This window comes from Ramlibacter agri, assembly GCF_012927085.1.
GTDB classification, from domain to species: domain Bacteria; phylum Pseudomonadota; class Gammaproteobacteria; order Burkholderiales; family Burkholderiaceae_C; genus Ramlibacter; species Ramlibacter agri.
On the sequence record NZ_JABBFX010000003.1, the window covers coordinates 1,064,690 to 1,120,853 of the forward strand.

General features: G+C 68.3%; 56 protein-coding genes and 1 other RNA gene (2 of these 57 cut by a window edge). 42 read left to right on the forward strand and 15 right to left on the reverse strand.

Annotation, left to right across the window (positions count from 1 at the left end; genetic code table 11):
• The 11 genes from HHL11_RS29300 to HHL11_RS29350 form a co-directional block, all read right to left on the reverse strand.
• Positions 1-289, reverse strand: partial view of an ABC transporter substrate-binding protein gene (locus HHL11_RS29300; protein ID WP_169422139.1) — the 5' portion only. It extends 692 nt beyond the left edge of the window; only the first 289 of its 981 coding nucleotides appear in the window; it begins with the start codon at positions 287-289; its stop codon lies off the left edge, out of view.
• Between the two features lie 50 nt (positions 290-339).
• Positions 340-1,197 carry a creatininase family protein gene (locus HHL11_RS29305; protein WP_169422140.1) on the reverse strand — a complete coding sequence of 286 codons (858 nt, stop codon included), beginning with the start codon at positions 1,195-1,197 and terminating at the stop codon, positions 340-342.
• A gap of 18 nt (positions 1,198-1,215) precedes the next feature.
• Positions 1,216-1,803, reverse strand: coding sequence for an NAD(P)H-dependent oxidoreductase (locus HHL11_RS29310; protein ID WP_169422141.1), 588 nt, complete (start codon positions 1,801-1,803; stop codon positions 1,216-1,218).
• A gap of 129 nt (positions 1,804-1,932) precedes the next feature.
• Positions 1,933-2,565: a TetR/AcrR family transcriptional regulator gene (locus HHL11_RS29315; protein WP_240980454.1), complete on the reverse strand. Its 633-nt coding sequence runs from the start codon at positions 2,563-2,565 to the stop codon at positions 1,933-1,935.
• Between the two features lie 31 nt (positions 2,566-2,596).
• Positions 2,597-3,685 (reverse strand): AI-2E family transporter, encoded by a 1,089-nt coding sequence (locus HHL11_RS29320; RefSeq protein ID WP_169422143.1) that lies wholly within the window; start codon positions 3,683-3,685, stop codon positions 2,597-2,599.
• Between the two features lie 59 nt (positions 3,686-3,744).
• Positions 3,745-4,914 (reverse strand): ABC transporter substrate-binding protein, encoded by a 1,170-nt coding sequence (locus HHL11_RS29325; protein ID WP_169422144.1) that lies wholly within the window; start codon positions 4,912-4,914, stop codon positions 3,745-3,747.
• Between the two features lie 70 nt (positions 4,915-4,984).
• Complete coding sequence (locus tag HHL11_RS29330; protein ID WP_169422145.1) at positions 4,985-6,847, reverse strand: AMP-dependent synthetase/ligase; 1,863 nt, start codon at positions 6,845-6,847, stop codon at positions 4,985-4,987.
• A complete protein-coding gene (locus tag HHL11_RS29335; protein WP_169422146.1) occupies positions 6,844-7,641 on the reverse strand; it encodes an ABC transporter ATP-binding protein in 798 nt (265 codons plus the stop codon). Before HHL11_RS29335 ends, HHL11_RS29330 begins: the two co-directional genes overlap by 4 nt.
• Entirely contained in the window at positions 7,638-8,438 is an 801-nt protein-coding gene (locus tag HHL11_RS29340) for an ABC transporter ATP-binding protein (protein WP_169422147.1), read from the reverse strand. The genes HHL11_RS29335 and HHL11_RS29340 overlap by 4 nt, the downstream gene beginning before the upstream one ends.
• On the reverse strand, positions 8,435-9,511 hold the full coding sequence (locus HHL11_RS29345) for a branched-chain amino acid ABC transporter permease (protein ID WP_169422148.1): 1,077 nt from the start codon (positions 9,509-9,511) through the stop codon (positions 8,435-8,437). Before HHL11_RS29345 ends, HHL11_RS29340 begins: the two co-directional genes overlap by 4 nt.
• Positions 9,511-10,386 carry a branched-chain amino acid ABC transporter permease gene (locus HHL11_RS29350; protein ID WP_169422149.1) on the reverse strand — a complete coding sequence of 292 codons (876 nt, stop codon included), beginning with the start codon at positions 10,384-10,386 and terminating at the stop codon, positions 9,511-9,513. Before HHL11_RS29350 ends, HHL11_RS29345 begins: the two co-directional genes overlap by 1 nt.
• Positions 10,387-10,492: 106 nt before the next feature.
• Between HHL11_RS29350 and HHL11_RS29355 the strand changes: the two genes are divergently transcribed.
• Positions 10,493-11,284, forward strand: a complete 792-nt coding sequence (locus HHL11_RS29355) for a crotonase/enoyl-CoA hydratase family protein (RefSeq protein WP_169422150.1) — start codon at positions 10,493-10,495, stop codon at positions 11,282-11,284.
• Here HHL11_RS29355 and HHL11_RS29360 read toward each other — a convergent pair.
• Positions 11,281-11,709: an acyl-CoA thioesterase gene (locus tag HHL11_RS29360; protein ID WP_205964683.1), complete on the reverse strand. Its 429-nt coding sequence runs from the start codon at positions 11,707-11,709 to the stop codon at positions 11,281-11,283. The two genes, HHL11_RS29355 and HHL11_RS29360, sit on opposite strands and share 4 nt — an antisense overlap.
• Positions 11,710-11,748: 39 nt before the next feature.
• Here HHL11_RS29360 and HHL11_RS29365 point away from each other — a divergent pair, with 39 nt between their 5' ends.
• The 17 genes from HHL11_RS29365 (at position 11,749) to rnpB (ending at position 25,063) form a co-directional block, all read left to right on the forward strand.
• A complete protein-coding gene (locus tag HHL11_RS29365) occupies positions 11,749-13,605 on the forward strand; it encodes an ABCB family ABC transporter ATP-binding protein/permease (protein WP_169422151.1) in 1,857 nt (618 codons plus the stop codon).
• An 82-nt stretch (positions 13,606-13,687) separates the two neighbouring features.
• Positions 13,688-14,512 (forward strand): hypothetical protein, encoded by an 825-nt coding sequence (locus HHL11_RS29370; protein ID WP_169422152.1) that lies wholly within the window; start codon positions 13,688-13,690, stop codon positions 14,510-14,512.
• An 89-nt stretch (positions 14,513-14,601) separates the two neighbouring features.
• Positions 14,602-15,045: an SRPBCC family protein gene (locus HHL11_RS29375; RefSeq protein WP_169422153.1), complete on the forward strand. Its 444-nt coding sequence runs from the start codon at positions 14,602-14,604 to the stop codon at positions 15,043-15,045.
• A complete protein-coding gene (locus tag HHL11_RS29380) occupies positions 15,042-15,431 on the forward strand; it encodes a cupin domain-containing protein (RefSeq protein WP_205964685.1) in 390 nt (129 codons plus the stop codon). The genes HHL11_RS29375 and HHL11_RS29380 overlap by 4 nt, the downstream gene beginning before the upstream one ends.
• 136 nt (positions 15,432-15,567) lie before the next feature.
• Positions 15,568-16,029, forward strand: a complete 462-nt coding sequence (locus HHL11_RS29385) for a rod shape-determining protein MreB (RefSeq protein WP_342593299.1) — start codon at positions 15,568-15,570, stop codon at positions 16,027-16,029.
• Between the two features lie 7 nt (positions 16,030-16,036).
• Positions 16,037-16,492, forward strand: a complete 456-nt coding sequence (locus HHL11_RS29390; protein ID WP_169422155.1) for a metallophosphoesterase family protein — start codon at positions 16,037-16,039, stop codon at positions 16,490-16,492.
• Between the two features lie 49 nt (positions 16,493-16,541).
• A complete protein-coding gene (locus tag HHL11_RS29395; protein WP_169422156.1) occupies positions 16,542-16,901 on the forward strand; it encodes a polyhydroxyalkanoate granule-associated phasin in 360 nt (119 codons plus the stop codon).
• Between the two features lie 18 nt (positions 16,902-16,919).
• Positions 16,920-17,855, forward strand: coding sequence for a LysR substrate-binding domain-containing protein (locus HHL11_RS29400; protein WP_169422157.1), 936 nt, complete (start codon positions 16,920-16,922; stop codon positions 17,853-17,855).
• Positions 17,856-17,981: 126 nt separating this feature from the next.
• A complete protein-coding gene (locus HHL11_RS29405) occupies positions 17,982-18,869 on the forward strand; it encodes an amino acid ABC transporter substrate-binding protein (protein WP_169422158.1) in 888 nt (295 codons plus the stop codon).
• Positions 18,870-18,947: 78 nt separating this feature from the next.
• Entirely contained in the window at positions 18,948-19,712 is a 765-nt protein-coding gene (locus HHL11_RS29410) for an amino acid ABC transporter permease (protein ID WP_169422159.1), read from the forward strand.
• Positions 19,712-20,374 carry an amino acid ABC transporter permease gene (locus HHL11_RS29415; RefSeq protein WP_169422160.1) on the forward strand — a complete coding sequence of 221 codons (663 nt, stop codon included), beginning with the start codon at positions 19,712-19,714 and terminating at the stop codon, positions 20,372-20,374. The genes HHL11_RS29410 and HHL11_RS29415 overlap by 1 nt, the downstream gene beginning before the upstream one ends.
• A gap of 25 nt (positions 20,375-20,399) precedes the next feature.
• Positions 20,400-21,137: an amino acid ABC transporter ATP-binding protein gene (locus HHL11_RS29420; protein WP_169422321.1), complete on the forward strand. Its 738-nt coding sequence runs from the start codon at positions 20,400-20,402 to the stop codon at positions 21,135-21,137.
• 50 nt (positions 21,138-21,187) lie between these two features.
• Entirely contained in the window at positions 21,188-22,222 is a 1,035-nt protein-coding gene (gene pyrC / locus HHL11_RS29425) for a dihydroorotase (protein WP_169422161.1), read from the forward strand.
• Complete coding sequence (locus HHL11_RS29430) at positions 22,219-22,962, forward strand: NYN domain-containing protein (RefSeq protein ID WP_169422162.1); 744 nt, start codon at positions 22,219-22,221, stop codon at positions 22,960-22,962. The genes pyrC and HHL11_RS29430 overlap by 4 nt, the downstream gene beginning before the upstream one ends.
• A complete protein-coding gene (locus HHL11_RS29435) occupies positions 22,959-23,726 on the forward strand; it encodes a DUF3025 domain-containing protein (RefSeq protein WP_342593300.1) in 768 nt (255 codons plus the stop codon). Before HHL11_RS29430 ends, HHL11_RS29435 begins: the two co-directional genes overlap by 4 nt.
• Positions 23,727-23,796: 70 nt before the next feature.
• Complete coding sequence (gene htpX / locus HHL11_RS29440) at positions 23,797-24,666, forward strand: protease HtpX (protein ID WP_169422163.1); 870 nt, start codon at positions 23,797-23,799, stop codon at positions 24,664-24,666.
• A gap of 69 nt (positions 24,667-24,735) precedes the next feature.
• Positions 24,736-25,063: RNase P RNA component class A (gene rnpB / locus HHL11_RS29445), an RNA gene on the forward strand.
• Positions 25,064-25,129: 66 nt separating this feature from the next.
• Here rnpB and HHL11_RS29450 read toward each other — a convergent pair.
• Positions 25,130-26,764, reverse strand: coding sequence for an MBL fold metallo-hydrolase (locus HHL11_RS29450; RefSeq protein ID WP_169422164.1), 1,635 nt, complete (start codon positions 26,762-26,764; stop codon positions 25,130-25,132).
• 27 nt (positions 26,765-26,791) lie between these two features.
• Between HHL11_RS29450 and HHL11_RS29455 the strand changes: the two genes are divergently transcribed.
• Positions 26,792-27,763 carry a tripartite tricarboxylate transporter substrate binding protein gene (locus HHL11_RS29455; RefSeq protein WP_169422165.1) on the forward strand — a complete coding sequence of 324 codons (972 nt, stop codon included), beginning with the start codon at positions 26,792-26,794 and terminating at the stop codon, positions 27,761-27,763.
• Here the strand turns inward: HHL11_RS29455 and HHL11_RS29460 are convergent.
• Positions 27,760-28,299 (reverse strand): carboxymuconolactone decarboxylase family protein, encoded by a 540-nt coding sequence (locus tag HHL11_RS29460; RefSeq protein ID WP_169422166.1) that lies wholly within the window; start codon positions 28,297-28,299, stop codon positions 27,760-27,762. The genes HHL11_RS29455 and HHL11_RS29460 overlap by 4 nt on opposite strands.
• A 49-nt stretch (positions 28,300-28,348) precedes the next feature.
• Here HHL11_RS29460 and dapF point away from each other — a divergent pair, with 49 nt between their 5' ends.
• The 3 genes from dapF to HHL11_RS29475 are packed head-to-tail and all read left to right on the forward strand — an operon-like array spanning position 28,349 to position 30,848.
• Positions 28,349-29,221, forward strand: coding sequence for a diaminopimelate epimerase (dapF, locus tag HHL11_RS29465; RefSeq protein WP_169422167.1), 873 nt, complete (start codon positions 28,349-28,351; stop codon positions 29,219-29,221).
• Positions 29,218-29,919, forward strand: coding sequence for a DUF484 family protein (locus tag HHL11_RS29470; protein WP_169422168.1), 702 nt, complete (start codon positions 29,218-29,220; stop codon positions 29,917-29,919). Before dapF ends, HHL11_RS29470 begins: the two co-directional genes overlap by 4 nt.
• On the forward strand, positions 29,919-30,848 hold the full coding sequence (locus HHL11_RS29475; protein ID WP_169422169.1) for a tyrosine-type recombinase/integrase: 930 nt from the start codon (positions 29,919-29,921) through the stop codon (positions 30,846-30,848). The genes HHL11_RS29470 and HHL11_RS29475 overlap by 1 nt, the downstream gene beginning before the upstream one ends.
• Positions 30,849-30,861: 13 nt before the next feature.
• On the opposite strand, the gene HHL11_RS29480 is transcribed toward HHL11_RS29475, so the two are convergent.
• Complete coding sequence (locus HHL11_RS29480; protein WP_169422170.1) at positions 30,862-32,619, reverse strand: sensor domain-containing diguanylate cyclase; 1,758 nt, start codon at positions 32,617-32,619, stop codon at positions 30,862-30,864.
• Positions 32,620-32,688: 69 nt separating this feature from the next.
• Here HHL11_RS29480 and HHL11_RS29485 point away from each other — a divergent pair, with 69 nt between their 5' ends.
• From HHL11_RS29485 to ftsA, 20 genes are all read left to right on the forward strand, one after another.
• Positions 32,689-33,873, forward strand: a complete 1,185-nt coding sequence (locus HHL11_RS29485) for a class I SAM-dependent rRNA methyltransferase (RefSeq protein WP_169422171.1) — start codon at positions 32,689-32,691, stop codon at positions 33,871-33,873.
• A gap of 37 nt (positions 33,874-33,910) precedes the next feature.
• Positions 33,911-34,966, forward strand: a complete 1,056-nt coding sequence (locus HHL11_RS29490; RefSeq protein ID WP_169422172.1) for a CobW family GTP-binding protein — start codon at positions 33,911-33,913, stop codon at positions 34,964-34,966.
• A gap of 562 nt (positions 34,967-35,528) precedes the next feature.
• A complete protein-coding gene (dksA, locus tag HHL11_RS29495) occupies positions 35,529-36,326 on the forward strand; it encodes an RNA polymerase-binding protein DksA (RefSeq protein ID WP_425355229.1) in 798 nt (265 codons plus the stop codon).
• Positions 36,327-36,356: 30 nt separating this feature from the next.
• On the forward strand, positions 36,357-38,273 hold the full coding sequence (locus HHL11_RS29500) for an STAS domain-containing protein (protein ID WP_169422174.1): 1,917 nt from the start codon (positions 36,357-36,359) through the stop codon (positions 38,271-38,273).
• Between the two features lie 78 nt (positions 38,274-38,351).
• A complete protein-coding gene (hslV, locus tag HHL11_RS29505) occupies positions 38,352-38,903 on the forward strand; it encodes an ATP-dependent protease subunit HslV (RefSeq protein WP_169422175.1) in 552 nt (183 codons plus the stop codon).
• Positions 38,900-40,216, forward strand: a complete 1,317-nt coding sequence (gene hslU / locus HHL11_RS29510) for an ATP-dependent protease ATPase subunit HslU (RefSeq protein WP_169422176.1) — start codon at positions 38,900-38,902, stop codon at positions 40,214-40,216. The genes hslV and hslU overlap by 4 nt, the downstream gene beginning before the upstream one ends.
• Before the next feature lie 234 nt (positions 40,217-40,450).
• The gene (mraZ, locus tag HHL11_RS29515; RefSeq protein WP_169422177.1) at positions 40,451-40,879 is read left to right on the forward strand and encodes a division/cell wall cluster transcriptional repressor MraZ; all 429 of its coding nucleotides are present in this window, start codon (positions 40,451-40,453) and stop codon (positions 40,877-40,879) included.
• A 9-nt stretch (positions 40,880-40,888) separates the two neighbouring features.
• A complete protein-coding gene (gene rsmH / locus HHL11_RS29520; RefSeq protein ID WP_169422178.1) occupies positions 40,889-41,803 on the forward strand; it encodes a 16S rRNA (cytosine(1402)-N(4))-methyltransferase RsmH in 915 nt (304 codons plus the stop codon).
• The gene (gene ftsL, locus HHL11_RS29525; RefSeq protein WP_169422323.1) at positions 41,803-42,090 is read left to right on the forward strand and encodes a cell division protein FtsL; all 288 of its coding nucleotides are present in this window, start codon (positions 41,803-41,805) and stop codon (positions 42,088-42,090) included. The genes rsmH and ftsL overlap by 1 nt, the downstream gene beginning before the upstream one ends.
• Complete coding sequence (locus HHL11_RS29530; protein WP_169422179.1) at positions 42,087-43,826, forward strand: peptidoglycan D,D-transpeptidase FtsI family protein; 1,740 nt, start codon at positions 42,087-42,089, stop codon at positions 43,824-43,826. The genes ftsL and HHL11_RS29530 overlap by 4 nt, the downstream gene beginning before the upstream one ends.
• Entirely contained in the window at positions 43,826-45,286 is a 1,461-nt protein-coding gene (locus HHL11_RS29535) for a UDP-N-acetylmuramoyl-L-alanyl-D-glutamate--2,6-diaminopimelate ligase (RefSeq protein ID WP_169422180.1), read from the forward strand. The genes HHL11_RS29530 and HHL11_RS29535 overlap by 1 nt, the downstream gene beginning before the upstream one ends.
• A gap of 2 nt (positions 45,287-45,288) precedes the next feature.
• Positions 45,289-46,674, forward strand: a complete 1,386-nt coding sequence (locus HHL11_RS29540) for a UDP-N-acetylmuramoyl-tripeptide--D-alanyl-D-alanine ligase (protein ID WP_169422324.1) — start codon at positions 45,289-45,291, stop codon at positions 46,672-46,674.
• Complete coding sequence (gene mraY / locus HHL11_RS29545; RefSeq protein ID WP_169422181.1) at positions 46,664-47,842, forward strand: phospho-N-acetylmuramoyl-pentapeptide-transferase; 1,179 nt, start codon at positions 46,664-46,666, stop codon at positions 47,840-47,842. The genes HHL11_RS29540 and mraY overlap by 11 nt, the downstream gene beginning before the upstream one ends.
• Positions 47,842-49,539, forward strand: coding sequence for a UDP-N-acetylmuramoyl-L-alanine--D-glutamate ligase (gene murD, locus HHL11_RS29550; protein ID WP_169422182.1), 1,698 nt, complete (start codon positions 47,842-47,844; stop codon positions 49,537-49,539). Before mraY ends, murD begins: the two co-directional genes overlap by 1 nt.
• On the forward strand, positions 49,536-50,744 hold the full coding sequence (ftsW, locus tag HHL11_RS29555; protein WP_169422183.1) for a putative lipid II flippase FtsW: 1,209 nt from the start codon (positions 49,536-49,538) through the stop codon (positions 50,742-50,744). The genes murD and ftsW overlap by 4 nt, the downstream gene beginning before the upstream one ends.
• A complete protein-coding gene (gene murG / locus HHL11_RS29560) occupies positions 50,741-51,802 on the forward strand; it encodes an undecaprenyldiphospho-muramoylpentapeptide beta-N-acetylglucosaminyltransferase (RefSeq protein WP_169422184.1) in 1,062 nt (353 codons plus the stop codon). The genes ftsW and murG overlap by 4 nt, the downstream gene beginning before the upstream one ends.
• The gene (gene murC / locus HHL11_RS29565; RefSeq protein WP_169422185.1) at positions 51,799-53,211 is read left to right on the forward strand and encodes a UDP-N-acetylmuramate--L-alanine ligase; all 1,413 of its coding nucleotides are present in this window, start codon (positions 51,799-51,801) and stop codon (positions 53,209-53,211) included. The genes murG and murC overlap by 4 nt, the downstream gene beginning before the upstream one ends.
• Complete coding sequence (locus HHL11_RS29570; protein ID WP_169422186.1) at positions 53,208-54,176, forward strand: D-alanine--D-alanine ligase; 969 nt, start codon at positions 53,208-53,210, stop codon at positions 54,174-54,176. Before murC ends, HHL11_RS29570 begins: the two co-directional genes overlap by 4 nt.
• Entirely contained in the window at positions 54,173-54,955 is a 783-nt protein-coding gene (locus tag HHL11_RS29575) for a cell division protein FtsQ/DivIB (protein WP_169422187.1), read from the forward strand. Before HHL11_RS29570 ends, HHL11_RS29575 begins: the two co-directional genes overlap by 4 nt.
• A gap of 16 nt (positions 54,956-54,971) precedes the next feature.
• A protein-coding gene (ftsA, locus tag HHL11_RS29580) for a cell division protein FtsA (RefSeq protein ID WP_169422188.1) crosses the window boundary here: on the forward strand, positions 54,972-56,164 show its 5' portion. It continues 37 nt past the right edge of the window; 1,193 of the gene's 1,230 nt are visible here — the first part of the coding sequence; the start codon lies at positions 54,972-54,974; its stop codon lies beyond the right edge, outside the window.

Consider the following 56,164-nt stretch of genomic DNA (forward strand, 5'->3'; position numbering starts at 1 on the left):
GGCCGCCGGCGCGGGTGATGACGGCCTGCATGTCGCTGCTGCCCATGACGCAGTCGGTCTGGCCGGCGGCCATCAGCTGGTAGATGTTGACCTGCGGGCCGCCCATCTTGATGGTGACGTCCAGGCCGTACTTCTTGTAGATGCCGGTGGCCACCGCCTGGTAGAAGCCGCCGTGTTCGGCCTGCGCGTACCAGTTGGTCATGTACGTGAACTTCTCTTCGGCGTGGGCGCCGGCGCAGAGGGCCAGCGTGGCGGCGGCGAACAGGGTGCGGGAGAACAGGTTCTTCATGGCTACCTCGAATGGAATGGGTGGGAGGGCTGTTGCAAGTTGCGCGCCGGTCAGTGGGTGCCGCTTTCGATGTGCCCGCGCTGGTGCCCGTGGCCCCAGGAAGCGACATCGCGCACCACCCACTGCATGCGGTACAGGTCGGTGATGGCCTGCACCCAGCTGTCGGAGAGCGTGTCCAGGATTTCCTTGCCTTGTTCCGGCGTGGCGCCGAACGGGTCGCCGATGACGCCGCTGGGGCCGAAGTCGCGCGCCGTCCAGGCGCAGGCGGGGCGGCCGTCCTGCGACAGCAGCTTGCTGGGGAACACCGGCGGGAAGTTCTTCACCGCGCGCTCCATGTGCACCGTTTCGGGGGCCAGCGCCATCATCAGCGCCGTTTCGGAGTGGCCGGCGTGCATGGCCAGCTTCTTCTCCTGCTCGCTCACGTACTTGCCGCTGGCATTGGGCAGGCGCGAGACGTGGAAGGGCACGATGACGAAGTCGCCGTGGCGGATGCGCAGCTCGCGCGCCGCCATCTCCAGCACCTGCGGCTGGCCGCCGTGGCCGTTGGGGAGCAGCAGCTTGCGAAAGCCGGCGCGATACACCGACTCGCCGATCTCCTGCACCACGTTCAGCAGCGTGGTCCCGGTCAGGGTCATGGTGCCGGGGAAGTGCAGGTGCTCGTCGCTCTTGCCGTAGGTGATGGGCGCCATGCCGAAGGCGCGCACGTCGGCGGGCAGCTTCTCCAGCGCCTTGCCGATCACGCCGGCGGAAATGACGCTGTCGACCGCGCAGGGCAGGTGCGGGCCGTGCTGCTCGATGGCGCCGACCGGCAGCACGATGACCGTGTTCTCGCGGTCGGGCAGCGCGTTGATCTCCGTCCAGCTCAGGTAAGGCAGGAAGCGGTGCGGGGGGATGTAGCCGTGCATCATGGTTTGCGGTCCTCTGTCTCAGGCAAAGCGGGCCATCGCCTCGGCCACGCGGCGCTTGAATTGCGCGAGGCGCGGCTCGGTGGCGACGTTCATGTGGTAGTACGCGTGGTAGTCGGCGCGGGCGCGGTTGCCGGTGAGGCGGCGCAGGTAGCGCGTGACCATCTTGCGCGGCGGGTCGCCCATGTACCAGGCCATCCAGCGCGGCCGGCCGTAGGTGACCACGGCCGAGATGCGCTTGATGTGCGTGAGCATGGGCTTGACGTCGGCGGGGTCGCTGATGTCGAAGGCCACGCCGGGCATGAAGAGGCGGTCGAAGAAGCCTTTCAGCATGGCCGGCAGGCCGAAGCACCAGGTGGGAAAGCAGAAGACCAGGGCTTCGGCGCGTTGCAGGCGGATCACGTACTCCTGCATGGGCGCGCGGTTGCGGGGCACGTCGTGGTAGCCCAGCCGCTCCGTGCGCGACATCACCGGGTTGAAGCCTTCGGCGTAAAGGTCGCAGTCGTCGACCTCGTGGCCGGCGGCGCGCAGGTTGCGCAGCACTTCCTGGTGCAGCGCCGAGCCGAAGCTGGTTTCGACCGGGTGGCAGTAGACGACGAGGACGCGCATGGTGCGGTTGTCCTCAGGCGTGCACCGCTTTGGCGCGGCGGGAGTCGTTGGCGGCAGTTTGGTGCTTCATCCTGACCAATCAATTTGATCGATTGGTCAAGTTCAGCAAGGGGCATGCCAGCCCCGGGGTTATTCGATGCCGCAGCCCCGCAGCACGAAGGCCGTCAGCTCTTCCACCAGTGCGTCCGGCGCCGGCGTCCAGCCGGGCTGCCGGGGTTGCCGCAGCTGCTGCACCTGCAGCGCCGAATCGGCATAGAACTGGGTCATGGCCCAGATGGAGAACAGCAAGGTGTGGGCGTCCACCGGCTGCATCAGGCCGCGGGCGATCCAGCCGTTGATGGCGTCCACCTTGTTACGCGTGCGCAGCTGCGCGTCGGGCCAGAACTTTTGCAGGTAAGGGCCGCCATCGAGCACCTCGCGGGTGAAGATGCGCGAGATCTCCGGCTTGTCGAACGCGAGCCGCACCTTGGCGCGGACGTAGTCGCCCAGGACCCGGCCGGGGTCGGTGGAGCCGGCATCGAACATGTCGCGCCAGTCCGCCACCACCGACATCAGGAGCTCCTCGTAGAGTTCCTCCTTGCCGCGGATGTAGTAGTGCAGCTGCGGCTTGGTGAGGCCGGCCCGCTCGGCGATGGCCTGGGTGGAGGTGCCGCTCAGGCCTTTCTCGCTGAACTCCGCGATGGCCGCCGCGCGGATGGCCGCCAGTACGCGTTCGCGGTTCTGGCGCGGGTTGCGGGGGGCAACAGCTTCGGCCTGCTTCATGGGGCGCATGCTAGCAGCCGCGCCGGCACGCTTATTTGCCCGGCGTCACGGATTGCTGCTGCCGCACGCTGGCCAGCATCTCCCAGCTGACCAGGAACACCGCCGCGATCACGGGCCCGATGACGAAGCCATTGAGGCCGAACACCACGATGCCGCCCAAGGTGGCGACCAGCACCAGGTAGTCCGGCATGCGGGTGTCCTTGCCGACCAGGATGGGGCGCAGCACGTTGTCGACCAGGCCGATGACGATGCCGCCCCAGACGATGAGGCCCACGCCTTTGACGATCTCGCCGGTGAAGAGATAGAACAGCGCCACCGGTCCCCACACCAGCGCCGCGCCCACGGCCGGCAGCAGGGACAGCAGCGCCATCATCGCGCCCCACAGCACGGCCCCCGGCAGCCCGAGGACCCAGAAGGCCAGCGCGCCCAGGACGCCCTGCACCAGCGCGACGGCGATGTTGCCCTTGACGGTGGCGCGCACGACGATGGCGAACTGCTGCAGCAGCCGGCGCGTGTGCTGCGCGTCCAGCGGGATCGCGCGCGCGATGCTCTGCGACAGGCGCTCGCCGTCGCGGAACAGGAAGAACAGCACGTAGAGCATCAGGAAGAAGCCGACCACGAAGTTCATCGTCACCTGGCCGATGCCGACCACGCGCGAGGTCACCTCCTGCGTGCTGTTGCCCAGCGTCGCCATCACCTTTTCCTGCAGCAGGCCGAGGTCGCCCATGCCGAAGCGCAGCAGGACGGCCTGCAGCCACCGCGGCAGCGCGTGCACCATGCGCTGGTAGTAGGCGCCGATCTCGATCTGGCCGGTGCGCAGCTTCTCGACCAGCACCGAGGCTTCCTGCGTGATGTTGGCCGCGATCATGGCCAGCGGCAGGATCACGATGATGAGGATCACCGTCAGCGACGCGGCCGCCGCCATGTTCTGCTTGCCGTGGCTGCCCTGCAGGAAGCGCTGGTGCAGCGGCCAGAACACGATGGCGATGAAGACCGACCAGCAGACGGCGCCGAAGAAGGGCCAGATGATCAGCGCGAACAGCACGGTGGCGATGCACACCAGCGCGAGCAGCGACTTGAACTCCAGCTCCGGCGTGCGGAGCGGGTTGGGAGAGGGCATCCACCAAGCCTACCAACAAAAAGGCCGCCCATGGGGCGGCCAGCGGTGCATGCCGGTGCCTACGGCTTCACGTAATCGCTGACCACTTTCCAGCGGCCGTCCTGGATCTGCGAGAGGCGGGACGCATCGTTGCCAAGCCGCTTCTTGGCGCTGAAGGTCATCTCCGGGCTGCCGAACATGTCGGGCGGGAAGGTCATGCTGTCCATGGCCTGGATGAAGCTGTCGGTGTTGAGGCCGGCCCCGGCCTTGCGCGCGGCGGCGGCGAAGCAGTCGATGACCTCGTAGCCGTAGACGGAGAACACCGCCGGGTCGTCGCCGAACCTGGTCTTGTACTTGTTGGCCCAGAAGCGGATGGCCTGCGAGGCTTCGTCCAGGTAGGGCTGCTGCGCGGTGTGGGTGGCGTAGAAGCCGTCCATGGCCTTGCCGCCCAGCTTGTGGATCAACTCGGTGTAGGCGGCGCTGGAGCCGATGAAGGCGGGGCTGTAGCCGGTCTTGCGCGCCTCGCCGATGGCGCCGATGGTCTCGCGGATGATCGTGCCCAGCACCACCACCTCGCAACCCGAGGCCTTGAGCTTGGCGACCTGCGAGGAGAAGTCGGTGGCGCCGCGCTTGTAGGTGGTCTTCTCGGTCAGCTCCATGCCGGCGGCCTTGAGGCCGGCCTCGGCGCCGCGCATCACTTCGAGCCCGAACTCGTCGTCCTGGTACAGCGTGCAGACCTTCCTGGCGCCCTTGTCCTTGGCCAGCTTGGGAACGGCGATGCGCATCTGGTCGTAGTAGGTGGCGGCGAAGGAGTACTTCAGCCGGTGCAGCGGCTCGTACATCTCGCGCGCGGCGGTGAGCGGGAAGAAGTTGATGACGTTCTTCTCGAACTGCACCGGCATGGCCGCCATGTTCTGCGCCGTGCCGATGTGGCCGACCATCGCGAAGATCTTGTCCTGGTTCACCAGCTTCTGCGCCGCCAGCACCGCCTTCTTGGGGTCGTAGCCGGAGTCCTCGACCAGCAGCCTGAGCTTGCGGCCGTTGATGCCGCCCTGCTCGTTGATCTCGTCCACCCGCAGCTGCATGCCTTGCTTCAGCTGCTTGCCGAAACCGGCGATGGGCCCCGACAGGTCCTGGATGGAGCCGAGGACGATCTCGTCCTTCGTCACCCCCTGGTTCGAGTTCTGGGCGGCGGCGCTGCCCGCCGCGAGGGCGAGGGCAGCCAGGACGGCGGCGCGAGACAACTTCATGGCGGTCTCCTTGCAGGATGGCCTGAGTTGGGGGGATTCTTGCCGGGGTGCCGCCCGGCTCCATGCGTGTTTACACCGAGACGTACATCGCCTCGATCTGCAGCGCGTACTTGGCCTGCACCAGCTTGCGTTTCAGCTTCATCGTGGGCGTGAGCTCCTCGTCTTCGGCGGACAACTGCGTGTCCAGCAGGTAGAAGCGCTTCACCTGCTCCACGCGGGCGAACTTGCGGTTGACGCGGTCGATCTCGGACTGGATCAGCGCGTGCACCTCGGGCGCGCGCGTCAGGCTGCCATAGCTGGAGAAGGGCACGTCATGGTCCTGCGCGTACTTCTCCACGTTCTCCTGGTCGATCATGACGATCGCCGTCAGGTAAGGCCGCTGGTCGCCGATGACGACCGCGTCGGTGATGTAGGGCGAGAACTTCAGCTCGTTCTCGAATTCGCTGGGCGTGACGTTCTTGCCGCCGGCCGTGATGATGATGTCCTTCATGCGGTCGGTTATGCGGAAGAAGCCGTCGGCGTCTACCGCGCCGACGTCGCCGGTGCGCAGCCAGCCGTCGGCGGTGAAGGTCTCGCGGGTCTTCTCCGGCTGGTTCAGGTAGCCTAGGAAGACGTTGGGCCCTTTCACCTGGATCTCGCCGGTGGCGGCGTCGATGCGCACTTCGTTGTAGCTGGCGGCCGGGCCGATCGAGCCGGGACGCATGAGCGCGGCCGGAATGCCGGTGGACGCGCCGCAGGTCTCGGTCATGCCCCACACCTCCAGCATCGGCACGCCCAGCGCCAGGTACCACTTCACCAGCTCCGGCGAGATGGGCGCGGCGCCGGTGACGAGGAAGCGGGCGCGGTCGATCCCGATCATCTTGCGGACGTTGGCCAGGGCCAGGCCGTTCGCCAGCGCGTACTGCGCCTTCAGCGCGGGGCCGACCGGCTGGCCGGCCAGCACCTGGTCCGCGATGCGCGTTCCCACGCCGATGGACCAGCCGTAGGCCGCCTGCTGCAGGCGGCTGGCTTCCTTCAGCGCGATGGTGACGGCGGAATAGAACTTCTCCCAGACCCGCGGCACGGCGGCGAACACGGTGGGCGAGATCTCGCGCACGTTCTCGGGCACCGTCTCCGGGTTCTCGACGAAATTGAGCCGGTTGCCGGTGTAGAGCGAGAAGTACTCGCCGCCCAGCCGCTCGGCGATGTGGCACAGCGGCAGGAAGCACATGCACTCGTCGTTTTCGTCGCGGGCGACCAAGGTGTTGTAGCCGCGGACCGTGTAGGCCAGTCCCGCATGCGAATGCATCGCGCCCTTGGGCTTGCCGGTGGTGCCGGAGGTGTAGACCAGGATGGCGAGGTCTTCGGGGCGGACGGCGGCGGCGTGCTGCGCCACGGCGTCGGGATGGGCCGCGTTGTAGTCGCGGCCCAGGCGGCGCAGTTCGTCGAGGGCGATGACATCCGGGTCGTGCAGGTCGCGCAGGCCTTCCATGTCGAAGACCACGATCTTGCGCAGCCGCGGCAGCCGCTCGCGCACTTCCAGCGCCTTGTCCAACTGCTCGTCGTCCTCGACGAAGAGGATGCTGGTGCCGGAGTCCTCGCACAGGTACTGCACCTGCGCCGGCGCGTCGGTCGGGTAGATGCCGTTGGCGACGCCGCCGCAGGAGAGCACGGCCAGGTCGGCGAGCACCCATTCGACGACGGTGTTGGAGAGGATGGAAGCCGTGTCACGCGGCGCGAAGCCCAGGGCCAGCAGGCCGCCCGCGATCTCGCGCACGGCCTCGCCGGTGCGCTGCCAGGTCCAGTTGCGCCAGATGCCCAGGTCCTTCTGCCGCAGCCACACCTTGGGCCCGCGCTGTGCCACCGCGTTCCAGAACATCGCGGGAATGGTGTCGCCTTCGAGCACGATGCGCGTCTCGGGGCGGATGTGGGAGAGGTTCCAGAGTTGCTTCATCGCCAGGTTTTTTTCTTCTTCCACCGCCGCTCCCCGCGCACCCCGGCTTCCTTCATGCCCAGGTAGAACTCCTGGATGTCTTCCTTCTCGCGCAGCCGGGCGCAGGTGTCCTCCATGACGATGCGGCCGTTTTCCAGCACATAGCCGTAGTCGGCGACGGTCAGCGCCATGTGGGCGTTCTGCTCCACCAGCAGGATGGTCGTGCCGCGTTCGCGGTTGATGCGCACGACGATCTCGAAGATCTCGCGCGTCAGCTTGGGGCTCAAGCCCAGGCTGGGTTCGTCCAGCAGCACCAGGTGCGGCGCGGCCATCAGCGCGCGCGAGATCGCCAGCATCTGCTGCTGGCCGCCGGAGAGCAGGCCGGCGTCCTGCGTCGCGCGCTCCTTCAGGATCGGGAAGTAGCGGTACACCGCCTCCAGGTCCTGCGCGACGCCGTCGCGGTCATCGCGCGTGTAGGCGCCCATCAGCAGGTTGTCGCGCACCGACAGCAGCGGGAACACTTCGCGGCCTTCCGGCACGTGCGACAGGCCTTGCTGCACGATATGGGCCGGGTCGCGGGCCGTGATGTCCTCGCCCTTGAACTCGATGCTGCCCTTGCGCGGGTCGATGATGCCGGAGATGGTCTTCAGGATCGTCGTCTTGCCCGCGCCGTTGGAGCCCAGCACGGTGGCCACCTCGCCGCGCCGCACCTGCAGGCTGACCCCGCGGATCGCCTTGATCGGGCCGTAGGAACTCTCCACGTTGGAGAGCTTCAGCACGGGCAGGTCGCTGACCGCGGGCGGATTGGAAGTCATGCCAACTCCCTGCGCAAGCCCGCCACGCCTTCAGCGGTGCCCAGGTACGCCTCGATCACGCCCGGATGCGACTGCACTTCCGCCGGCGTGCCCAGCGCCAGCACCTCGCCCTGGTTCATGGCCAGCACGCGGTCGCTGACCTTGCTGACCAGCGCCATGTCGTGCTCCACCATCAGCACGGTGATGCCCAGCTCATGGCGGATGTCCTGGATCCAGAAAGCCATGTCCTCCGTCTCTTCCACGTTCAGGCCGGAGGAGGGCTCGTCCAGCAGCAAGAGCTTGGGCTCGGTGCACAGGGCGCGGGCCAGCTCCACCACCTTGCGCACGCCATAGGGCAGGCCGGCCACCAGCGCATCGCGGTGGTGCTGCAGGTCCAGCAGGTCGATGACGCGTTCCACCTGCTCGCGCGCGGCGACCTCGGCGGCGCGGACACGGCGCGTGAAAAACAACTCGCTGAACACGTTGCTGGAGCGGTGCACGTGCCGGCCGACCAGCAGGTTGTGCAGCACCGAGGCATGCTCGAACAGCTCGATGTTCTGGAAGGTGCGGGCGATGCCCAGCTTCGCCACGCGATGCGGCGGTTGGCCGGTCAGCGGCCGGCCCTCGAATTCGAGGCTGCCCGTGCTGGGCTCGTAGATGCGGCTGATCAGGTTGAAGACGGTCGTCTTGCCCGCGCCGTTCGGCCCGATCAGCGTGAACACCTCGCCGCGCTTCACGTCGAAGCTGACGCCATTGACGGCCAGCACGCCGCCGAAGCGCACGCCCAGGTTGCGAGCCGAGAGCAGAACCTCCTTCAACGCAGGCGCTCCGATTTCTGGAAGGATTTCTGCCGCCGGAACAAGCCCTTGCGGTAGAACGGAAAGAGCTGGAGATACGCGCGCACCTTCAGCCAGCGTCCGTACAGGCCCAGTGGCTCGAACAGCACGAAGCCCACCAGCACGGCGCCGTACACCACGGCCTTCAGGCCCGGCGCCTGGCCGATCGCTTGCGGCAGATAGTCCTTCACCGCGCTGATCGCCTGCGGCAGGCCGATGAGGAAGATCGCGCCGAGGAAAGCGCCGTGGATGGAGCCCAGGCCGCCGATCACCACCATCAGCAGCAGGTCGATGGACTGCACGATGTCGAACTGGTCCGGCGACAGGAAGCGGATCTGGTGCGCATAGAGTGCGCCGCCAATGCCGGCCAGCGCCGCGGAGATGGCGAAGCTGAGCGTCTTGTAGCGCGCCAGGTGGATGCCCATGCTCTGGGCCGAGATCTCCGAATCGCGGATGGCGACGAAGGCGCGGCCGGTCGGCGAGCGCAGCAGGTTCAGGCAGGCCAGAGTGGCCAGCACCGCCACCACCAGGCAGACGAAGTAGAAGGACGCGGCGCTGTCGGCGGTCCAGCCGAACATCTTCACCGCGCCCACGGTTTTGCCCGCGTTGCCGCCGGTGACGCTTTCCCAGCGCGAGAACACTTCGGCGACGATGAAGCCGAAGGACAAGGTGGCGATGCCCAGGTAGATGCCCTTCACGCGCAGGGCCGGCAGACCCACCACCACGCCCACCGCCGCCGACAAGGCCGCGCCGGCCAGCAGCGCGAAGGGAAAGGGCCAGCCGTAGCCGGTGAGCACGGCCTGCGCATAGGCGCCCACGCCGAAGAAGGCGGCGTGCCCGATGGAGAACAGGCCCGTGAAGCCGGCCAGCAGCATGAGCCCCAGGCCGACGACGCCGTAGATCAGGATGAAGGTGAGCTGGGCCAGCAGGTATTCGGACAGCAGCCAGGGCGCGGCGAGCAGCCACAGGCACAGCAGGCCGTACCAGAAGACGTGGCCGCCATGCTTGGCGAGGCGGATGTCCTGGCCGTAGTCGGTCTTGAACAGGAAGCGCATCAGACCTTCTTCCTGAGCTTCTCGCCAAAGAGCCCGTTCGGCATCACCCATAGCATCACCAGCACGACGACGTAGGGCGCGACATCCTTGAAGCCCTCCGGCAGGTAGAAGCCCGCCAGCGACTCCACCAAGCCGATCACGAGCCCGCCGACGATCGCACCAGGCAGGCTGCCGAAGCCGCCCACCACGGCTGCCGGAAAGGCCTTGAGCCCGATGAAGCCCATGTTGGCATGCACGAAGGTGATGGGCGCGAGCAGCAGGCCGGCGACGGCCGCCACGCCGGAGGCCAGGCCCCAGGCGAGGCCGTTCAAGCGCTTGACCGGGATGCCCATGTAGTACGCGGCCAGCTGGTTCTGCGACGCGGCCTGCATCGCGATGCCGACCTTGCTGTACCTGAACACCGCGAAAAGCAGGACGCACAGCACGGCGGTCGCGGCGATCACCACCATCTGTTCCACCGCCAGCACCAGGCCGCCGGCGTTCCACACCTGGTCCTTGTAGGGCACGGGCAGCGTGTGCGTTTCGGTGCCGATGCCGGGCAGCATGGTGACCAGCCCGCGCGCCACGTAGCCGATGCCGATGGTGAGCATCACGATGGAGAAGGCCGGCTGGCCGAGGATGGGCCGGATGACGAGGGCTTCCAGCACGATGCCGAACAGCGCCATGCCGGCGACGGCTGCCAGCACCGAGAGCCAGAAGGGAAGGCCCAGGAGCGTCATCGCGGCCAGGCCGAAGAAGGCGCCCAGCATCATCAGCTCGCCCTGGGCGAAGCTGACGGTTTCGGTGGCCTTGTAGACCAGCACGAAGCCCAGCGCGATGAGCCCGTAGATGCAGCCCTGGGCGACGCCGGTGATCACCAGTTGCAGGAATTGCAAGCCGCGCTCTCCTCGAGTGCTCGCGGTCGTTATAGCCCCGCATCCGGCGGACGGGCTCAGGGCAAGCCCCTAGACCGGGGAAACGCGCAGGCGTCTAATCCGCCGGATGGACAGCGTACGCAGTGAAACGATCGGTGAGGTCACGGTGGTCACCCTGGACCGTGCGGAGGTGAGGAATGCGGTCGACGGCGACACCGCGCGCCGCCTGCACGCGGCTTTCCTCGCCTTCGACGCCGACCCGCAAGCGCGGGTGGCCGTGTTCCACGGCGCAAACGGGCATTTCTGCGCGGGCTGGGACCTGCTGGCCGGCGCGCGCCTGGCGGCCGAAGGCGCGGATGCGCTGGCGCCGCTGGAATTCCGGCCGGACGATGTGCAGCCGGCCGGGCCGATGGGGCCGTCGCGCCTGTTGCTGTCCAAGCCGGTGATCGCCGCCGTCAGCGGCGCCGCGGTGGCGGGCGGAATGGAGCTGGCGCTGTGGTGCGACCTGCGCGTGATGGAGGAGGACGCGTACTTCGGCGTCTACTGCCGCCGCTTCGGCGTGCCGCTGATCGACGGTGGCACGGTGCGCCTGCCGCGGCTGGTCGGCATGGGGCATGCCATGGACCTGATCCTCACCGGGCGCAAGGTGGAGGCACAGGAAGCCTTGCGCATGGGGCTCGCGAACCGCGTGGTGCCTACCGGCCAGGCGCGCGAAGCCGCGATCGCGCTGGCGCAGCAGCTGGCCAAATTCCCGCAGGAGACGATGCGCGCGGACCGCCTGAACGCCTACGAACAATGGGGCAAGCCCTTGCCCGAAGCACTGCACGCCGAATGGGAGCGCAGCAAGCGGCGCATCGCGGACGGCCTGGAAGGCGCGCTGCGCTTCGCCGGCGGCGAGGGCCGGCACGGGAAGTTCTAACGCGTGATCTCCCGCGGCTTCCCCTCGTCGTCGATCGCGACGTAGGTCACCAGCGCTTCCGTCACTTTCACGAAGCGGCCCTGGTTGCCGAAGCTTTCGGCGTAGACCTCGACGTCCACCGTGATCGACGTGCGGCCGATGCGCGTGACGGAGGAATAGAAGCTGAGGATGTCGCCCACCCGCACCGGCTGCTTGAAGACGAACTCCTTCACGGCCACGGTCGCCATGCGGCCGCGGATGATGCGCGCGGGCAGCACCGAGCCGGCCAGGTCGACCTGGGCCATCACCCAGCCGCCGAAGATGTCGCCGTTGCCGTTGGTGTCCGCGGGCATCGGAATGACTTTCAGCACCAGCTCCTTCTCCGTGGGGGCGGCGGCGGGTGGTGGGGTCATCTGCGCGGCAGGGGCGCTTGCATTCACGGACATGGGCACAATCTCTCGGGTTTCCACACCGGATTGTCCCTCATGCGCCGCGGCGGTGAATCGAGCTCTTCCCATATCCCCATGCCGTCCCCGGCCGGTGGCAAGGCGCAGCCCCGCTCCGACTGGAAAACGCTGAAGCGCCTGACGCCCTACCTGTGGGACTACAAGTGGCGCGTGATGGCCGCCCTGGCCTTCATGATCGGCGCCAAGCTGGCCAACGTGGCCGTCCCCATGCTGCTGAAGGAGCTGGTGGACGCCATGAACATCAAGCCCGGCGATCCCAAGGCCGTGCTGGTGGTCCCGGTCGGCCTGCTGCTGGCCTACGGGCTGCTGCGGCTGTCGACGTCGCTCTTCACCGAACTGCGCGAACTGGTGTTCGCCAAGGCCACGCAGGGCGCGGCGCGCAGCATCGCGCTGGCCACCTTCCGGCACCTGCATTCGCTGTCCTTGCGCTTCCACCTCGAGCGCCAGACCGGCGGCATGACGCGCGACATCGAGCGCGGCGTGCGCGGCATCGAGTCGCTGATCTCGTATTCGCTGTACAGCATCGTGCCCACGCTGATCGAGGTGGCGATGGTGCTGACCATCCTGGCGGTGAAGTTCGACGTCTGGTTCGCCTGGATCACGATCGCGGCGCTGGTGGTCTACATCTTCTTCACCGTCAGCATCACCGAGTGGCGCACGCAGTACCGCCGCCTGGCCAACGAGTTCGATTCCGCGGCCCACACCAAGGCGGTCGATTCGCTGCTGAACTACGAGACGGTCAAGTACTTCAACAACGAGAATTTCGAGGCCGGCCGCTACGACCAGAGCCTCGAGAAGCTGCGCATGGCGCGCCTGAAGGCGCAGACCACGTTGTCGATGCTGAACACCGGGCAGCAGCTGATCATCGCCATCGGCCTCGTGGCCATGCTGTGGCGCGCCACCGAGGGCGTGGTGGACCACCGCATGACCTTGGGCGACCTGGTGATGATCAACGCCTACATGATCCAGCTGTACATCCCGCTCAACTTCCTGGGCGTGTTGTACCGCGAGATCAAGCAGAGCCTGACCGACCTGGAGAAGATGTTCACCCTGATGGAGCGCGAGCGCGAAGTCGAGGACAAGGCCGGCGCGCAGCCGCTGCCGGAAGAAGCGGACTGGAGCGTGAAGTTCGAGCACGTCAGCTTTGCCTACGAACCGGCGCGGCCCATCCTGCACGACGTCAGCTTCGAGATCCCGGCCGGCAAGACGGTCGCCGTGGTCGGCCCGTCCGGCTCCGGCAAGTCGACGCTGGCGCGCCTGCTGTACCGCTTCTACGACGTGCAGCAGGGCCGCATCGCCATCGCCGGCCGCGACGTGCGCGACGTCACCCAGGGCAGCGTGCGCCAGGCCATCGGCATCGTGCCGCAGGATACGGTGCTGTTCAACGATACGGTCGAATACAACATCGCCTACGGCCGGCCCGGCGCGGGCCGCGCCGTGGTCGAAGCCGCGGCGCGCGCGGCCCACATCCACAGCTTCATCGCCTCCACGCCCAAGGGCTACGAGACCATGGTGGGCGAGCGCGGCCTGAAGCTGTCCGGCGGCGAGAAGCAGCGGGTGGCCATCGCCCGCACCCTGCTGAAGAACCCGCCCATCCTGATCTTCGACGAGGCCACGTCGGCCCTGGACAGCGCCAACGAGCGCGCGATCCAGGCGGAGCTGAAGAGCGCGGCGCAGAACAAGACGGCGCTGGTCATCGCACACCGCCTGTCCACGGTGGTCGATGCGCACCAGATCCTCGTGATGGAGCTGGGGCGCATCATCGAGCGTGGCACGCACCAGGAGCTGCTGGCGCGCGGCGGCCGCTACGCCGACATGTGGGCCCTGCAGCAAAGCGTCGAAGGCGAGGCCTTGGCCGAAGTGATCGGGATGTAAAGCCCCTCCTAAGGCGAAGGTCCAATGGGCGCGGCCGGGCCGGGGCGGGAAGAATGGCCCAGCCCTGCGAGAAAGGCTGAACATGAAGGAAGCTCAACCGCATCGCGCCTTCGACTGGCCCGTGGACACGGAGCTGGCCGGCCACGCCCCGCTGCTGGCCGATTTGCCGCCCCTGCCGCAGCCAGCGCCCCTCACTCCGCCATCGTTCGCGCGCGCGCCGCGCCCGATCCCGCTGTGGCCGTTGCCTGTCATCGCGGCGCTGCTGCCCGCGATCGCGGTCGCCTTCGCGCTGGCGATGTACCGCAACGCCGACGGCAGCTTCTGCAACCCCTTCTACGACGACTGCGTCTCCATCAGCCGCATGGCGAAGTACGGCGCGCCGAACGAGATGTTCCGCGTGTTCGTGCTGCCCGGGGCCGTGCTGCAGGCGCTGACCTGGCTGGCAGCCACGCGCGCCTTCGCGACGGCCGGCCTGCCCCGGCGCGAACGTTCGCTGCTGGCGGTGGTGGGCCTGCTGGCCGGCTGCGCCCTGGTGGTGTACGCCTCCTTCCTCGGCACCGATGGCGCCGCCTATGCCTGGCTGCGCAAGAACGGCACCTTGCTGTATTTCGGCGGCACCTATGTCGCGATGCTGCTGTTCGTGCGCGGCCTGCAGCGGCTGGAAGCGCGCGAGCTGCTGGTCGTGCCGCCCAGCCGGCACCGGCTGCTGGTGGGCCTGCTGCTGTTCATCACCGGCATCTGCCTGGTGCACGGCTTCGCTTCGCTGCTGAACCTGCACGACCTGGTCGTCCGCATCCAGAACCTGACGGAGTGGTGGGGCTCGCTGGCGCTGACCTTCGCCTTCGGCACCATCGCGTCGCTGTGGCGCGGCTGGGAGCTGGCGCTGAACCTGGAACTCGGCGCCTAGGGTTTTTCCGGGCCGCCGCCTGTCGATCTTGACCGGCCCCGTGCGTCGTGCATGCTGAGGGCCCTTCCTCGGCAACCGGAAACCAGACCATGAGCAATACCGTCCGCCTGCACCGTGTCCTGCGCGCGCCACCGCAACGCGTGTTCCGCGCCTTCACCGAACCCGATGCGATGCTGCGCTGGCTGCCGCCCTTCGGCTTCACCGCCAAGGTGTTCGAGATGGATCCCAAGGTCGGCGGCAGCTGGCGCATGTCCTTCAGCAACTTCGGCACCGGCAACGGCCACTCCTTCGGCGGCAAGTACCTCGAGGTGGTGCCGGGCGAGCGCCTGCGCTACACGTCCGTCTTCGACGATCCCAACCTGCCGGGCGAGATGGTGACCTCGGTGACGCTGCGTGCGGTGTCCTGCGGCACCGAGATGACCGTGGTGCAGGAAGGTATTCCCGCCGTCATCCCCACCGAGGCCTGCTACCTGGGCTGGCAGGAGTCGCTGAAGCAGCTGGCGCAGCTGGTCGAGCCCGAGATCCCGGGTTGAACGCCTTCGCCACCTCGCGCCTGCCCGCGGAGCCGACCGTCATCGCCCCGGACGGCTCCGACGTGCGCGTGCTGCTGGGCCTGGCCGGCGGCGGCATGGCCTGTTTCTCCCTCGGGCCGGGGCAGGTGGCGCACGCCGTGATGCATCGCACGGTCGAAGAGATCTGGTACGTGGTGTCCGGGCGCGGCGAGATGTGGCGCCGCCAGGGCGAGCGTGAAGAAGTTGTCACCCTGGAAGCCGGCGTCTGCGCCACCATTCCCGTGGGCACGCGCTTCCAGTTCCGCGCCCATGCAGCCGAAAGTTTGCAGGTGGTGGCGGTGACGATGCCACCCTGGCCGGGCGAAGGCGAGGCGGTTTTCGTCGACGGCGCCTGGCCGGCCACCTGAATCGGCTTGCACCCGCGCAACACTCCGCAAGCTTGCCGTCCGGGTTCGCCGGCCGCGGGCGCTATAGTCGCCCCGACGGCTCCCACGGCCGTGCAGAACGAACAAGAGGGGGAGTGCAAGCACCATGCCGCGTGCGGTGATTTACGTCCAGGTCTCGCCGCACCGGCTGACCCTGCGCAACGCGATGACCGGCGCGTCCGCGACGACCACGCCCGAAGTGGCGCTGGCCAAGGGCGCGAAGCCGAGGGTCGTGGCCATCGGCGCCAAGGCGCGCAAGCAGGAGTCGCGCACGGTGCAGGTGCTCAACCCGTTCTCCCATCCCCGCACCCTGCTGGCCGATTTCGGCGCGGCGCAGCTGCTGCTGCAGGTGCTGGTGAAGCAGGTGCACAAGCGCAAGCTGCTGGGCGGGGCGCCCGCCATGGTGGTGCACCTGCAGGAAGACCCCACCGGCGGCTTCACCCAGCTGGAGATTCGCGGCTTCCAGGAGCTCGGCGCGGGCGCCGGCGCGACGCCGGTGGTCGTCTGGCAGGGCCCCAACCTCACGGACGAGCAACTGGCCGCGCTGCAGTTCCCCAAGGAGGGCCGGGTTCTTTCATGATGCGCGCATGTTGCGCATCGGCCTGATCTCGGACACCCACGGCTTGCTGCGCCCGCCGGTGCTGGACTTCCTGCGGGGCAGCGACCACATCATCCACGCCGGCGACATCTGCAGCGAAGACATCCTGCAGGCGCTGGCCGCCATCGCGCCGCTCAGCGCCGTGCGCGGCAACAACGACCGCGGCCCCTGGGCCGACCGGCTGCCGGAGGCGCAGACGCTGCGCTTCGAGGACGTGCGCCTGCACGTGCTGCACGACTTGTCCGGGCTGGCGCTGGACCCCGCGCAAGAGGGCATCGCCGCCGTCATCACCGGCCATTCGCACAAGCCGCGCGTGGAGCAGCGCGGGCCCGTGCTGTTCGTGAACCCGGGCAGCGCCGGGCCGCGGCGCTTCACGCTGCCCATCGCGGCCGGCGAGCTGCGGGTGGACGGCAGCGCCGTGTCGGCGCGGATCGTCGAGTTCTGAGCCTTTCGACTACAGACAGCGGCCCGCGGCGCTTTCGACAATCGCCGCCATGACCCAGCCCCGCCGCTCCCGCACCCTGTCCCGCCAGGCCACCGAACTCGCCGTCGCCGTGCCGCAAGTGGTGGCACACCGCCTCACGCGCATGGCCCTGGCCGGGCCGAACCCGAGCGCGCGCGACCGGCGCGAGTTCCACGGCATGGGCGCCGAAAAGGTGGTGGCGTTCTGGCAATCGTGGTTCGCCATGGGCTGGGCGACGGTGGAGTCCATGCAGAAGATGTGGATCGCGGGCCTGCAGGGCGCGCGGGTGCCCTTGATCGACGTGCAGCAGGTGATGGCGCGCGGCATGGCGCCGGTGCACCGCAAGGCGACTTCGAACGCGCGTCGATTGGCACGAACCCGCATGCGCTGACCCGACATAATCCCGGCCATGGAAACCAAGTGGCTGGAAGATTTCGTCAGCCTCGCGGAGACGCGCAGCTTCAGCCGCTCGGCGCAGCTGCGGCATGTCACGCAACCGGCCTTCTCGCGCCGCATCCAGGCGTTGGAAGCCTGGGCCGGCACGGACCTCGTGGACCGCAGTTCCTACCCGACCCGGCTGACCGCGGCCGGCGAGACGCTGTACACGCAGTCCCTTGAAATGCTGCAGGCGCTGCAAAGCACGCGCGCCATGCTGCGCGGCCACGCTGCCGCGGGCCAGGACGTGATCGAGTTCGCGGTGCCGCACACGCTGGCCTTCACCTTCTTCCCCGCCTGGGTGTCGAGCCTGCGCGAGAAGTTCGGCCCCATCAAGAGCCGCCTGATCGCGCTGAACGTGCACGACGCGGCGATGCGCCTCGTGGAAGGAAGCTGCGACCTGCTCATTGCGTACCACCACGCGTCGCAGCCGCTGCAGCTGGACCCGGAACGTTTCCAGTGGGTGCTGCTGGGCGAGGAATCGCTGGCGCCGTACTGCAAGGCCGATGCGAACGGCCAGCCGCAGTTCCGTTTGCCAGGCCGCGCGAGCCAGCCCTTGCCCTATCTCGGTTACGCCCCGGGCGCCTACCTGGGGCGCGTCGCCGATCTCGCGCTGAAGCAGGCCGGCACCGCCATCCACCTCGATCGCGTCTACGAGACCGACATGGCCGAAGGCCTGAAGGTGATGGCGCTCGAAGGCCACGGCATCGCCTTCCTGCCGCATAGCGCGGTGAAGAAGGAACTGCGCGCGCGGCGCCTGGTGGATGCCGCGCCGCCGGAGTTGCCCGGCCTGGAGATCGTCATGGAAGTGCGGGCCTACCGCGAGAAGCCCGGCGCGCGCGAAGCGCACAAGGGCCAGGCGCAGGCGCTGTGGGACTTCCTGGCCGCAGGCAAGCCCGACCGGGCATAAACCCTGCTTACAGGGTGCATTCCCGGGGGCTAAGCTTTGGCCCGCATGCGTGCGGGCCCAGCGGTTCGCGTTCCGCACCATAGAATCCCCGCTTTGTTCCACCCGGATTCGCAACAGGAGATTTTGATGAAGAAGAAACATCTGCTGGCATTTGCCGTTGCAGCAGCTGCAGCCACGGGTGCTTTCGCCCAGGCGAACGACACGATCGCCAAGGTCAAGGCCGGCGGCAAGGTGGTGATGGGTACGCGCGAGTCTTCCGCGCCCCTGGCGTACACGCTGGGCAACAACCAGTTCGTGGGCTACCACGTGGAACTGTGCCAGCGCATCCTGAAGTCCATCTTCCCCGGCGTGCCGGTCGAATACGTGGCCGTCACCTCCGCCAACCGGATCCCGCTGGTGCAGAACGGCACCGTGGACATCGAGTGCGGCTCCACCACCAACAACGAAGCGCGCCAGAAGGACGTCGCCTTCGGCCTGACCACCTACGTGACCGAAGTGCGCACCGCCGTGAAGGTCGGCTCCCCGGTCAAGTCGGTTGCCGACCTGAACGGCAAGACCGTGGCCACCACCACCGGCACCACCTCGGTGGCGCTGCTGCGCAAGAACAAGCGCGCCCAGGGCATCACCTTCAACGAGGTGTACGGCAAGGACCACGCCGACAGTTTCCTGCTGCTGGAGTCCGGCCGGGCCGACGCCTTCGTGATGGACGACAACATCCTGGCCGGCCTGATCGCCGGTTCCAGCAACCCGAAGGGCTTCAAGATCGTCGGCGAGACGCTGAACGTCGAGCCGATCGCGGTCATGATCCGCAAGGACGACCCGAAGTTCAAGGCGGCCGTGGACGACTACATCCGCAAGGCCTTCAAGGACGGCGAGATCAAGCTGCTGTACAAGAAGTGGTTCCTGGACCCGATCCCGCCGAAGAACGTGGCCGTGAACCTGCCCATGGGCTCCGTGCTGACCGAGCTGTCGAAGAACCCCAACGACAAGCCCGCCGAGGCCTTCAACAAGTAACCTGAACGGCCAGCCGGCCGCCCGTGACGGCAAGAGTACGGGCGGCCGGTCGCAACAACAACGAGCGAGGAGGGCGCCATGGCGCTGGATTGGCAGGTTTTCTGCCAGGACACGATCGACAAGACGGTGGTCAAGGGTTGCTTCGGCACCGGCGGCGCCACCGGCACGCAGACCTACCTGGACTGGCTGCTCCAGGCCTGGGGTCAGACCATCATCGTGGCCGGCCTTTCGCTCATCGTCGCCCTCGTCGTGGGCGCCATCATCGGCACCATCCGCACGCTGCCGGACAACCCCTGGCTGGCGCGCATCGGCAACTGGTGGGTGGAACTGTTCCGCAACATCCCGCTGCTGGTGCAGATCTTCCTCTGGTACCACGTGGTGCCGGTCCTCATCCCCGCCTTCGCCAAGACGCCCAAGCTGGCGCTGGTGGTCTTCGGCCTGGGCCTGTTCACCTCCGCGCGCGTCGCGGAGCAGTTGCGCGCCGGCATCCAGGCGCTGCCGCGCGGCCAGCGTTACGCAGGCATGGCGCTGGGCTTCACCACGCTGCAGTACTACCGCTACGTGCTGCTGCCCATGGCGTTCCGCATCATCATCCCGCCGCTCACCAGCGAGGCGATGAACATCTTCAAGAATTCCTCGGTGGCCTTCGCGGTGTCGATCACCGAACTGACCTTCTTCGCCCAGCAGGCGGGCGAGGAAACCGCCCGCGGCATCGAGATCTACATGGCCGTGACGGTGCTGTACGTCATCTCCGCCTTCGCCATCAACCGCATCATGGCCTTCATCGAGAAGCGCTCGCGCGTGCCCGGCCTCGTGGCATCGACGGGCGGGGGAGGCCACTGATGCTGGACTTCTCCTTCTTCACCGGCGAGGTCTTCCGCGGCTACATCCTGCAGGGCCTGTACTTCAGCCTGGCGCTGACGGCCGTCTCCACGCTGGGCGGCACCGTGTTCGGCACCGTGCTGGCGCTGATGCGCCTCTCGGGCAAGGGCTTCCTGGCGTGGCCGGCCACCGTGTACGTGAACGGCATGCGCTCCATCCCGCTGCTGATGGTGCTGTTGTGGTTCTTCCTGCTGGTGCCTTTCATCATCGGCCGGCCGATCGGCGCCGAACTCACCGCGGTGATCACCTTCATCGCTTTCGAGGCGGCCTACTTCTCCGAGATCGTGCGCGCCGGCATCCAGTCCATTGCGCGCGGACAGATCTTCGCCGGCCAGGCCCTGGGCATGAGCTACGGCCAGAACATGCGGCTGGTGATCCTGCCGCAGGCCTTCCGCAACATGACCCCGGTGTTCCTGACGCAGACCATCATCCTGTTCCAGGACACCTCGCTCGTCTACATCATCACGGCGCACGACCTGCTGCACGGCTTCACCGTCGCCGGCAACAACCTGAGCCATCCGCGCGAGAGTTTCATCCTCGCCGCCGTCTTCTATTTCGTCATCTGCTTCAGCCTGTCCTGGGCCGTGAAGAAGCTGCAGGCGAAGATCGCCATCATCCGCTGAGGGACACGCCATGAGCGACAAACCCATGATCGATATCCGCAACGTGTCCAAGTGGTACGGCCCGGTGCAGGTGCTGAACGACTGCAACGTGCAGATCAACAAGGGCGACGTGGTCGTCGTCTGCGGGCCTTCGGGCTCCGGCAAGTCCACGCTGATCAAGACCGTCAACGGCCTGGAGCCGATCCAGAAGGGCGAGATCTTCGTCGACGGCGTCCAGGTGAACGGCAAGTCCACCGACCTGCCCAAGCTGCGCAGCCGCGTGGGCATGGTGTTCCAGCACTTCGAGCTGTTCCCGCACCTGTCGGTGACCGAGAACCTGACCATCGCGCAGGTGAAGGTGCTGGGGCGCAGCGCCGACGACGCCAAGTCCCGCGGCCTGAAGATGCTGGACCGCGTGGGCCTGATGGCGCACAAGGACAAGTATCCCGGCCAGCTGTCCGGCGGCCAGCAGCAGCGCGTGGCGATCGCCCGCGCATTGTCCATGGACCCCATCGTCATGCTGTTCGACGAGCCGACCTCCGCGCTCGACCCCGAGATGGTGGGCGAAGTGCTGGACGTGATGGTGAACCTGGCCAAGGAAGGCATGACCATGATGGTGGTCACGCACGAGATGGGCTTCGCCCGCAAGGTGGCCAACCGCGTGATCTTCATCGACGTCGGCGGCCGCATCCTGGAGGACTGCTCGAAGGACGAGTTCTTCGGCAACCCGGAAGCACGGCAGCCGCGGACGAAGGATTTCCTGAACAAGATCCTCAGTCACTGAAGGCGGGAACGGGAACGGCTGTCCGCTTTCTCTCGGTGGGACAATAGCGAATGTCCCAGACTCTCACCATCACCCGCCCCGACGACTGGCACCTGCACGTGCGCGACGGCGCGGCCATGGCCTCGGTGGTGCCGCACTCGGCGGCCCAGTTCGCCCGGGCGCTGATCATGCCCAACCTGAAGCCGCCGGTGACCACCGCCGCGCTGGCCGCCGCCTACCGCGACCGCATCCTGGCTGCTGTGCCGAAGGGCGTGAGCTTCCAGCCGCTGATGTCGCTGTACCTCACCGACAACCTGCCGCCGGAGGAGATCTCCCGCGCGAAGCAGGCCGGGGTGGTCGCCTTGAAGCTCTACCCGGCCGGCGCCACCACCAACAGCGATGCCGGTGTCACCGACCTCCGCAAGACCTACAAGACGCTGGAAGCGATGCAGCGCGAAGGCCTCCTGCTGCTGGTGCACGGCGAAGTGACGGACCCGGGCGTCGACCTGTTCGACCGCGAGGCGGTGTTCATCGAGCAGCAGCTGATCCCGCTGCGCCGCGACTTCCCCGAGCTGAAGATCGTGATGGAGCACCTGACGACCCGCGAGGGCGCGCACTATGTGCGGGACGGTGGCCAGTACATCGCCGGCACCATCACCGCGCACCACCTGCTGTACAACCGCAATGCGATTTTCATGGGTGGGATCCGCCCGCACTTCTACTGCCTGCCGGTGCTCAAGCGCGAAACGCACCGCGTCGCGCTGGTGGAAGCCGCCACCAGCGGCAGCCCGCGCTTCTTCCTGGGCACCGACAGTGCGCCGCACCCGGCGCTGCTGAAGGAGCACGCGCTGGGTTGCGCCGGCTGCTACACGGCGCTGTCGGCGATGGAGCTGTATGCCGAGGCTTTCGACAACGTCGGCGCGCTGGACCAGCTGGAAGGCTTCGCCAGCTTCCACGGCGCCGACTTCTACGGCCTGCCGCGCAATACCGGCAAGCTGACGCTGAAGAAGGAGCCGTACACGCTGCCCGAGAGCGTGCCCTTCGGCGAAACGCAGCTGAAGCCGCTGCGCGGTGGCGAGACGCTGCCGTGGCGGGTGGTCGTATGACCGGCAAGCCGCGCGTTGCGCTGCTGATCGACGCTGACAACTCGCCGGCGTCCAAGATCGGCCTGATCCTCAACGAGTTGTCCACGTTCGGCGAGACCAACGTGCGCCGTGCCTATGGCAACTGGAAGAAGAACGAGCTGAAGGGTTGGGAAGAGCAGCTGCACGAGCACGCCATCCGGCCCATGCAGCAGTTCGACTACAGCAAGGGCAAGAACGCCAGCGACATGGCGATGGTGATCGACGCCCTCGACCTGCTGTACACCGACAAGCCGGATGCCTTCGGCATCGTCTCGTCCGATTCGGACTTCACGCCGCTGGTGATGCACCTGCGCGCGAAGGGCGCCGCGGTGTACGGCTTCGGCGCCCGCAAGACGCCGGAGCCCTTCGTCAACGCCTGCTCCCGCTTCCTGTTCCTGGACGACCTGCGGGCGGCCGAAAGCGATGACGCGCCGGACGCCGAGCGCGCGGCCCCGCTGCGGTGGTCGAAGGCGGAACTGCAGAAGGACAAGAAGCTGGTGCAGTTGCTGCGCAATGCCGTCTACTCGGCCGAGGACGACGAAGGCTGGTCGCGCGTGCAGGCGGTGCGCCAGCAGATCGGCAACCAGGCCTCGTTCGACCACCGCAACTACGGCTATTCGACGCTGACCAAGCTGCTGGCGGCCACCGACCTGTTCGAGCTGGTCGACGAAGGGACCTCGAACGTGTCGGTGCGCGAAAAGCGGCAGCGCCGCGGGAAGTGAAGCCGCTCTCCTGGGACGCTCCTTGGTACGCGCCCTGGCGCGCCCAGGGCGAACCAGTGGCGGTGGCGGTGGAATCGGGGGCGTCGCCGGCGGCCGCGCTGAACGCGATGGGGCCGGCGCCCGTGCGCTTCGTCGACCAGGACGAACTGCCGGCAGGAACTGCCTACGAGCAATTCATCTTCTCCACCGGCTGCTGCCCGGTGCGGCCCGGCCTGCACGACTTCTTCAACGGCCTCGTCTGGCGGCGCTTCCCGCAGGCCAAGCGCGCGCTGAACCGGCTGCAGGCGACCGAGATCGCGCGGGACGGCATCGGCGCGCGCCGCGGCCCGGTGCGCGACGCCATCACCGTGTTCGACGAGAACGGCGCGCTGCTGGACGCCCCGCAGCCGCTCTGGGACGCATTGGAGCAACGCGAATGGCAGCGCCTGTTCGTGGAGCTGCGGCCGCTCTGGCGCGAGGCGCGCCTGTTGATCTTCGGCCACGCGCTGCTCGAACAACTGGCGAACCCGCGCAAGGGCCTGACGGCCCACGTCTGGCGGGCGCAGTGCGCGCTCCCGGAAGACGCCGACGCCTGGCTGGCGGCGCGCTGCACCGCCGAAGCGCTGGCGGCCAAGCCCTTCACGCCGCTGCCGGTGCTGGGCGTGCCCGGCTGGTGGGCAGGAAACGAGAACTTTTCCTTTTATGATGACTCTCTCGTATTCCGTCCACGCAAGAACAAGAACCACTCCAGCGCGGAATCACCGTCCACCAGCGTGCGCACTTGATATCGGCTGAGCCAGGCCCCATTTGCCGCGCGAGGGTGAACCTCTTTCCACCCTTCGGAGTCTTCAGACAATGAAACGCATCGCTCTCTTCCTGGTAACCAACCTCGCGGTCGTCGTCGTCCTCGGCGTCGTGGCGAGCCTGCTGGGAGTCAACCGCTTCCTGACGGCGAACGGCCTGAACCTGGGCGCGCTGCTCGTCTTCTCGTTCATCATGGGTTTCGGCGGCGCCATCATCTCGCTGCTGCTGTCCAAGACCATCGCCAAGTGGAGCTCGGGCGTGCAGGTGATCGACGGCACCGGCAGCGCCGACGAAGCCTGGATCGTCAATACCGTGCGCCAGTTCGCCGACAAGGCCGGCATCGGCATGCCCGAAGTCGGCATCTTCCAGGGCGAGCCCAACGCCTTCGCCACCGGCGCGTTCAAGAACAGCGCGCTGGTCGCCGTCTCCACCGGCCTGCTGCAAGGCATGACGCGCGAGGAAGTCGAGGCCGTCATCGGCCACGAGGTCGCGCACATCGCCAACGGCGACATGGTCACCATGACCCTGATCCAGGGCGTGATGAACACCTTCGTGGTCTTTGCGTCGAGGGTGATCGGCTACCTGGTGGACAGCTTCCTGTCGCGCGGCGAGCAGCGCTCCGGCCCCGGCATCGGCTACTTCGTGACCACCATCGTGCTGGACATCGTGTTCGGCTTCCTGGCGGCCATCATCGTGGCCTGGTTCTCGCGCCAGCGCGAGTTCCGCGCCGACCGCGGCTCCACCCAGCTGATGGGGAACAAGCAGCCCATGATCCACGCGCTGGCCCGCCTGGGCGGCATGGTCCCCGGCGAACTGCCCAAGAGCCTGCAGGCCATGGGCATCACCTCCGGCGTCGGCAAGCTGTTCTCGACGCACCCGCCGATCGAGGAACGGATTGCGGCGCTGCAGAACGCGGCTTGAGCGACACGCGACACTTTCAAGGGCCGCCTTCGGGCGGCCTTTGCTTTTGCAGGGGATAATCCCTTCCGTGAAGCCCGCCAGGCCGCCGCTGGTGCAATCGCCGAAAGGCCGCACTGGAGGAACGTCCGGACTGCAAAGGGCAGCGTAGCAGGTAACACCTGTCCGCCGTGAGGCGAGGATCAGAGCAACAGAGACGAGTCCTGCATTCGAAAGGGTGTGGGGGTGAAACGGGCAATCTCTACGCGCAGCAATACCAAATAGGCCAGCGTTGATGTGGCTCCGCGGAGCTGGCGGGTAGGTAGCATCGAGCCGGTGGCGCGAGCCCCGGCCCAGAAGAATGGCGGTCACGTGTGGGCGACCACACGCACAAAATCCGGCGTATCGGCGGGCTTCACACTTATTCGAGACAGCTGGGTTCGGCTGCGCCGAACCCAGCCTGCATGGGCAGGCGCGAACCCAGGATTCAACGCGCCAGCTGCAGCGCCTCGATGCGCTGCACGTGCGCCAGCAGCGAGCGCTTCGCCACCGGCCACATCCGCGGCGGGACGTCGGCGTAGGCGAGTTCCACCCAGTCTTCCAGCGTGCCCGTGGGGCGCTCGCGCATGGCGGCGACGATGCGCGCCTCGCGCTGCAGCCGGTGCGCCTTCAGGTGCGCGATGGCCAGCGGCGCGAAGCCCAGCACGTAGCCGTGCGCCGGCAGGATGAACTCGATGCCGTGCCGCGCGCAGGCGGCGCTCAGGGCGTCCAGCGACTCCAGGTAGGCCGTCATGTCGCCGTCCGGCGGGTCCACCACCGTGGTGCTGCCATTGAGCACGTGGTCGCCCGAGAACAGCAGCCCGTCTTCCAGCAAGACCAGGCACAGGTGGTTGGCCGCATGGCCGGGGGTGTGCATCACCTGCAGGCTGTGCGAGGCGCCGCCGCCTTCCACCTTCACCACTTCGCCATCGGCAAGCGCGCGGTCCGGCGTGAACTCGCTGGCGGGTCGCGCCGTCGGCAGCGAAGCCAGGCCAAGGATGGGTGGCTTGCCCTTGCACAGCGCCTGCAGGGGCCGCGCGCCGGGCGAGTGGTCCGCGTGCGAATGGGTGCAGACGATGAAGCGCACGTCGCCGCCGGTGGCGCGCCAGGTGCGCTCCTGGTGCTCCGGGTCCAGCGGGCCCGGGTCGATGACGATGTAGCCGCTGTCCGGCGTGCCGACGATGTAGGTGTTGGTGCCCGGGCCGGTCATCACGCCGGGGTTGGGCGCGGTGAGGCGCGTGACGTTCTTCAGCAGCGCCACGGGCTGGTCGGTGCGCCAGTCCAGGTGGTGCACGATCTGGCCGTCGGGCGAGGTGAGGGCGAGTTCGCCATAGGGCGACTCGTGCTCCATGTAGCGCACTTCCGCGCCCTGCAGCAGGCCGGCGCGCGGGCAGCTGGTCCACAGCGGCTTTTCGCTGGCGCAGGCGGCGAGCACCGCATCGACCGTGTCGAACTTCTGCAGCCGCTCCAGCGTGCGGATGGTCGGAAAGATGATGAAGAAGTTGCCCGCCGCATGGCGCTGCAGCGCGTCGGCGGGGCGCACCCACACCGGCTCGAACTGCTCCGCCTCGTCGGCCACCGGGCGCTGGCCTTCGGGCATGCGCGCCACCAGGAAGGGCACGTCGAAGCGGCGCGGCAGGTCGCGGTCGGTGATCCAGTGCGCGAGCAGGAAGACCTGGTCGGCGGCCAGCACGAGCCTGCGCCCGGCGCATTGCGCGGCGAAGGGCGCCTTGCGATCGAGCCCGGCGATGTCCTCGGCTGAGACCGGCCGGCCATCGGCCCGGCGGGCCAGCAGCACGCCCAGCTCCTCGAAGCTTTCGCGGATGGCGGCGATGGCTTGCGTCAGGCGCTGGTCATCCTGCGTCGGGCGGCGCGCGGCGAGGCCGTGCGCCTGCGCGTCGGCGGCGTCGATGCCGCCACCGGGGAAGACATAGGCGCCGGGGGCGAAGCTCGCGGTGGCGGAGCGGCGCGTCATCAGCACTTCGACGCCCTGGGGCCCGTCGCGCAGCAGCAGTACGGTGGCGGCGGGGCGCGGGACTGCGGGTTCGCGCTGAGGGTGAAGCAGCTGGCTGGCTCGTACCATCGTTCGATTACAACACGGAGACCCAGCATGCAACGCCGGCTTGCCCTTGCCCTTGCAGCAGCAGTCCTCGCCGCGGCCGCGGCGCCCGCCAGCCTGGCGCAGGCCTGGCCCGGCAAGCAGCCGATCCGGCTGATCGCCGTGTTCCCGCCCGGCGGCTCCGTGGACCAGGTGGCGCGCATCCTGGCGCCGCAACTGCAGCAGCAGCTGGGGCAGACCGTGATCGTGGAAAACCGGGGCGGCGCGTCCGGCACCATCGGCACGGCCTACGTGGCCAACGCGCCGGCCGATGGCTACACCTATGCGGTGGTGTTCGACACCCATGGCGTCAACCCCAGCCTCATCCCCAACCTGCCGTACGACAGCCACAAGGACCTGGCGCCGGTGGTGCTGGTGGGCACGTCCGCCATGGTGCTGGCCACCTTCGCCGGCTCGGAGTACAAGAATTTCGGCGACGTCGTGGCCGCCGCGCGCGCGAACAAGAACGTCAGCTACGGCTCCATCGGCTCCGGCAGCCTCGGCCACCTCGCAATGGCGCTGCTGGCGAAGAACGCGGGGCTGGAGATGACGCACGTGCCGTACAAGGGCGGCGGGCCGTTGATGCAGGACGCGATCGCGGGCCATGTGCCGCTGTCCATCGGCTCGGTGTTCGTGAGCAAGCCGCACATCGACAGCAAGCGGCTGCGCCCGCTGGCGGTGACCACCAGCAAGCGCTCGCCCGAGCTGCCGGATGTGCCGACCGTCGCCGAGAGCGGCTACCCCGGCTTCGACGCGCCGGCCTGGTGGGCGGTGCTGGCGCCGGCGAAGACGCCGCCGGAGCTCGTGCGGCGCATGAACGAGGAGTTGAACAAGGCGCTGCGGGTCCCCGACATCGCCAACAAGCTGGCCAGCCAGGGCATCGCCCTCGTCGGCGGCACGCCCGAAACGGCCCGCACCTTCATCGACCGCCAGATCGACACCTGGGCTCAGGTCGTGAAGGAGAACAACATCAAGGCCGATTAAGCCTCGGGAGCTACCCCCAGCGCCACCAGGAAGCGCGCGACCATGTTGTAGGTGGCGATCGCCGCGGTGATCTCCACCAGTTCCGTCGTGTCGAAGCGTGCCTGCAGCTGCGCGAACAGGCCCTCGTCGACCTTCACGTCGCGCGTCATCTGCGCGGCATAGCGCACGACCAGGGCCTCGTCGCCCGCCAGGCCTGCCACCGCGGCGCCGGGCGGCGCCTTCACGAAGGCCTGCAGCGCGTCCAGTTCGGCCTGCGCGCCGCCGGCGGCCAGGAAATCAGGCGCGTGGTGGTGGTACTCGTAGTGGGCGCCGGTGATCAGGGCCACGGTGCAGATGCCCAGCTCGCGCAGCTTGCGGCTGGCGCCCAGGCCGGTGCGCACGGCGCCCAGGTAGGTGTTCCAGCCGCGGGCCAGCGGCTCGCTCCAGAGCAGGGCCTTGTCCAGGTTGATCAGGGTGCCGCCACGGCGGGCCAGGATGGCCTGCACCAGGTCCTGCGGCTGCGGCTTGTTCTCGGGGGTCCAGTCGGGAATGCGCATGTGTCTTTCCGGTTGCGAGCCCGGAGCATAAAGCGCCGATAATCCGGCCATGCGCATCCGCTTCACCAAGATGCAGGGCGCGGGCAACGATTTCGTGGTGCTGGACGAAACCCGCCAGCGCCTCGACCTCAGCGCCGCGCAGTACCGGCAGCTGGCCGACCGCCACTTCGGCGTCGGCGCCGACCAGATCCTCTCCGTCCGGCCCGCTCCCGCCCCCGGCATCGATTTCGAATACGTCATCCACAACGCCGACGGCGGCGAGGTGGAACAGTGCGGCAATGGCGCGCGCTGCTTCGCCCGCTTCGTCGTCGACAAGGGCCTCGCCGGCGCCAGGCGCAGCATCAAGGTCAAGACGCTCTCCGGCGTGATCGAGCCGCGCCTGAACGAGGACGGCCGCATCACCGTGGACATGGGCCCGCCCGTGTTCGAGCTGGCCGACATCCCCTTCGACGCCGCGGGCCTCAGCCCGCATCCCTTCGGCGGCTGGCAGCAGTGGCACATCGCGCTGGGCACGCACGCCGAATACGCGCTGGTGCACATCGCCGTGCTGTCCATGGGCAACCCGCACGCGGTGCAGCTGGTGGACGACGTCGACGCGGCGCCGGTCGCCAAGGTTGGCCCCCTGGTCGAGAACCACAACCGCTTCCCCAAGCGCGTCAACGCCGGCTTCATGCAGGTGGTGGACCGCGGCCGCATCAAGCTGCGGGTGTGGGAGCGTGGCGCCGGCGAAACGCTGGCGTGCGGAACCGGCGCCTGTGCCGCCGTGGTGGCGGGCATCCGCCTCGGGAAGCTGGATCATCGGGTGGACGTGGAAACGCGGGGCGGCCTGCTCACCATCGAATGGGCCGGCGGCGCCGCGCCCGTCTACATGACCGGCCCGGCGGTGACGGTGTTCGAAGGCGAAATGGAACTGCAGGAATGACGACGACGGGGACCAACCAGATGCATCCGATCACGGAAGACGACATCGCCAACTACCTGGCGAACAGCCCGGATTTCTTCGCCCGGCACGCGCAGCTGCTGGCGTCGGTGCAGCTGACCAGCCCGCACGGCAACCGCGCCGTCAGCCTGCAGGAGCGGCAGGCCGAGATGCTGCGCGAGAAGATCAAGGCGCTGGAGCACCGCATCATGGAGATGGTGCGGCACGGCAACGAGAACATGGTGATCAGCGAGCGCATCCAGCGCTGGGCGCGCAACCTGCTGCTGGTGCAGTCCTCGCGCGCGCTGCCGGCCACGCTGGTGACGGAGCTGCAGGCGCAGTTCATGGTGCCGCGGGTGGCGCTGAAGGTGTGGGACGTCGACGAGCGCTACGCCCAGGAGCCGTTCGCGCAGGGCGTGAGCGAGGACGCCAAGACCTTCGCTTCCTCGCTGACGCAGCCCTATTGCGGCGTGAACAGCGGCATCGAGGCCGCCGGCTGGCTGGACGAGCCGGCCACCGTGCTGTCCCTCGCGCTGATCCCGCTGCGTCCCGGCCCGCTCGCGGGCACCGCCAAGGCCTTCGGCATGCTGGTGCTGGGCTCGCCCGACCCGCAGCGTTACCAGGCGGGCATGGGCACCGACTTCCTCGAGCACATCGCCGAACTGGCCGCGGCGGCGCTGTCGCGTTTGCGCCCCCGCTGATGGACGCGAGCGACACGGGCCTGGTCGAGCGCTACCTCGAGCACGTCCGCGTCGAGAAGCGGCTGGCCCAGCGGACGGTGGAGCTCTATGCGCTCGACCTGCAGAAGCTGTCCGAGAACGCCCTCAAGGCGAGCGTGCCGCTCCTGCGCGTGCAGAACGCGCACATCCGGCGCTGGGTGGCGCAGATGCATGGGGCCGGACGCAGCGGCCGCGGCATCGCGCTGATCCTTTCCGGCTGGCGCGGCTTCTACGCCTGGCTGGGCCGCGAGGGCCTGGTCACCAGCAACCCCGTGCAGGACGTGCGCCCCCCCAAAGCGCCCAAGCCGCTGCCCAAGGCACTGAGCGTCGACGACGCCGTGCAGCTGGCCGAATTCACCCACGATGACGGCGACCCGTGGGTCGAAGCCCGCGATGCGGCCATCGTCGAACTGCTCTATGGCTGCGGCCTGCGCGTGGGCGAGCTGGTCGGCCTGGACGCGCAGGCCAGCAATGCGGCCAAGGGCTGGGTCGACCTGGATGCCGGCGAGGCCCACGTACTGGGTAAAGGCAGCAAGCGGCGCAGCGTGCCGGTGGGCGCGAAGGCGCTGGAGGCCTTGCGCCACTGGCTGGCCGTACGCGCGCTGGCGCCGAATGCGGGGGCCGCAGCGCTTTTCACGGGCAAGCAGGGCGGTCGCCTGAGCGCGCAATCGGTGTGGGCACGCCTCAAGGTGCGCAGCCTGCAGGCCGGCCTGGCGACGCCGGTGCACCCGCACATGCTGCGGCACTCCTTTGCCAGCCACGTGCTGCAATCCAGCGGCGACCTGCGCGCGGTGCAGGAGCTGCTGGGCCACGCGAACATCGGCACCACGCAGGTCTATACCCGGCTGGACTTCCAGCACCTGGCCAAGGCCTACGACGCGGCGCATCCGCGGGCCTTGCGGAAGAAATAAAGCTGTTCTGACTTCAGGAAGTCGCCGCCGGGAACCGCGGCGCGATCGCCTGTGGCCGCGAGAGGTTGAAGACCGCTCGCTTGCCGTCTTGCGGGTGGCTCGCCAGCAGCGCTTCCAGCTGCGCGATCAGTTGCTCCGGGTCGGTGCCGTCCATGGGGATCAGGGCCTGCGCCACCCGCACCTGCGCCGACCAGCCCAGGGGCCGGTTGCGGAAGGGCATCAGGCAGCGCGCCACGATGCGCGGCGCCGCTTCGGCCACCTCGTCGGCCTTCAGCGGACCTTCCAGCAGGATGCCGAAGCGGTGGTCCGACAGCCGCGCCACGCTGTCGATCTCGCGTGCCGCCGACAGCAGCCGGCCGGCCACGCGCAGCGGCAGTTCCTGCGCCGCCTGCCGGTCGAAGTCCTTGCGGATCTGCTCCAGGTTGGTGATGTCCACCAGCAGGATGGCGCTGCGGAACTTCAGCCGCACCGAGCGCGCGATCAGGCGCACCAGGCGCTCGTGGAACACGGCGGCGTTCAACAGGCCGGTGGCCGGGTCGATGCGGTCCAGGCCCTTCACGCGGCGGATGTAGTCGCGCCGCTGCTGGCTGCGCCGCAGCAGCATCACCATCAGGATCGGCAGTTCCAGCGCCAGCCCGAACTGCATGCTGTACGTGGTGAGGAAACTGGCCGGCAGCATGCCGGCGGTGCGCGCCACCGGGAACAGGGCGCCGACCGCCACCGGGATGTTGCCGGCCAGCAGCCAGGGCGCGTAACGGTCGCCGCGGCGCAGCGCCCACAGCATCACGCCGACCACCGAGGGGATGATCGCCAGCACGTAGGGCAGCATCAGGCGGAAGCGCGTGGACGGATCGGTCAGCAGGATGGCGACGGTCAGCGGGATGGCCAGCAGTGCCAGCCCGTTCACCAGCTTCTGCATCAGCGCGGAACGTTCGCCCAGCGAGACCACCTCGCTGATGAAACCGAGCATGCAGCCGCCGGCGATCACCGGCAGCACAAAGGGCGACATGTCGTTCCACCACGGGAACTCGCCCCACAAGTGCAGCGCGCCGATGCCGGTGAGCGCCGCCTGCGTCAAGGTCATGCTCAGCACCGTGAGCGCGTACAGGGCGAAGCCCAGGTCCTTCAGGGTCACGGCGCCGTGCACCGCCATCACGAAGGCGAGCGCCGCGAGGCCGAAGTAGATGCCCAGCATCAGGGCGATCTGCTGCTCGCCCAGGCTCTGGAAGCTCTCGCTGACGAAGTGCAGCGGCGCGCTGAAGCTGGTGGTGTTCTGCACCTTCACGTAGAAGGTCTGGTCGGCGCCGGCGGTCAGCGCCAGCGGCAGCAGCGGGTGCCGGTGCGGCACCGGCCACTGCGACACCGGCAGCAGGTCGCCGGCGCTGCTGGTGCGCCAGTCCTTGCCGGCCTGGGTGAAGAGCGTGACCTTGTCGACCGCGGCGCTGGGCACCTCCAGGTACCAGCGGTCGCTGGCGGCCCGGGCGTCGGCGCGCACGGTGAAGCGGATCCAGAGCGAGCGGCCCCGCTGCAGCAGGAAGATCTCGCTGGCGGAGATGGTTTTCCAGGGCACGCCCTTGTCCTGCGTCACCTGCGCGATGGTGGAGTCGCCGGACGGGTCGAGCCAGAACTCGCCGGCGCCCAGCAGGCGCTGCGGCTGCTGGGCCGGGTCGAGCATGACGGTGGTGGTGGCACCCCACGAGAGCGACGCGAACAGCCAGGCAGCCAGTCCGAGCAGGACAGCTGCAAACTGGCTGGCACGGGCGTGTCGCATCGTGTTACACCTTTCGCCGCATTGTCGTGCTGAAACGGAATACGTGCCACAAAGGCCGACAATCCGGTCATGAAAGTTGTTCGTTTGCACCACGGGCGCGAGCGCTCGTTGCTGCGCCGCCACCCGTGGATCTTCGATTCCGCCATTGCCAAGGGGGGCGCCGACCCCGGCGAGACCGTGCGGGTGGAGGGTTCGGACGGCCAGTTCCTGGCCTGGGCCGCCTTCAGTCCGGCCTCCCGCATCCGGGCCCGCGCCTGGAGCTTTTCCGAAGGGGATCGCATCGATGCGGCCTTCTTCCTGCGCCGGCTCGAGGCGGCCGTCGCCCTGCGCCGGCGGCTGGCGGTAGGCAGCGACGGCGTGCGCCTGGTCCACGGCGAGTCGGACGGCCTGCCGGGCTTCGTCGTCGATTGCTACGGAGAAACCCTCGTTGCGCAATTCCTCTCCGCCGGGGCGGAGCGCTGGAAGGCGGTGCTGGCCGACGGCCTGCTGAAAGCGACGGGCTTGCAGCGCCTCTACGAGCGCTCCGATGCCAACGCCCGCGGCCTCGAAGGCCTGCCCGAGACCACGGGCTGGCTGCGCGGGGAGGGCGCGACCGAAATCGTGATCCACGAGCACGGCTGGAAGTACCGCCTGGACATCGCCACCGGCCACAAGACCGGCTTCTACCTGGACCAGCGGGACAGCCGCGCGCGCTTCGCCGACTGGGTGAAGCGCCTCGGCGCGAAGCGGATCCTGAACTGCTACTGCTACACCGGCGGCTTCACCGTGGCGGCGCTCGCGGGCGGCGCCTCCGAGGTGACCTCCATCGACTCCTCCGGCCCCGCGCTGGAGCGGGCGCAGGCCAACGTGCGCCTCAACGGTTTCGAGGGCGCCCTCACCGAGTTCGTCGATGCCGACGTCAACCAGATGCTGCGCCGCTACGGCGAGGCCGGCCGCCAGTTCGATGCGATCGTGCTGGACCCGCCCAAGCTGGCGCCGACGGCGGCCCACGCGGAACGCGCCGCGCGCGCCTACAAGGACATCAACCGGCTGGCGCTGAAGCTGCTGGCGCCGGGCGGCGTCCTGTTCACCTACTCGTGCTCGGGTGGCATTTCAGCCGACCTGTTCCACAAGATCGTCGCCTCGGCCGGCACCGACAGCGGCGTGGACGGCTACATCGCGGGCCACATGGGCGCCGCGCCGGACCACCCGATGACGCTGGCCTTCCCCGAGGGCGAGTATCTGAAGGGATTGGTCGTGCTGCGCAAGGAATAGCCGCCCTCCGTAAACTGTCGGATTCCCAGGAGTTCCCATGAGCCTCATCCCCACGACCATCCTCACCGGCTTTCTCGGGTCGGGCAAGACGACCCTGCTCAAGCGCGTGCTGAGCGAGGCCCACGGCGAGAAGATCGCCGTCATCGAGAACGAGTTCGGCGAGGAGAACATCGACAACGACATCCTCGTCACCGAGACCAAGGAGCAGATCGTCCAGATGAGCAACGGCTGCATCTGCTGCACGATCCGCGAAGACCTGCGCGCGACCCTGCAGCTGCTGGCCGCCAAGAAGCGCAAGGGCCTGCTCGATTTCGAGCGCGTGGTCATCGAAACCACCGGCCTGGCGGACCCCGGCCCGGTGGCCCAGACCTTCTTCATGGACGACGAGATCGCCGAGAGCTTCCTGCTCGATTCCATCCTGACGCTGGTGGACGCCAAGCACGCCGACAAGCAGCTCGATGACCGCCAGGAGGCGCGCCGCCAGGTGGGCTTCGCCGACCAGATCTTCATCTCCAAGACCGACCTGGTCTCCAAGGACGAAGTCGACGCCCTGGTGCACCGCCTGAAGCACATGAACCCGCGCGCGCCGCAGAAGCAGGTGCACTTCGGCGACGTGCCGCTGACGGAGGTGTTCGACCTGCGGGGCTTCAACCTCAACGCCAAGCTCGACATCGACCCGGACTTCCTGAAGGAGGAGGACGAGCACGACCACGAGCACCACGCGCACGGCCATGACCACGATCATGACCACGAGCACGGCGAGCATTGCGACCACCCGCACCACCATGCCCACGACGACGACGTCAAGAGCTTCGTCTTCCGCGCCGACCGGGCCTTCGACCCGATGAAGCTGGAAGACTTCCTGGGCGCTATCGTCAACATCTACGGCCCCCGCATGCTGCGGTACAAGGGCGTGCTGAACATGAAGGGCACCGAGCGCAAGGTGATCTTCCAGGGCGTGCACCAGCTGATGGGAAGCGACCTGGGCCCGCAATGGGCCGAGGGCGAGGCGCGCGTGAGCAAGATGGTCTTCATCGGCATTGACCTGCCGAAGGACATCTTCCTTCAGGGGCTCGAGCAGTGCCTCGTCTGACAGCGCCCGGCGGCGCGGTCTGAGCCGCGACCGCCTGGCCCCCGGGTAGGCTGGCCCCTTCGCAACCAGCCCTTGGCCCGGTCCCATGTTTGTCTCGCTTCCGCAACTGAATGCAAATGGCTTCAACAGGGGCGGGGACCTGCCTATGGATGAAAAGGAGGTCCACGGCCGTGCAGCACGGGACAATCAGGGTATAAATCGCGGTCATGACGGCGCTCCAGACCATACGAAAGGCAGGCCGGCGGGGTTCGACCCCGCGGCCGCCGGCGCCGTTCGCGCGAGGAGACGGGAAGTGAAGGCTCAGCCCAAAGTCGCTGCCAAGACCAAGACCGCAGCGAAAGCCCCAGCCAAGGCCAAGCCGGCCAAGCCTGCCGCCAAGGCAGTCAAGCCGGTTGCGAAGGCGCCGGCGAAGAAGGCAGCCCCCAAGCCCGCACCCAGACCCGCAGCGAAAGCCCCCGTAAAACCCCCCAAGGCGGCCGCCAAGGCCGCCCCGGCGAAGACGCCGGCCAAATCTGCGGCACAATCCGCGGCCCCGGCCAAGGCGACAAAGACAGCGGCGAAGGTGGCCTCCACGGCCGCCGGCAAGGCATTGGGAGTGGTGGCGAAGGCCGTCGCTACCAGTGCCAAGGCTGTCGTCGCCGCCGCCAGGAAGCTCCCTGCCAAGGCAGCCGCCGCTCCCGCGAAGAGCCCGGCCGCCCCGGCAGCCCCCAACACCGCAGTGCCGCCAGTCGCGGCGCCGGTGCAGTCGGCCAAAGCGCCGGCCCGACCCGTGCAGCAGGCCCAGCCTGTCGTGCGGAGCGTGCCGCCCGCCGCCCCTGTACCGGCCGCACCGGCCGCTGCAAAGGCAACCTACACTCCCATGGCAACCCAATCCGTACTGACGCCGCCTCCGGTCGTCGCCATCAAGAAGGACCCGAAGCTGGCGAACAACTGGAAGACCAAGACCGCCGAAGAGCTCACGGACGCCGAAGTGCTGGCCATGCCGGACTCGGAGTACATGAACGAGAAGCAGATGGCGTTCTTCCGCCTGAAGCTGCAGCAGCTCAAACAGGAAATCCTGAACAGCGCCGGCGAGACGACGGAGCACCTGCGCGAGGACACCGTCATCGTCCCCGATCCCGCGGACCGCGCGACGATCGAGGAGGAGCACGCGCTGGAACTGCGCACCCGCGACCGCGAGCGCAAGCTGCTGAAGAAGATCGAGCAGTCGATCGGGCGCATCGACGCCGGCGACTACGGCTACTGCGACGAGACCGGCGAGCCGATCGGCGTGGGCCGCCTGCTGGCGCGCCCCACGGCGACGCTGTCGCTCGAGGCGCAGCAGCGCCGCGAACTCAAACAGAAGATGTTCGGCGACTGATCGCCGGACTCGCAGCGGACAGAAGCACGCATGGCGCAAAAGGACGAATCCACACCCGGCGGATTGCTGTCCAGGGTGGTGCGGTTCGTCAAGAACCCCACCACGACCTGGGGCGACGACCAGGGGGACACCGACCGCGAGAGCTCGTACTCCAAGCAGATGCTCAAGGAGATGATCGAGCGCAAGCGGCGCAACGACTTCGTGCGCAAGCGCGAGTTCGACATGCTGCGCAAGATGCGGCGCAGCGAGGTGCTGGCAGGGCAGGACGCGATGGCGCGTCCTTCGTTCTTCCAGAGCTCGATGCCCTCCAAGCCGGATGACCGCGCCACCACGCTGAAGAAGATCGACGAGATCGAGGCGCAGATGTCCATGCAGTGGTGGAAGACCAAGCATGGCGGCACGCAGGCCGGCGGCGTGAGCGGCTTCGCGGTGTCCTCGCACATGCCGCCCGACCAGATGCGCCAGGCTGGCGTCGCTGCGCCGGCGGCCACGAGCTATTCGCGCACCTCGCCGCAGCCGCTGACTGATGCGGTGATCCCCGCCGATGCGGCTTCCGGCCTCGGCGCCGTCCCGCCCGACGCCACGACGCAGAACCTGGGCCTGGTGCCGGAACGCGAAGGCACGCGCGAACTGCCGCCGCTGGAATTCTCTTCTTCCGTCAAGCAGCCGCTCGCGGCCACGCAGCCTCCCGCGCCCGCGGCGCGTGCCCCGCAGCGCGGCGCGCCGGTGCCCCCGCGCGCGGCCGCGCCCGTGCCTGCACCCGCGCCTTCGAGCAAGCAGGACGGCCCGCCCAGCGGTCCGCCCAGCAGCATCTTCTCGCTGTCCAAGCAGGACGCGATCGAGATCGAGGAATTCGCGCACGACCCCGAGCTGGAGGAAGCCTCGATCCGCTTCGCCAATGGCGACGACGAGGGCGCCGAAGCGGGCCTGCTGGACGTGCTGGGCCCCGCCGGCACGCGCGTGAACCACGAGGAGACCTGGCTCACGCTGTTCGACCTGTACCGCGCCTCCGGCAAGCAGGATCGCTACGAGCCGGCCGCGATCGAGTTCGCCAGCCGCTTCGGCCGCTCGGCGCCGCAGTGGTTCTCGCTGCCCGAGATCGTGGGCCGCATGAACTCGCCGGCGCAGCAGGCCGCCGCGAGCGGCGCGAACATCGCCGACTGGACGTCGCCCGCGGTCTTCGGCACGCAGACCGTCGCCGCCATGAACGCGGCGCTGGCCAAGGCGCAGCAGCCCTGGCGCCTGAACTGGAGCAAGCTCACCACGCTGGCCGAAGCCGCCGTGGAGCCGCTGACCAAGCTGTTCACGCAGTGGGCGGGCCAGACGGTGCAACTGCGCTTCATCGGCGCCGACAACCTGGACCGCGTGCTGCGCGATGCCACGCCTTCAGGCGACCGCAACGTCGCCGCCGCCTGGTGGAAGCTGCGCATGGAGTTCCTGCGCGTGATCCACCGGCCCGACGAATTCGAGCTGGTGGCGCTGGACTACTGCGTGACCTACGAGGTCTCGCCGCCGTCGTGGGACAGCTCGCGCTGCGAATACAAGCCGCTGCAGGCCGACGGCACCTATGCCGGCGGCCACACCATCGTCGGCGAGTCGGTGATGTCCAGCATCCTCACCGGCTATGGCGACAGCCAGGCGCCGGGCATGACGTCGCAGCTGTCCACGGTGGCGACCGTCGAGCTTTCCGGGCTGATCCTCGGGGACGGCAAGGAAGCGCTGGACGTGCTGGACGCCAAGCTCGGCGAAGCCGACGTGATGGTGATCTCCTGCGCGCGCCTGATGCGCATCGACTTCACCGCCGCCGGCACGCTGCTGAACTGGGTGACCGCGCGCGTGGCCGAAGGCCGGCAAGTGCAGTTCATCGAAGTGCACCGCCTCGTCGCCGCGTTCTTCAACGTCATCGGCATCAGCGAGCACGCCCGCGTGGGCATGCGCAACGAGTAACGCTCTCGCCATCCCCGCGCGAGCGGGGACCCAGGGCGTTCTTGCAATTCCCCTCGGAAGCCCCAAGCTGCTGGGGCTATGGAACAATTTCACGGAACGACCATCGTCAGCGTGCGCCGGCAGTTGCCGGATGGACGCTGGCAGGTGGCCATTGGCGGCGATGGGCAGGTGACCCTGGGCAACATCGTCGTCAAGGGCACGGCCCGCAAGGTGCGCAAGCTCTACCACGACAAGGTGCTGGCCGGTTTCGCCGGCGCCACCGCCGATGCCTTCACGCTGTTCGAGCGCTTCGAAGGCAAGCTGGAGAAGCACCAGGGCCATCTGGTCCGCGCCGCGATCGAGCTCACCAAGGACTGGCGCACCGACCGCGTGCTGCGCCGGCTCGAAGCGATGTTGGCGGTGGCCGACCGCGAGTCGTCGCTCATCATCACCGGCAACGGCGACGTGCTGGAGCCGGAGCAGGGCATCGTCTCCATCGGTTCCGGCGGCGGCTACGCGCAGGCCGCGGCCAAGGCCCTCCTGGACAACACCGAACTCGGTGCCCGTGACGTCGTCAAGAAGTCGCTGGAGATCGCCGGCGCCCTGTGCATCTACACCAACATGAACCACACGATCGAGGTGTTGGAATGAGCAGCATGACGCCCCAGGAGATCGTGTCGGAGCTGGACCGCCACATCGTGGGCCAGAAGGACGCCAAGCGCGCAGTAGCCATCGCGCTGCGCAACCGCTGGCGCCGCCAGCAGGTGGACGAGAAGCTGCGCTTCGAGATCACGCCGAAGAACATCCTGATGATCGGCCCCACCGGCGTCGGCAAGACCGAGATCGCGCGGCGGCTGGCGCGCTTGGCCGATGCGCCCTTCATCAAGGTGGAAGCGACCAAGTTCACCGAGGTCGGCTACGTCGGCAAGGACGTCGACTCCATCGTGCGCGACCTGGCCGAGATGGCCGTCAAGCAGACCCGCGTGGACGAGATGCGCAAGGTGCGCGCCCGCGCCGAGGACGCGGCCGAGGAGCGCGTGCTGAACGCGCTGATCCCGCCCGCGCGCGGCGAGGAGCCCGCGGGCGACAGCGCGACCCGCCAGGTCTTCCGCAAGAAGCTGCGCCAGGGCGAACTGGACGACAAGGACATCGACATCGAAGTCGCCGAGCCGAAGGCGCAACTGGAGATCATGGGGCCGCCCGGCATGGAAGAAATGACCGAGCAATTGCGCGGCATGTTCAGCCAGGTGGGCGGCGCGCGCCGCAAGTCGCGCAAGCTCAGGATCCGCGAGGCGATGAAGCTGCTGGTGGAAGAGGAAGCGGCCGGCCTGGTGAACGAGGAAGAGATCCGTGCCGCCGCCATCCAGAACGCCGAGCAGAACGGCATCGTCTTCATCGACGAGATTGACAAGGTGGCGTCGCGCAGCGAAGCCTCGGGCGCCGACGTCTCGCGCCAGGGCGTGCAGCGCGACCTGCTGCCGCTGGTGGAAGGCACGACGGTGTCCACCAAGTACGGCCCGATCAAGACCGACCACATCCTGTTCATCGCGAGCGGCGCCTTCCACCTGTCCAAGCCCAGCGACCTCATTCCCGAACTGCAGGGCCGCTTCCCGATCCGCGTCGAGCTGGGCTCGCTGTCGGTGCAGGACTTCGAAGCCATCCTCACGACCACGCATGCCTCGCTGGTCAAGCAGTACGAGGCGCTGCTGGCCACCGAGAACGTGAAGCTGGAGTTCACGCCGGAGGGCATCACGCGCCTGGCGCAGATCGCCTACGACGTGAACGAGCGCACCGAGAACATCGGCGCCCGGCGCCTCTCCACCGTCATGGAAAGGCTGCTGGACGAGGTGAGCTTCGAAGCCACCAGGCTCGAGGGCCAGACGGTGACCGTGGACGGCGCTTACGTGGACGCGCGGCTGAAGGAACTCAGCCGGGATGAGGACTTGTCCCGATACATCCTCTGACGCGCGCTCAAGGAACACATGCAGAGCACCACGTAAGTGCTTGCTGCGCAAAGGAATTCGGAGGCCTCGGCCTCCGAAGTCGTTTCTAAGTCCTTGATTTCATTGCCAAAAATTACCGGAGCCCGCTTGCGCCTCTGCGGTTTCCTGCTACAGTGCAAAAAAGTGCAATTAGGTGGTGGAAAGTGGGCTCAAGGCCCGTTCTCAATCCGTTCGTAGCAGTGAGGTTCAAACAAGGTGTTCCAGGGCGCGTCGTCGCTGAGTCTCGATGCCAAGGGTCGGCTTTCCATGCCGACCCGGCATCGCGACGTCCTGGCCGCCACGGCAGCGAACCAGCTCACCATCACCAAGCACCCGCATGGCTGCCTGATGATCTTCCCGCGGCCGGAATGGGAAAAATTTCGTGAACGCATCGCGGCGCTCCCCATGAGTGCCCAGTGGTGGAAGAGAATCTTCCTGGGCAACGCGATGGACGTGGAGCTCGATGGCACGGGCCGCATGCTCGTCTCGCCCGAACTGCGGGCGGCAGCGGGCATAGCCAAGGACGTGATGCTGCTCGGGATGGGCAACAACTTCGAGCTCTGGGACAAGGCGACTTACGAGGCCAAGGAGGCCGAGGCGATGCAAGCGGGGATGCCCGAGGCCTTCCAGGACTTTTCATTCTGAGAGCGAGCGGTGGCAGGCGAATGGCAACACACCACCGTCTTGTTGAACGAAGCAGTCGACGCCCTCGTCACCAAGCCGGATGGAAACTACGTAGACGCGACCTTCGGTCGCGGCGGGCACTCGCGCCTGCTGCTTTCGCAGCTGGACGAGCGGGGCCGGCTCATTGCTTTCGACAAGGACCCCGAAGCGGTCGCGGTGGGCAATGCCATCGAGGACCCGCGCTTCGAGATCCGGCACCAGGGCTTCGCGGCCCTGGGCGAGCTGGAAGCGGGCAGCGTCACCGGCATCCTGATGGACCTGGGCGTGAGCTCGCCGCAGATCGACAACCCCGCGCGCGGCTTCTCGTTCCGCGGCGACGGGCCTCTGGACATGCGCATGGACCCGACGCGCGGCACGAGCGCGGCGGACTGGCTGGCCACCGCGTCGGTGGCGCAGATGGCGGAGGTGATCCGTGACTATGGCGAAGAACGGTTTGCTGTTCAGATTGCAAAGGCGGTTGCAGCTCGCCGACAGGAACGGGGCCCTCTTGCAACCACCTCCGAGCTGGCCGAACTCGTGGCTCGTACGGTCAAAACCCGCGAGCCGGGCCAGGACCCTGCAACGCGCACATTTCAGGCTCTTCGGATTTTCGTCAACGCCGAGCTTGAAGAGCTGCAGGCGGCACTCGAGGCCAGCCTGAACGTGCTGGCACCGCAAGGCCGCCTGGTGGTGATCAGCTTCCACTCGCTGGAAGACCGGATCGTCAAGCAATTCATCGCGAAGCATTCCCGCGAGGAGTTCGACCGCCGCGCGCCCTTTGCCGCCCCGAAGCCCACGAAGCTGAAGTCGCTGGAGCGGGTGAAGCCCACCGCCGCCGAAGTGCAGGCCAACCCGCGTTCGCGCAGCGCCATCATGCGCGTGGCCGAACGGACGGAGGTGCTGTGATCCTGCGCGTGAACCTGCTGCTGCTCGTCGCCGTCATCGCCAGTGCGCTGTACCTGGTGCGGGTGCAGTACGAGTCGCGCGCGCTCTATGCCGAGATCGACAAGGCGCACTCCGAGGCGCGCAAGCTCGAAGTGGAGAACGAGCGGCTGCAGGTGGAAAAGCGCGAGCAGGCGACGCCGGCGCGGGTGGAAAAGCTCGCACGCGAGCAACTGCAGATGCGCGCGGCCACGCCCGCGATCACGCAGTACGTCACGCTCAAGGGCGTGGCGAAGGAGCCGCAACCATGAAGCGGGCTCCTTCGGTCACCTACGCCTCCAGCCCGCTGCTGGCCAGCCGCACGCCGGTGTGGCGCAGCAAGCTGATCGTGGCCGGCATCGCCCTCGGTTTCCTGGGCCTGGCGGGCCGCGCAGCCTGGGTGCAGGTGTTCGCCAACGACTTCTACCTGCACCAGGGCGAAGTGCGCTTCGCCCGCACGCTGGAGCTGCCCGCCAACCGCGGCCGCATCTTCGACCGCAACGGCCTGCTGCTCGCCAGCAGCGTGCCGGTGCCCAGCATCGCCGCCATCCCGGAAGCGATCGACCGCGACCCCGCCAAGCTGGCGCAGCTGGCCAAGGTGCTGCAGATGCCGCTGGCGGAGTTGAACAAGCGGCTGGAGGACGAGGAGCGCAGCTTCGTCTGGCTCAAGCGGCAGGTGGACGACACCGTGTCCAAGCAGGTCGCCGCGCTGGACATCAAGGGCGTGTACGAGCGCAAGGAATACCGCCGCCAGTACCCCGAGGGCGAGGCCGCCGCGCACATCGTCGGCTTCACCAACGTCGAGGACAAGGGCCAGGAAGGCCTGGAGCTCGCCTTCAACAAGGACCTGGCCGGCCGGCCCGGCTCGCGCCGCGTCATCAAGGACCGCCTGGGCCGCATCGTCGAGGACGTGCGCGAACAGGTGCCGCCGGTGGACGGCAAGGACCTGCAGCTGTCGATCGACAGCAAGGTGCAGTTCTTCGCCTACCAGCAGCTGCGCGACTCGGTGCTGCAGAACAAGGCCAAGGCAGGCAGCGCCGTGGTGCTGGACGCGCTCACCGGCGAGGTGCTGGCGCTGGCCAACTACCCCAGCTACGACCCGGGCCGGCGCGAAAACCTCACCGGCTCGCAGCTGCGCAACCGCGCGCTCACCGACAGCTTCGAGCCCGGCTCCACGATGAAGCCGATCGTGGTGTCGCTGGCGCTGCAGAAGGGCCTGGTCACGCCCGAGACGGTGATCCAGACCAACGGCGGCCACATCACCATCAGCGGCTCGACGATCCACGACGACGGCCCCAGCCAGCAGCTGACCGTCAGCCAGGTGATCCAGAAGTCCAGCAACGTCGGCGCGACCAAGATCGCGCTGCAGATGCCGCCCAAGGACATGTGGGAGATGTACACGGAGCTGGGCTTCGGCCAGCGCCCGCAGGTGCCTTTCCCCGGCGCGGTCAGTGGGCGGCTGCGCCCCTACAAGACCTGGCGCCCGATCGAGCAGGCCACCATGGCCTACGGCTACGGCCTGTCGGTCAGCCTGTTCCAGCTGGCGCATGCCTATGCGGCCTTCGCCCGCGATGGCCAGCTGCCGCCCGTGAGCCTGCTGAAGACCGGCACCGAAGTGGCCGGCGTGCGCGTGTTCGACGAGAAGGTCGCGCAGCAGATGCGCGCCATGCTGCACCTGGTGACGCAGAACGGCGGCACCGCGCCGCGGGCGCAGGTCATGGGCTACTCGGTGGGCGGCAAGACTGGCACCGCGCACAAGCAGGAAGGCCGCGGCTACGCGGCCAACAAGTACCGCGGCGTGTTCGTGGGCATGGCGCCCATCGACAAGCCGCGCATCGTGGTGGCCGTGATGATCGACGAGCCCAGCGCCGGCCGCTACTTCGGCGGCGACGTCGCCGCCCCGGTGTTCAGCGCCGTGACGCAGCAGAGCCTGCGCATCCTGGGCGTGCAGCCGGACATGAACGTGAAGCCGCAGATCGCGGTGGAGCGGGTGGAGGAGTCGTTCTGATGCGCGTCCTCCGCACGCCGCAGGAAGCCGCCGCCTGGCTGGCCAGCCGCCAGGTCGCCGAACTGCATTGCGACAGCCGCAAGGTCGGCGCGGGCGACGGCTTCGTCGCCTGGCCCGGCGCCGCCACCGACGGCCGCAAGTTCGTGCCGACGGCGCTGCAGCAGGGCGCCCGCGCCGTGCTGGTGGAAGCGGCAGGCAGCGAAGCGTTCAATTTCAGCGGCGACACGGTCGCCGCCTACGAGGGCCTGAAGGCCGCCACCGGCCCGATCGCGGCGCTGTTCTACGGCGATCCGAGCCAGGTGCTCGACGTGCTGGCCATCACCGGCACCAACGGCAAGACTTCCACCGCCTGGTGGCTGGCGCAGGCGCTGTCCGCCGCCGGCCTGCCCTGCGGCGTGATCGGCACGCTGGGCGTGGGCCAGCCGCCGAATGTGGAGCACACCGGCCTGACGACGCCGGATCCGGTGCTGCTGCAGCGGCAGTTCCGCAAGTTCCTGCAGCAAGGGCTCAAGGCCTGCGCGATCGAGGCCAGCTCCATCGGCATCGTCGAACGCCGCATGGACGGCATGCGCGTGCGCGTGGCCGGCTTCACCAATTTCACCCAGGACCACCTGGATTACCACGGCAGCATGGAAGCCTACTGGCAGGCGAAGGCGGAGCTGTTCCGCTGGCCTGGCCTGCAGGCCGCGGTGCTGAACGTGGACGACGCCAAGGGCGAGCAACTGGCGTGCGAGCTGCAGGGCCTGGACCTGTGGACCGTCTCCTGCGAGCGCGACGCACGGTTGCGCGCCCTGGACATCGGCTACACCGAGCAGGGCCTGCGCTTCGTGCTCGCCGAAGGCGGCGAGCGGCACGAGCTGCGCACGGGCCTGATCGGCCAGTACAACGTCTCCAACCTGCTGGGCGTCGTGGGGATGATGCGCGCCATCGGCGTGCCGCTGGCGCAGGCGGTGGCGGCTTGCGCGAACCTGCTGCCCGTGCCGGGCCGCATGGAAAGACTCAATGTACCGGGCCAGCCGCTGGTGGCGGTGGATTACGCGCACACGCCCGATGCGCTGGACAAGGGCCTGCAGGCGCTGCGTCCGCTCGCCGCGCAGCGCGGCGGCCAGCTGTGGTGCGTGTTCGGCTGCGGCGGCGACCGCGACGCGACCAAGCGCCCGCTGATGGCCGCGGTGGCGGAGAAGGATGCCGACCGCGTGGTCGTCACCAGCGACAACCCGCGCAGCGAGAAGCCCGAGGCGATCATCAGCCAGATCCTGCTGGGGCTGTCGCACGCGGACGTGGTGGAGGTGCAGGCCGATCGCGCCCGCGCCATCGCCGAAACGGTGGCCGCCGCCGCGCCGCAGGACGTGATCCTGCTGGCCGGCAAGGGCCACGAGGATTACCAGGAGGTCGCGGGCGTGAAGCATGCGTTCTCCGACCAGGCGCACGCGAAGCGTGCACTGGAGGCCCGGAAATGAGCATGTTCACTCTCGAACAAGCGCACAAGTGGCTGCCCGGCTCCGTGCTGCGCGGCGACGCGCGGGCGCAGGTGCAGCGCGTCAACAGCGACACCCGCAGCCTGCAGCCCGGCGACCTGTTCGTCGCGCTGAAGGGCGAGCGCTTCGACGCCAACGACTTCATCGGCGACGCGCTGAACAAGGGTGCCGTGGCGGCGCTGGCGCACCCTGGCCGCATCCCGGCCGGCGGCAACGGCCTGGAAGTGGCGGACACCAAGCTCGCCCTCGGTGCGCTGGCGCGCGCCTGGCGCCGCCAGCACCGGCTGCCGCTGATCGCGGTGACCGGCAGCAACGGCAAGACCACCGTGACGCAGATGATCGCGTCCATCCTGCGCGCCTGGCAGCCGGACCGGCACTTGGCCACGCAGGGCAACCTGAACAACGAGATCGGCCTGCCGCTGACGCTGCTGCGCCTGCAGCCGCATCACTGCGTCGGCGTGATCGAGCTGGGCATGAACCATCCGGGCGAGATCGGCTACCTGTCCGGCGTCGCCGAGCCCACTGTCGCCGTGGTCAACAACGCCCAGCGCGAACACCAGGAATTCATGGCCACCGTGCAGGCGGTGGCCGAGGAAAACGGCAGCGTGTTCAAGGCGCTGCCGGCGGACGGCGTGGCGGTGTTCCCCGCCGGCGACGAGTTCACCGCGCTGTGGACCCGGCTGGCCGCCGGCCGCAAGTGCATGACTTTCGGCGCCGACGCGGACGGCGCCACCATCGGTTTGGCCGGGTCTGAATGGAAAGCCCAGGGGCACTGGGAGGTGGACGCAAAGTCGCCCGCCGGACGTTTGTGCTTCCGACTCCATATCGCCGGCCGCCACAACGTGCGCAACGCCCTGGCCGCCGCGGCTTGCGCCATCGCGGCGGGCGTGCCTGCCTGGGCCGTGGCCAAGGGCCTGGAAAGCTTCGAGCCGGTCAAGGGCCGGTCGCGGGCGCTGGGTGTAACGGTAAGCCAGCGCACGCTCACGCTGGTCGATGACACCTACAATGCCAATCCCGATTCCGCCCGGGCCGCCATCGATGTGTTGGCGGAATTGCCCGGCCCGCGCCTCCTGGTGCTGGGCGACATGGGCGAGGTGGGCAACCAGGGGCCGGCCTTCCACGAGGAGGTGGGCGCCTACGCGCGCGAGCGCGGCATCGAGCAGCTCTTCACTTTGGGTGACCTGGCCGTGTCCATGCAGGGCCGGCATTTCGCCACGATCGACGAACTCAACGCCGCCGTGCTGGCCGCCTTGCCCGCGGTTTCCAGCGTGCTGGTGAAGGGTTCCCGCTTCATGAAGATGGAACGGGTGGTGGAAGCCATCACGGCACGCGCGCAGCAACATACCAAGGAGATTCCCGATGCTGCTTAGCCTGGCCGGATGGCTGCAGACGCTCGGTCCCGAATTCGGCTGGCTGCGGGTGGTGCAGTACCTCACCTTCCGCGCTGTCTTTGCCGCCATGACCGCCCTGATGATCGGCATCGTCGCCGGCCCCTGGGTGATCCGGCGCCTCACCGAACTCAAGATCGGCCAGCCCGTGCGCGGGTATGGCATGCAGTCGCACCTGCAGAAAAGCGGCACGCCCACCATGGGTGGCGTGCTGGTGCTGATGGCCATCGCCATCAGCACGCTGCTGTGGTTCGACCTGACCAACCGCTTCGTCTGGATCGTGCTCGTCGTCACGCTGGGCTTCGGCGCGATCGGCTGGGCCGACGACTGGCGCAAGGTGGTGAACAAGGACCCCGAGGGCATGCCCTCGAAAGAGAAGTACATCTGGCAATCGCTGATCGGCCTGCTGGCGGCGCTGTACCTGGTGTTCAGCATCTCGGAAAGCTCCAACTACCGCGTGATGGAGCTGTTTTTCAAGTGGGTCTGGTCCGGCTTCGACCTGAGCCTGCCGCCCAAGGCCGGCCTGATGCTGCCCTTCTTCAAGGAGATCAGCTATCCGCTGGGCGTGTTCGGCTTCGTGACCATGAGCTACCTCGTGATCGTCGGTTCGAGCAACGCGGTGAACCTGACCGACGGCCTGGATGGCCTGGCGATCATGCCGGTGGTGATGGTGGCCTCGGCGCTGGGCGTGTTCGCGTACGTGACCGGCAGCGCGGTCTACTCCAAGTACCTGCTGCTGCCCTACATCCCGGGCGCCGGCGAGCTGCTGGTGTTCTGCGCTGCGATGGCGGGGGCGGGCCTGGCCTTCCTCTGGTTCAACGCGCATCCGGCCCAGGTGTTCATGGGCGACGTCGGCGCGCTGGCGCTGGGCGGCGCGCTGGGCACGATCGCGGTGATCGTGCGGCAGGAGATCGTGCTGGCCATCATGGGCGGCATCTTCGTCGTCGAGGCGCTGTCGGTGATGGCGCAGGTGATGTACTTCAAGTACACGAAGAAGAAGTACGGCGAGGGCCGGCGCATCCTGAAGATGGCGCCGCTGCACCACCATTTCGAGAAGTCGGGCTGGAAGGAGACGCAGGTGGTCGTGCGTTTCTGGATCATCACGATGCTGCTGTGCCTGATCGGCCTGTCCACGCTGAAGCTGCGCTGATGGAAGAACTGGAACACCAAGCGCAACCCGAAGAGCAGCTGCCGCAGGAGCAGCTGCCGCAGGAGCAGGTGCCGCAGGAGCAACTGCCTGCGGAGCCGGTGCCCGAGGCTGCGGCTCCCGCGGACGCCGAAGGCGAAGCGCCGCCGCCGGTGGTCGCGCCCGAACCGGCGCCGCCGCCGGTGCCGCTGCCGCCCGTGCCCCAGCGCGTGCTGGTGCTGGGTTGCGGCCTCTCCGGCCTGGCGATGGCGCGCTGGTGCGCGAGCCAGGGCTCCGAAGTGGTCGTCGCCGACACGCGCGCCGAGCCGCCGCAGCTGGCGCAACTGCGCGCCGAAGTGCCCGCTGCCCGCTTCGTCAGCGGCGAGTTCAGCGCCGACCTGCTCGAGGGCATGGAGCAGGTGCTGCGCAGCCCCGGCCTGTCGCCGGCGCAAGTGGCCGTCGTCGTGGACGCCGCACGCTCACGCGATATCGCGGTGCGCGGTGAACTGAGCCTCTTCAACGACGCGCTCACGGTGCTGCGCGCGCAGCAGGGCTACCACCCCGCGGTGCTGGCCGTGACCGGCACCAACGGCAAGACGACTGTGACTTCGCTGACCGGCCAGCTGGTCGAGCGCAGCGGCAAGACCGTGGGCGTGGCCGGCAACATCGGGCCGAGCCTGCTGGACACGCTGGCGCAGAAACGCGACGCCGGCGCGCTGCCGCAGGTCTGGGTGCTGGAACTGTCGTCCTTCCAGCTGGAAGGCATCAGCGACTTCGAGCCGACGGCCGCGACCGTCCTCAACATCTCGCAGGACCACCTGGACTGGCACGGCAGCATGGAAGCCTATGCCGCGGCCAAGGCGCGCATCTTCGGCCAGAAGGGCGTGATGGTCCTGAACCGGGACGACCCGGTGGTGCTGAAGATGCTGCCCGCGCCGGTGCGCCTGAAGGGCGGCAAGTATTCGCAGCGCGCCTGCATGACCTTTGGCGGCGACCTGCCGCCGCGGCCGGGCGACTTCGGCCTCGAGGTCGTGCACGGCATGGCCTGGCTGGTGCGCGCGCACGAAGCCGACGAAACCGAGAAGCGCCGCAAGGACGAAGAGCCGGAAATCCACCTGCAGCGCCTGATGCCGGCCGACGCGCTGCGCATCCGCGGCCGCCACAACGCGATCAACGCGCTGTCGGCGCTGGCGCTGGCCACCGCGGCCGGCTGCCAGCTCGCGCCCATGCTGTACGGCCTGCGCGAATACCGCGGCGAGCCGCACCGCGTGGAACCGGTCGGCAGCGTCAACGACATCGAATATTTCGACGACAGCAAGGGCACCAACGTGGGGGCCACGGTTGCCGCGCTGCTGGGCCTGGGCGCCGAGCGCAAGCTGGTCGTCATCCTCGGTGGCGACGGCAAGGGCCAGGACTTCAGCCCGCTGGCCGCGCCGGTGGCGCGCCATGCGCGTGCCGCGGTGCTGATCGGCCGCGATGCGCCGCAGATCCGCGCCGTGCTGGAGCCGGAAGGCGTGCTGCTGCTGGAAGCCGCCAGCATGGAAGAGGCCGTGCGCATGGCGACCGAGCGCGCCCATGCCGGCGACGCCGTGCTGATGTCGCCGGCCTGCGCCAGCTTCGACATGTTCCGCAATTACGAGCACCGTGCGCAGGTCTTCCAGGCCGCCGTGCAGGCGGTGGCGGACGACGCCGGCGCAATGCTGGATGGGAGCGAGGGATGAGCATCGCCGCCGTCCTCGGAAGCTGGACGCGCCGCCGCGACGACGCGGCCCGGCGCCAGGCGCCCGTGGGCCTGCATGCCTTCGACCCCGCGCTGCTGTGGCTCACCGTGGCCCTGCTGGCCTGGGGCCTGGTGATGGTCTATTCCGCATCGATCGCGATGCCGGACAACCCGCGCTTCGGCAACTACGCGCACACCTTCTTCCTGACGCGCCACTCGCTGTTCCTGGTGCTGTCGTTCGCCGCCGGCCTGCTGGCCTTCCAGGTGCCTCTCGCGACCTGGGAGCGCCTGGCGCCGTGGCTGTTCGTCGTCTCGCTGCTGCTGCTGGTGATCGTGCTGATCCCGCACATCGGCAAGGGCGTCAACGGCGCCCGGCGCTGGCTGGCGCTGGGGCCGATCTCGTTCCAGCCTTCCGAGCTCGCCAAGTTCGCGGTGCTGCTCTACGCCGCCAACTACATGGTGCGCAAGATGGAGGTGAAGGAGCGCTTCTTCCGCGCCGTGCTGCCGATGGCCGCCGCGGTGGCCGTCGTCGGCGTGCTGCTGCTGGCCGAGCCCGACATGGGCGCCTTCATGGTGATCGCGGTGATCGCCATGGGCATCCTGTTCCTGGGCGGCGTCAACGCGCGCATGTTCTTCCTGATCGCGACGGTGATGGTGTTCGCCTTCGTGCTGATGATCGCCTTCTCCGACTGGCGGCGCGAACGCATCTTCGCCTACCTCGACCCGTGGAACGACAAGTACACGCTGGGCAAGGGCTACCAGCTGTCGCACTCGCTCATCGCCATCGGCCGCGGCGAGATCTTCGGCGTGGGCCTGGGCGGCAGCGTGGAGAAGCTGCACTGGCTGCCGGAGGCGCACACCGACTTCCTGCTGGCGGTGATCGGCGAGGAATTCGGCCTGGTCGGCGTGCTGACCGTGATCGGCTGCTTCCTCTGGATGACCCGCCGCATCATGCACATCGGCCGCCAAGCGATCGCGCTGGACCGCGTGTTCGCGGGGCTGGTGGCGCAGGGCGTGGGCATCTGGATGGGCTTCCAGGCCTTCATCAACATGGGCGTGAACCTGGGCGCGCTGCCGACCAAGGGGCTGACGCTGCCGCTGATGTCGTATGGCGGCTCCGCGGTGCTGATGAACGTGGTGGCCATCGCGGTGGTGCTGCGCATCGATTTCGAGAACCGCACGCTGATGAAGGGAGGCCGGGCATGACGCGTACGGCCCTCGTCATGGCGGGCGGCACCGGCGGCCACATCTTCCCGGGCCTCGCGGTCGCGGAAGCGCTGCGCGCGCGCGGCTGGGACGTGCACTGGCTGGGCGGCCCCAACAGCATGGAAGCGCAGTTGGTGCCCCCGCGCGGTTTCCCGCTGGAAACCATCGCCTTCGGCGGCGTGCGCGGCAAGGGCATCAAGACCCTGGCCTTGCTGCCGCTGAAGATCCTGCGCGCCTTCTGGCAAAGCCTCCAGGTGGTGCGCCGCGTCAAGCCGAACGTCGTCGTCGGCCTGGGCGGCTACATCACCTTCCCGGGCGGCATGATGAGCGTGCTGCTCGGCAAGCCGCTGGTGCTGCACGAACAGAACTCGGTGGCCGGCATGGCCAACAAGGTGCTGGCCGGCGTCGCCGACCGCGTGTACAGCGCGTTCCCGGAAGCCATCAAGAAGGGCGAGTGGGTCGGCAACCCGCTGCGCGAAGCCTTCATGCGCCAGCCGGCGCCGGAGCAGCGCTTCGCCGGCCGCAGCGGCCCGCTGAAGCTGCTGGTGGTGGGTGGCAGCCTGGGCGCCAAGGCGCTGAATGACATCGTGCCGCAGGCGCTGGCCCGCATTCCCGCGGCGCAGCGCCCGCAGGTGCTGCACCAGAGTGGCGCCAAGCAGATCGACGAGCTGCGCGCCAACTATGCAGCGGCTGGTGTGCAGGCCCAACTGACGCCCTTCATCGACGACACGGCGCAAGCCTTCGCCGAGGCGGACCTCGTGATCTGCCGGGCCGGTGCCAGCACCGTCACCGAGATCGCAGCCGTTGGCGCTGCGGCGCTGTTCGTGCCTTTCCCGCACGCAGTGGACGACCACCAGACCACCAACGCGAAATTCCTGGTCGACGCGGGCGGCGGCTGGCTGCTGCAGCAATCCGCGCTGACTCCCGACAAGCTGGCCACCATGCTGATCACGCTGCAGCGCTCCGAACTGCTGCAGCGCGCGCAGGCGGCCAAGAAGATGCAGAAAACCCAGGCGACCGAACAGATGGTCGCCGCTTGCGAGGCCCTCGCAAAATGAAGCACGCAGTCAAACATATCCACTTCGTGGGGATCGGCGGCGCCGGCATGTCCGGCATCGCGGAGATCCTGCGCAACCTCGGCTACCTCATTTCCGGCTCGGACCTGGCGGACACGCCGGTGCTGCGCCGCCTGGCTTCGCTGGGCATCCAGACCTTCGTCGGCCACGCCGCCGCCAACGTGATCGGCGCCGATGCGGTGGTCACGTCCACCGCGGTGCAGTCCGACAACCCCGAGGTGGTCGCCGCGCGCAAGCGCAAGATCCCCGTGGTGCCGCGCGCCATGATGCTGGCGGAGCTGATGCGCCTGAAGCAGGGCATCGCCATCGCCGGCACGCACGGCAAGACGACCACCACCAGCCTGGTCGCCAGCATCCTGGCCGAAGGCGGGCTGGACCCCACCTTCGTGATCGGCGGCCGCCTGAACAGCGCCGGCGCCAACGCCAAGCTGGGAAGCGGCGACTACATCGTGGTCGAAGCCGACGAATCCGATGCCTCGTTCCTGAACCTGATGCCGGTGATGGCGGTGGTGACGAACATCGACGCCGACCACATGGAGACCTACGGCCACGACTTCGGCAAGCTGAAGAAGGCCTTCCTGGAGTTCCTGCACCGCATGCCTTTCTACGGCACCGCGATCCTGTGCGTGGAAGACGAGGCGGTGCGCTCCATCATTCCCGAAGTGCAGTGCCCGGTCACCACCTACGGCTTCAACGAGGAAGCGCAGGTGCGCGCCGTGGACGTGAAGGCGGTCGGCACGCAGATGCACTTCACCGTGCAGCGCCGCAACGGCGTCACGCTGCCGGACATGCACGTGAAGCTGAATCTGGTGGGCATGCACAACGTGCTGAACGCCCTGTCGGCGATCGCGGTGGCGGTGGAACTGAACATCCCCGACGACGCGGTCGTGAAGGCGCTGGGCGAATTCCGCGGCGTCGGCCGCCGCTTCCAGGGCTACGGCGACGTCAAGGTGCCGGAAGCCAATGGCGGCGGCAAGTTCACCGTGATCGAAGACTACGGCCACCACCCGGTGGAGATGGCCGCGACCCTGGCCGCGGCGCGCGGCGCCTTCCCGGGCCGCCGCATCGTGCTGGCCTTCCAGCCGCACCGCTACACGCGCACGCGCGACTGCTTCGAGGATTTCGTCAAGGTCCTGGGCAGCGCCGACAGCGTGCTGCTGGCCGAGGTCTATTCGGCCGGCGAGGAACCCATCGTGGCTGCCGACGGCCGCTCGCTGGCGCGCGCCGTGCGCGTGGCCGGCAAGGTGGAGCCGCAGTTCGTGGGCGACATCGCGACGATGCCGGACGCGGTGCTGGACATGGCGCGTGACGGCGACGTGGTGATGTTCATGGGCGCCGGCTCCATCGGCGGCGTGCCGGCCAAGGTGGTCGATGCTGGAGGTGCCGCATGACCATTCACCAGGACTTCGGGAAAGTGGCCGTCCTCATGGGCGGCAAGTCGGCGGAGCGCGAGGTCTCGCTGATGTCCGGCAGCGGCGTGCTGAAGGCGCTGCAGTCCAAGGGCGTGGACGCCCACGCCTTCGACCCGGCGGAGCGCAACCTGTCGGAGCTGAAGAAGAAGGGCTTCCAGCGCTGCTTCATCGCGCTGCACGGCCGCTTCGGCGAGGACGGCACGGTGCAGGGCGCGCTGGAGCTGCTCGGCATCCCGTACACCGGCTCCGGCGTGATGGCTTCGTCGATCTCGATCGACAAGGTCATGACCAAGCGGGTCTGGCTGGCCGAAGGCATCCCGACGCCCAAGTACCAGCTGCTGCGGCGCGGCGCCTACCAGCGCGAGCAGCTGATGAAGGTCCCGGACGACCTGGGCCTGCCGCTGATCGTGAAGCCGGCGCGCGAAGGTTCCTCCATCGGCGTGGCCAAGGTGCAGGGCTACTCGGAAGTGCAGGGCGCGGTGGACGCCGCCGCGGCGCTGGACGCCGACGTGCTGTGCGAGCAGTTCGTGGCCGGCGACGAAGTGACCTGCCCGATCCTGGGCACCGGGGACAGCGCCCGCGCGCTGCCGGTGATCCGCATCGTGGCGCCGGAAGGCAACTACGACTACCAGAACAAGTACTTCACCGATGACACCAAGTACCTGGTGCCCAGCGGCCTGCCCGAAGGCGAGGAAGCGGCGATCCAGGACCTGGTGCTGAAGGCATACCGCGTGCTGGGCTGCCGCGGCTGGGGCCGCATCGACGTGATGATCGACGCGCAGACCCGCAAGCCTTACCTGCTGGAGATCAACACCTCGCCCGGCATGACCGGCCATTCGCTGGTGCCGATGTCGGCCCGCGCCGCCGGCATCAGCTACGAGGACCTGTGCGTGCAGTTGCTCGCCTCCGCGGCGCTGGACCACGAGGAGGCCGCCAAGGCATGAAGAACGCCCTGCCACAGCCGATGGACGTCAAGCTGATGAACCTCACCTCTTCGGTGCTGTTCGCGGCCTGCGGCCTGCTGCTCGTGGCGGCGCTGGGCTGGTGGCTGCTGCGCAACCCGCTGTTCGCCATCGGCGGCATCACGGTGCAGGGCGAGGTGGCGCACAACAACGTGGCGACCTTGCGGGCCAACGTGCCGCCGCACCTGCGCGGCAACTTCTTCACGGTGGACCTGCAGCAGGCGCGCGCCGTGTTCGAGGCCGTGCCGTGGGTGCGGCAGGCGGTGGTGAAGCGCCAGTTCCCGAACCGGCTGAAGGTGCAGCTGCAGGAGCACCAGGCCGAAGCGCTGTGGGGCGATTCGGATTCGCAGATGGTCAACAGCTTCGGCGAAGTGTTCGAGGCCAACGCCGGCGACGTGGACGACGACGACCTGCCGCGCCTGGCCGGCCCGGAAGGCACGTCGGCGCAGGTGCTGGCGATGTACCAGGGCCTGAAGCCGCTGTTCGAGCCGCTGGACCTGGGCATCGACGAGCTCTCGCTGTCGGGGCGCGGCGCCTGGAACCTGCACCTGGACAGCGGCGCGGTGGTGGAACTGGGACGCGGAACGAACGAGGAAGTGCTGGCCCGCAGCAAGCGTTTCGCGCAGACGCTGACGCAGGTCACGTCGAAGTACGGCCGGCGGCCGGAGGCGCTGGTGACGGCGGACCTGCGGCACGTGGACGGCTATGCGATCAAGTTGAGGGGCGTCGTCACCACGGAAGTGGCGGCCAAGAGGAACTGAGGAAGAGAACGACACAATGGCCAAGGAATACAAGGACCTCGTCGTCGGACTGGACATCGGCACCGCCAAGGTGATGGCGGTGGTGGCCGAGGTCCTGCCCGGGGGCGAACTCAAGCTCGCCGGCCTGGGCGTGGCCCCTTCCAACGGCCTCAAGCGCGGCGTGGTGGTGAACATCGACGCCACGGTGCAGAGCATCCAGCAGGCCTTGAAGGAGGCCGAGCTGATGGCCGACTGCAAGATCCAGCGCGTGCACACCGGCATCACCGGCAGCCACATCCGCGGCATCAACTCCAGCGGCATGGTGGCGGTGAAGGACCGCGAGGTGACGCCGGCCGATGTGGCCCGCGTCGTCGAAACCGCGCGCGCCATCAACATCTCCACCGACCAGCGCCTGCTGCTGGTGGAGCCGCAGGAATTCGTGATCGACGGCCAGGACGTGAAGGAGCCGATCGGCATGAGCGGCATCCGCCTGGAAGCCAAGGTGCACATCGTCACCGGCGCCCAGAGCGCGGCCGAGAACATCCTCAAGTGCGTGCGCCGCTGCGGCCTCGAAGTGGAGTCGCTGCTGCTGAACCCGCTGGCCTCCAGCCAGGCCGTGCTGACGCAGGACGAGAAGGAACTGGGCGTGGCGCTGGTGGACATCGGCGCCGGCACCACCGACGTCGCCATCTTCACCGGCGGCGCGATCCGCCACACGGCGGTGATCCCGATCGCCGGCGACCTGATCACCAGCGACATCGCCATGGCGCTGCGCACGCCGACCAAGGACGCCGAGGACATCAAGGTGGAACACGGCTACGCCAAGCAGCTGCTGGCCGACCCGGAAACGCAGGTGGAAGTGCCGGGCCTGGGCGACCGCGGCCCGCGCATGCTGTCCAAGCAGGCGCTGGCCGGCGTGATCGAGCCGCGCGTGGAGGAGATCTTCGCGCTGGTGCAGCAGGTGGTGCGCGAATCGGGCTACGAGGAAGTGCTGTCCTCCGGCATCGTCATCACCGGCGGCAGCTCCGTCATGCCGGGCATGGTGGAACTGGGCGAGGACATCTTCCTGAAGCCGGTGCGGCGCGGCGTGCCCAAGTACCTCGGCGCGCTGTCGGACATGGTGGCGCAGCCGCGTGCGGCCACGGTCATGGGCCTGCTCGAGGAGGCGCGCCTGGCGCGCGTGCGCGGGCAGAAGGTGGCGCTGAAGCACGGCTCGGTGAAGACCGCGTT

Bases quoted from the DNA above. Each gene is read 5' to 3' on its own strand.
- hslU (WP_169422176.1), top strand. From the start codon at position 38,900: ATGAGCAGCATGACGCCCCAGGAGATCGTGTCGGAGCTGGACCGCCAC.
- murC (WP_169422185.1), top strand. From the start codon at position 51,799: ATGAAGCACGCAGTCAAACATATCCACTTCGTGGGGATCGGCGGCGCC.
- ftsW (WP_169422183.1), top strand. From the start codon at position 49,536: ATGAGCATCGCCGCCGTCCTCGGAAGCTGGACGCGCCGCCGCGACGAC.
- pyrC (WP_169422161.1), top strand. From the start codon at position 21,188: ATGTCCCAGACTCTCACCATCACCCGCCCCGACGACTGGCACCTGCAC.
- HHL11_RS29335 (WP_169422146.1), bottom strand. From the start codon at position 7,641: ATGACTTCCAATCCGCCCGCGGTCAGCGACCTGCCCGTGCTGAAGCTC.
- HHL11_RS29460 (WP_169422166.1), bottom strand. From the start codon at position 28,299: ATGCGCATTCCCGACTGGACCCCCGAGAACAAGCCGCAGCCGCAGGAC.
- HHL11_RS29480 (WP_169422170.1), bottom strand. From the start codon at position 32,619: ATGCGACACGCCCGTGCCAGCCAGTTTGCAGCTGTCCTGCTCGGACTG.
- HHL11_RS29450 (WP_169422164.1), bottom strand. From the start codon at position 26,764: ATGGTACGAGCCAGCCAGCTGCTTCACCCTCAGCGCGAACCCGCAGTC.
- murG (WP_169422184.1), top strand. From the start codon at position 50,741: ATGACGCGTACGGCCCTCGTCATGGCGGGCGGCACCGGCGGCCACATC.
- dapF (WP_169422167.1), top strand. From the start codon at position 28,349: ATGCGCATCCGCTTCACCAAGATGCAGGGCGCGGGCAACGATTTCGTG.
- HHL11_RS29365 (WP_169422151.1), top strand. From the start codon at position 11,749: ATGCGCCGCGGCGGTGAATCGAGCTCTTCCCATATCCCCATGCCGTCC.
- HHL11_RS29415 (WP_169422160.1), top strand. From the start codon at position 19,712: ATGCTGGACTTCTCCTTCTTCACCGGCGAGGTCTTCCGCGGCTACATC.
- HHL11_RS29410 (WP_169422159.1), top strand. From the start codon at position 18,948: ATGGCGCTGGATTGGCAGGTTTTCTGCCAGGACACGATCGACAAGACG.
- HHL11_RS29535 (WP_169422180.1), top strand. From the start codon at position 43,826: ATGCGCGTCCTCCGCACGCCGCAGGAAGCCGCCGCCTGGCTGGCCAGC.
- HHL11_RS29370 (WP_169422152.1), top strand. From the start codon at position 13,688: ATGAAGGAAGCTCAACCGCATCGCGCCTTCGACTGGCCCGTGGACACG.
- HHL11_RS29575 (WP_169422187.1), top strand. From the start codon at position 54,173: ATGAAGAACGCCCTGCCACAGCCGATGGACGTCAAGCTGATGAACCTC.
- HHL11_RS29345 (WP_169422148.1), bottom strand. From the start codon at position 9,511: ATGCGCTTCCTGTTCAAGACCGACTACGGCCAGGACATCCGCCTCGCC.
- HHL11_RS29420 (WP_169422321.1), top strand. From the start codon at position 20,400: ATGATCGATATCCGCAACGTGTCCAAGTGGTACGGCCCGGTGCAGGTG.
- htpX (WP_169422163.1), top strand. From the start codon at position 23,797: ATGAAACGCATCGCTCTCTTCCTGGTAACCAACCTCGCGGTCGTCGTC.
- HHL11_RS29485 (WP_169422171.1), top strand. From the start codon at position 32,689: ATGAAAGTTGTTCGTTTGCACCACGGGCGCGAGCGCTCGTTGCTGCGC.
- HHL11_RS29490 (WP_169422172.1), top strand. From the start codon at position 33,911: ATGAGCCTCATCCCCACGACCATCCTCACCGGCTTTCTCGGGTCGGGC.
- HHL11_RS29455 (WP_169422165.1), top strand. From the start codon at position 26,792: ATGCAACGCCGGCTTGCCCTTGCCCTTGCAGCAGCAGTCCTCGCCGCG.
- murD (WP_169422182.1), top strand. From the start codon at position 47,842: ATGGAAGAACTGGAACACCAAGCGCAACCCGAAGAGCAGCTGCCGCAG.
- HHL11_RS29360 (WP_205964683.1), bottom strand. From the start codon at position 11,709: ATGTCCGTGAATGCAAGCGCCCCTGCCGCGCAGATGACCCCACCACCC.
- HHL11_RS29400 (WP_169422157.1), top strand. From the start codon at position 16,920: ATGGAAACCAAGTGGCTGGAAGATTTCGTCAGCCTCGCGGAGACGCGC.
- HHL11_RS29570 (WP_169422186.1), top strand. From the start codon at position 53,208: ATGACCATTCACCAGGACTTCGGGAAAGTGGCCGTCCTCATGGGCGGC.
- HHL11_RS29305 (WP_169422140.1), bottom strand. From the start codon at position 1,197: ATGATGCACGGCTACATCCCCCCGCACCGCTTCCTGCCTTACCTGAGC.
- HHL11_RS29325 (WP_169422144.1), bottom strand. From the start codon at position 4,914: ATGAAGTTGTCTCGCGCCGCCGTCCTGGCTGCCCTCGCCCTCGCGGCG.
- hslV (WP_169422175.1), top strand. From the start codon at position 38,352: ATGGAACAATTTCACGGAACGACCATCGTCAGCGTGCGCCGGCAGTTG.
- HHL11_RS29310 (WP_169422141.1), bottom strand. From the start codon at position 1,803: ATGCGCGTCCTCGTCGTCTACTGCCACCCGGTCGAAACCAGCTTCGGC.
- HHL11_RS29315 (WP_240980454.1), bottom strand. From the start codon at position 2,565: ATGAAGCAGGCCGAAGCTGTTGCCCCCCGCAACCCGCGCCAGAACCGC.
- HHL11_RS29475 (WP_169422169.1), top strand. From the start codon at position 29,919: ATGGACGCGAGCGACACGGGCCTGGTCGAGCGCTACCTCGAGCACGTC.
- HHL11_RS29330 (WP_169422145.1), bottom strand. From the start codon at position 6,847: ATGAAGCAACTCTGGAACCTCTCCCACATCCGCCCCGAGACGCGCATC.
- HHL11_RS29355 (WP_169422150.1), top strand. From the start codon at position 10,493: ATGGACAGCGTACGCAGTGAAACGATCGGTGAGGTCACGGTGGTCACC.
- HHL11_RS29320 (WP_169422143.1), bottom strand. From the start codon at position 3,685: ATGCCCTCTCCCAACCCGCTCCGCACGCCGGAGCTGGAGTTCAAGTCG.
- HHL11_RS29500 (WP_169422174.1), top strand. From the start codon at position 36,357: ATGGCGCAAAAGGACGAATCCACACCCGGCGGATTGCTGTCCAGGGTG.
- HHL11_RS29470 (WP_169422168.1), top strand. From the start codon at position 29,218: ATGACGACGACGGGGACCAACCAGATGCATCCGATCACGGAAGACGAC.
- HHL11_RS29430 (WP_169422162.1), top strand. From the start codon at position 22,219: ATGACCGGCAAGCCGCGCGTTGCGCTGCTGATCGACGCTGACAACTCG.
- HHL11_RS29530 (WP_169422179.1), top strand. From the start codon at position 42,087: ATGAAGCGGGCTCCTTCGGTCACCTACGCCTCCAGCCCGCTGCTGGCC.
- HHL11_RS29540 (WP_169422324.1), top strand. From the start codon at position 45,289: ATGTTCACTCTCGAACAAGCGCACAAGTGGCTGCCCGGCTCCGTGCTG.
- HHL11_RS29375 (WP_169422153.1), top strand. From the start codon at position 14,602: ATGAGCAATACCGTCCGCCTGCACCGTGTCCTGCGCGCGCCACCGCAA.
- mraY (WP_169422181.1), top strand. From the start codon at position 46,664: ATGCTGCTTAGCCTGGCCGGATGGCTGCAGACGCTCGGTCCCGAATTC.
- HHL11_RS29405 (WP_169422158.1), top strand. From the start codon at position 17,982: ATGAAGAAGAAACATCTGCTGGCATTTGCCGTTGCAGCAGCTGCAGCC.
- HHL11_RS29390 (WP_169422155.1), top strand. From the start codon at position 16,037: ATGTTGCGCATCGGCCTGATCTCGGACACCCACGGCTTGCTGCGCCCG.
- HHL11_RS29395 (WP_169422156.1), top strand. From the start codon at position 16,542: ATGACCCAGCCCCGCCGCTCCCGCACCCTGTCCCGCCAGGCCACCGAA.